The 56,031-nt window shown below is 70.9% G+C and carries 49 protein-coding genes (2 of these 49 running past the window's edge); 28 read left to right on the top strand and 21 right to left on the bottom strand.

Annotation, left to right across the window (positions count from 1 at the left end; translation table 11 throughout):
- The 3 genes from EHF44_RS20665 to EHF44_RS20655 all read left to right on the top strand — a co-directional run.
- On the top strand, positions 1-1,094 hold the 3' portion of the coding sequence (locus EHF44_RS20665) for a cytochrome P450 (protein ID WP_124685587.1). It extends 55 nt beyond the left edge of the window; 1,094 of the gene's 1,149 nt are visible here — the last part of the coding sequence; its start codon lies off the left edge, out of view; its stop codon occupies positions 1,092-1,094.
- Positions 1,095-1,107: 13 nt separating this feature from the next.
- Positions 1,108-1,464 (top strand): antibiotic biosynthesis monooxygenase family protein, encoded by a 357-nt coding sequence (locus EHF44_RS20660; RefSeq protein WP_124685586.1) that lies wholly within the window; start codon positions 1,108-1,110, stop codon positions 1,462-1,464.
- Between the two features lie 118 nt (positions 1,465-1,582).
- On the top strand, positions 1,583-2,710 hold the full coding sequence (locus EHF44_RS20655; RefSeq protein ID WP_124685585.1) for an extracellular catalytic domain type 1 short-chain-length polyhydroxyalkanoate depolymerase: 1,128 nt from the start codon (positions 1,583-1,585) through the stop codon (positions 2,708-2,710).
- A 5-nt stretch (positions 2,711-2,715) separates the two neighbouring features.
- Here EHF44_RS20655 and EHF44_RS20650 read toward each other — a convergent pair whose 3' ends face one another.
- Positions 2,716-3,009, bottom strand: coding sequence for a 2Fe-2S iron-sulfur cluster-binding protein (locus EHF44_RS20650; protein ID WP_124685584.1), 294 nt, complete (start codon positions 3,007-3,009; stop codon positions 2,716-2,718).
- Positions 3,006-3,620 carry an IMPACT family protein gene (locus EHF44_RS20645; protein WP_124685583.1) on the bottom strand — a complete coding sequence of 205 codons (615 nt, stop codon included), beginning with the start codon at positions 3,618-3,620 and terminating at the stop codon, positions 3,006-3,008. The genes EHF44_RS20650 and EHF44_RS20645 overlap by 4 nt, the downstream gene beginning before the upstream one ends.
- 224 nt (positions 3,621-3,844) lie before the next feature.
- On the opposite strand from EHF44_RS20645, the gene EHF44_RS20640 reads away from it, so the two are divergent.
- Together EHF44_RS20640 and EHF44_RS20635 are read left to right on the top strand one after the other, a co-directional pair.
- Complete coding sequence (locus EHF44_RS20640; RefSeq protein ID WP_124685582.1) at positions 3,845-5,839, top strand: PhoX family protein; 1,995 nt, start codon at positions 3,845-3,847, stop codon at positions 5,837-5,839.
- A 102-nt stretch (positions 5,840-5,941) separates the two neighbouring features.
- On the top strand, positions 5,942-6,565 hold the full coding sequence (locus tag EHF44_RS20635) for a DUF938 domain-containing protein (RefSeq protein ID WP_124685581.1): 624 nt from the start codon (positions 5,942-5,944) through the stop codon (positions 6,563-6,565).
- Between the two features lie 17 nt (positions 6,566-6,582).
- Here EHF44_RS20635 and EHF44_RS20630 read toward each other — a convergent pair whose 3' ends face one another.
- The 3 genes from EHF44_RS20630 to EHF44_RS20620 form a co-directional block, all read right to left on the bottom strand.
- Positions 6,583-7,347 carry a sulfite exporter TauE/SafE family protein gene (locus EHF44_RS20630; protein WP_124685580.1) on the bottom strand — a complete coding sequence of 255 codons (765 nt, stop codon included), beginning with the start codon at positions 7,345-7,347 and terminating at the stop codon, positions 6,583-6,585.
- A gap of 139 nt (positions 7,348-7,486) precedes the next feature.
- Positions 7,487-8,455, bottom strand: a complete 969-nt coding sequence (locus tag EHF44_RS20625) for a Bug family tripartite tricarboxylate transporter substrate binding protein (protein ID WP_124685579.1) — start codon at positions 8,453-8,455, stop codon at positions 7,487-7,489.
- Positions 8,456-8,713: 258 nt separating this feature from the next.
- On the bottom strand, positions 8,714-9,643 hold the full coding sequence (locus EHF44_RS20620; RefSeq protein WP_124685578.1) for a LysR substrate-binding domain-containing protein: 930 nt from the start codon (positions 9,641-9,643) through the stop codon (positions 8,714-8,716).
- 155 nt (positions 9,644-9,798) lie between these two features.
- On the opposite strand from EHF44_RS20620, the gene EHF44_RS20615 reads away from it, so the two are divergent.
- The 5 genes from EHF44_RS20615 (at position 9,799) to EHF44_RS20595 (ending at position 17,780) form a co-directional block, all read left to right on the top strand.
- Entirely contained in the window at positions 9,799-10,971 is a 1,173-nt protein-coding gene (locus tag EHF44_RS20615; protein WP_124685577.1) for a CaiB/BaiF CoA transferase family protein, read from the top strand.
- Positions 10,972-10,981: 10 nt separating this feature from the next.
- Positions 10,982-11,818 (top strand): HpcH/HpaI aldolase/citrate lyase family protein, encoded by an 837-nt coding sequence (locus EHF44_RS20610; protein ID WP_124685576.1) that lies wholly within the window; start codon positions 10,982-10,984, stop codon positions 11,816-11,818.
- A gap of 254 nt (positions 11,819-12,072) precedes the next feature.
- On the top strand, positions 12,073-13,437 hold the full coding sequence (locus EHF44_RS20605) for a TolC family protein (RefSeq protein WP_437340347.1): 1,365 nt from the start codon (positions 12,073-12,075) through the stop codon (positions 13,435-13,437).
- Positions 13,421-14,644 carry an efflux RND transporter periplasmic adaptor subunit gene (locus tag EHF44_RS20600; protein ID WP_124685575.1) on the top strand — a complete coding sequence of 408 codons (1,224 nt, stop codon included), beginning with the start codon at positions 13,421-13,423 and terminating at the stop codon, positions 14,642-14,644. The genes EHF44_RS20605 and EHF44_RS20600 overlap by 17 nt, the downstream gene beginning before the upstream one ends.
- Positions 14,645-14,657: 13 nt before the next feature.
- Positions 14,658-17,780 carry an efflux RND transporter permease subunit gene (locus tag EHF44_RS20595; RefSeq protein WP_124685574.1) on the top strand — a complete coding sequence of 1,041 codons (3,123 nt, stop codon included), beginning with the start codon at positions 14,658-14,660 and terminating at the stop codon, positions 17,778-17,780.
- Positions 17,781-17,873: 93 nt separating this feature from the next.
- Here the strand turns inward: EHF44_RS20595 and EHF44_RS20590 are convergent, their stop codons facing one another.
- On the bottom strand, positions 17,874-19,145 hold the full coding sequence (locus EHF44_RS20590; protein ID WP_124685573.1) for an MFS transporter: 1,272 nt from the start codon (positions 19,143-19,145) through the stop codon (positions 17,874-17,876).
- Positions 19,146-19,247: 102 nt separating this feature from the next.
- Here EHF44_RS20590 and EHF44_RS20585 point away from each other — a divergent pair, with 102 nt between their 5' ends.
- Positions 19,248-20,189, top strand: coding sequence for a LysR substrate-binding domain-containing protein (locus EHF44_RS20585; protein WP_124685572.1), 942 nt, complete (start codon positions 19,248-19,250; stop codon positions 20,187-20,189).
- A gap of 49 nt (positions 20,190-20,238) precedes the next feature.
- On the opposite strand, the gene EHF44_RS28430 is transcribed toward EHF44_RS20585, so the two are convergent.
- Positions 20,239-20,595 carry a DUF883 family protein gene (locus tag EHF44_RS28430; RefSeq protein WP_172966145.1) on the bottom strand — a complete coding sequence of 119 codons (357 nt, stop codon included), beginning with the start codon at positions 20,593-20,595 and terminating at the stop codon, positions 20,239-20,241.
- A gap of 292 nt (positions 20,596-20,887) precedes the next feature.
- Between EHF44_RS28430 and EHF44_RS20575 the strand changes: the two genes are divergently transcribed.
- On the top strand, positions 20,888-22,417 hold the full coding sequence (locus tag EHF44_RS20575; RefSeq protein WP_124685570.1) for a M20/M25/M40 family metallo-hydrolase: 1,530 nt from the start codon (positions 20,888-20,890) through the stop codon (positions 22,415-22,417).
- Positions 22,418-22,427: 10 nt separating this feature from the next.
- On the opposite strand, the gene EHF44_RS20570 is transcribed toward EHF44_RS20575, so the two are convergent.
- From EHF44_RS20570 to EHF44_RS20560, 3 genes are all read right to left on the bottom strand, one after another.
- The gene (locus tag EHF44_RS20570; RefSeq protein WP_124685569.1) at positions 22,428-22,949 is read right to left on the bottom strand and encodes a MarR family winged helix-turn-helix transcriptional regulator; all 522 of its coding nucleotides are present in this window, start codon (positions 22,947-22,949) and stop codon (positions 22,428-22,430) included.
- Positions 22,950-23,201: 252 nt separating this feature from the next.
- Positions 23,202-25,301, bottom strand: a complete 2,100-nt coding sequence (locus EHF44_RS20565; RefSeq protein WP_124685568.1) for a TonB-dependent siderophore receptor — start codon at positions 25,299-25,301, stop codon at positions 23,202-23,204.
- A gap of 188 nt (positions 25,302-25,489) precedes the next feature.
- Positions 25,490-26,233 carry an SDR family oxidoreductase gene (locus tag EHF44_RS20560; protein ID WP_124685567.1) on the bottom strand — a complete coding sequence of 248 codons (744 nt, stop codon included), beginning with the start codon at positions 26,231-26,233 and terminating at the stop codon, positions 25,490-25,492.
- 114 nt (positions 26,234-26,347) lie between these two features.
- On the opposite strand from EHF44_RS20560, the gene EHF44_RS20555 reads away from it, so the two are divergent.
- The 3 genes from EHF44_RS20555 (at position 26,348) to EHF44_RS20545 (ending at position 31,532) form a co-directional block, all read left to right on the top strand.
- Entirely contained in the window at positions 26,348-27,271 is a 924-nt protein-coding gene (locus tag EHF44_RS20555; RefSeq protein ID WP_124685566.1) for a LysR family transcriptional regulator, read from the top strand.
- 62 nt (positions 27,272-27,333) lie between these two features.
- Positions 27,334-30,240, top strand: coding sequence for an HD domain-containing phosphohydrolase (locus EHF44_RS20550; protein ID WP_253700287.1), 2,907 nt, complete (start codon positions 27,334-27,336; stop codon positions 30,238-30,240).
- 74 nt (positions 30,241-30,314) lie between these two features.
- Positions 30,315-31,532 carry a bifunctional alpha/beta hydrolase/OsmC family protein gene (locus tag EHF44_RS20545; RefSeq protein WP_124685564.1) on the top strand — a complete coding sequence of 406 codons (1,218 nt, stop codon included), beginning with the start codon at positions 30,315-30,317 and terminating at the stop codon, positions 31,530-31,532.
- Between the two features lies 1 nt (position 31,533).
- On the opposite strand, the gene EHF44_RS20540 is transcribed toward EHF44_RS20545, so the two are convergent.
- Entirely contained in the window at positions 31,534-32,484 is a 951-nt protein-coding gene (locus EHF44_RS20540) for a LysR substrate-binding domain-containing protein (protein ID WP_124685563.1), read from the bottom strand.
- Positions 32,485-32,577: 93 nt separating this feature from the next.
- On the opposite strand from EHF44_RS20540, the gene EHF44_RS20535 reads away from it, so the two are divergent.
- From EHF44_RS20535 to EHF44_RS20500, 8 genes are all read left to right on the top strand, one after another.
- A complete protein-coding gene (locus EHF44_RS20535; RefSeq protein ID WP_124685562.1) occupies positions 32,578-33,930 on the top strand; it encodes a D-serine ammonia-lyase in 1,353 nt (450 codons plus the stop codon).
- Positions 33,931-33,967: 37 nt separating this feature from the next.
- Positions 33,968-34,948 carry a Bug family tripartite tricarboxylate transporter substrate binding protein gene (locus EHF44_RS20530; RefSeq protein ID WP_124685561.1) on the top strand — a complete coding sequence of 327 codons (981 nt, stop codon included), beginning with the start codon at positions 33,968-33,970 and terminating at the stop codon, positions 34,946-34,948.
- Positions 34,949-35,027: 79 nt separating this feature from the next.
- A complete protein-coding gene (locus EHF44_RS20525) occupies positions 35,028-36,503 on the top strand; it encodes an amidase (protein WP_124686702.1) in 1,476 nt (491 codons plus the stop codon).
- 334 nt (positions 36,504-36,837) lie between these two features.
- Positions 36,838-37,827, top strand: a complete 990-nt coding sequence (locus EHF44_RS20520; RefSeq protein ID WP_437340346.1) for a tripartite tricarboxylate transporter substrate binding protein — start codon at positions 36,838-36,840, stop codon at positions 37,825-37,827.
- A 48-nt stretch (positions 37,828-37,875) separates the two neighbouring features.
- Entirely contained in the window at positions 37,876-38,673 is a 798-nt protein-coding gene (locus EHF44_RS20515; protein WP_124685560.1) for an enoyl-CoA hydratase/isomerase family protein, read from the top strand.
- A gap of 2 nt (positions 38,674-38,675) precedes the next feature.
- On the top strand, positions 38,676-40,787 hold the full coding sequence (locus tag EHF44_RS20510; RefSeq protein WP_253700285.1) for an acetate--CoA ligase family protein: 2,112 nt from the start codon (positions 38,676-38,678) through the stop codon (positions 40,785-40,787).
- Between the two features lie 25 nt (positions 40,788-40,812).
- On the top strand, positions 40,813-41,706 hold the full coding sequence (locus EHF44_RS20505; protein WP_253700283.1) for an alpha/beta fold hydrolase: 894 nt from the start codon (positions 40,813-40,815) through the stop codon (positions 41,704-41,706).
- A complete protein-coding gene (locus EHF44_RS20500; protein ID WP_124686698.1) occupies positions 41,693-42,499 on the top strand; it encodes an IclR family transcriptional regulator in 807 nt (268 codons plus the stop codon). The genes EHF44_RS20505 and EHF44_RS20500 overlap by 14 nt, the downstream gene beginning before the upstream one ends.
- A gap of 24 nt (positions 42,500-42,523) precedes the next feature.
- On the opposite strand, the gene EHF44_RS20495 is transcribed toward EHF44_RS20500, so the two are convergent.
- Entirely contained in the window at positions 42,524-43,480 is a 957-nt protein-coding gene (locus EHF44_RS20495; protein WP_124685559.1) for a tripartite tricarboxylate transporter substrate binding protein, read from the bottom strand.
- 94 nt (positions 43,481-43,574) lie between these two features.
- Positions 43,575-44,699 carry a TauD/TfdA family dioxygenase gene (locus EHF44_RS20490; protein WP_124685558.1) on the bottom strand — a complete coding sequence of 375 codons (1,125 nt, stop codon included), beginning with the start codon at positions 44,697-44,699 and terminating at the stop codon, positions 43,575-43,577.
- A 129-nt stretch (positions 44,700-44,828) separates the two neighbouring features.
- On the opposite strand from EHF44_RS20490, the gene EHF44_RS20485 reads away from it, so the two are divergent.
- Complete coding sequence (locus EHF44_RS20485; RefSeq protein WP_124685557.1) at positions 44,829-45,701, top strand: LysR family transcriptional regulator; 873 nt, start codon at positions 44,829-44,831, stop codon at positions 45,699-45,701.
- 446 nt (positions 45,702-46,147) lie between these two features.
- On the opposite strand, the gene mdcH is transcribed toward EHF44_RS20485, so the two are convergent.
- The 8 genes from mdcH to EHF44_RS20445 form a co-directional block, all read right to left on the bottom strand.
- Positions 46,148-47,068, bottom strand: coding sequence for a malonate decarboxylase subunit epsilon (mdcH, locus tag EHF44_RS20480; RefSeq protein ID WP_124685556.1), 921 nt, complete (start codon positions 47,066-47,068; stop codon positions 46,148-46,150).
- The gene (locus tag EHF44_RS20475; protein WP_124685555.1) at positions 47,053-47,691 is read right to left on the bottom strand and encodes a malonate decarboxylase holo-ACP synthase; all 639 of its coding nucleotides are present in this window, start codon (positions 47,689-47,691) and stop codon (positions 47,053-47,055) included. The genes mdcH and EHF44_RS20475 overlap by 16 nt, the downstream gene beginning before the upstream one ends.
- 1 nt (position 47,692) lies before the next feature.
- Positions 47,693-48,511: a biotin-independent malonate decarboxylase subunit gamma gene (gene mdcE, locus EHF44_RS20470; RefSeq protein WP_124685554.1), complete on the bottom strand. Its 819-nt coding sequence runs from the start codon at positions 48,509-48,511 to the stop codon at positions 47,693-47,695.
- Positions 48,508-49,362 carry a biotin-independent malonate decarboxylase subunit beta gene (locus tag EHF44_RS20465; protein WP_124685553.1) on the bottom strand — a complete coding sequence of 285 codons (855 nt, stop codon included), beginning with the start codon at positions 49,360-49,362 and terminating at the stop codon, positions 48,508-48,510. Before EHF44_RS20465 ends, mdcE begins: the two co-directional genes overlap by 4 nt.
- A complete protein-coding gene (locus EHF44_RS20460; RefSeq protein ID WP_124685552.1) occupies positions 49,359-49,667 on the bottom strand; it encodes a malonate decarboxylase subunit delta in 309 nt (102 codons plus the stop codon). The genes EHF44_RS20465 and EHF44_RS20460 overlap by 4 nt, the downstream gene beginning before the upstream one ends.
- Positions 49,667-50,551 (bottom strand): triphosphoribosyl-dephospho-CoA synthase, encoded by an 885-nt coding sequence (locus EHF44_RS20455; RefSeq protein ID WP_437340353.1) that lies wholly within the window; start codon positions 50,549-50,551, stop codon positions 49,667-49,669. The genes EHF44_RS20460 and EHF44_RS20455 overlap by 1 nt, the downstream gene beginning before the upstream one ends.
- Positions 50,552-50,553: 2 nt before the next feature.
- A complete protein-coding gene (gene mdcA / locus EHF44_RS20450; RefSeq protein WP_124685550.1) occupies positions 50,554-52,212 on the bottom strand; it encodes a malonate decarboxylase subunit alpha in 1,659 nt (552 codons plus the stop codon).
- Positions 52,213-52,342: 130 nt separating this feature from the next.
- Positions 52,343-53,263, bottom strand: a complete 921-nt coding sequence (locus EHF44_RS20445; protein ID WP_124685549.1) for a LysR family transcriptional regulator — start codon at positions 53,261-53,263, stop codon at positions 52,343-52,345.
- A gap of 222 nt (positions 53,264-53,485) precedes the next feature.
- On the opposite strand from EHF44_RS20445, the gene EHF44_RS20440 reads away from it, so the two are divergent.
- The 4 genes from EHF44_RS20440 to EHF44_RS20425 all read left to right on the top strand — a co-directional run.
- The gene (locus EHF44_RS20440; protein WP_124685548.1) at positions 53,486-53,779 is read left to right on the top strand and encodes an EF-hand domain-containing protein; all 294 of its coding nucleotides are present in this window, start codon (positions 53,486-53,488) and stop codon (positions 53,777-53,779) included.
- Between the two features lie 36 nt (positions 53,780-53,815).
- A complete protein-coding gene (locus EHF44_RS20435; RefSeq protein ID WP_124685547.1) occupies positions 53,816-54,529 on the top strand; it encodes a response regulator in 714 nt (237 codons plus the stop codon).
- Complete coding sequence (locus EHF44_RS20430; RefSeq protein ID WP_124685546.1) at positions 54,529-55,836, top strand: ATP-binding protein; 1,308 nt, start codon at positions 54,529-54,531, stop codon at positions 55,834-55,836. Before EHF44_RS20435 ends, EHF44_RS20430 begins: the two co-directional genes overlap by 1 nt.
- 116 nt (positions 55,837-55,952) lie before the next feature.
- Positions 55,953-56,031 carry the 5' portion of a DUF4410 domain-containing protein gene (locus tag EHF44_RS20425; RefSeq protein WP_124685545.1) on the top strand. It continues 689 nt past the right edge of the window, so only the first 79 of its 768 coding nucleotides appear in the window; its start codon is at positions 55,953-55,955; the stop codon falls past the right edge of the window.

The raw sequence follows: 56,031 nt of genomic DNA, 5'->3' as shown, positions 1-56,031 counted from the left end.
ACCGCGCGCTGGCCCGCACGCGGCCGTTCCACTTCGACCAGGGCCTGAAGCTCTGGGTGGCCGCTGGCGCCGAGGCCGTGGCTGCCGTGCTGGCGCACCCCGATGCCCGCGTGCGGCCGCCCGGCCAGCCCGTGCCGCCGGCGCTGGCTGGCGGGCCGGCGGGCGACCTGTTCGGCCGGCTGGTGCGGATGAACGACGGGCCGGCGCACGCGGCGCTGAAGCCGGCCATCCTGCGCGGGCTGGCCGGGCTGGACCTCGGGCTGGTGCGCGTGCGCGCGCATGCGCTGGCCGCCGCGCTGCCACGGCTGGGCACCGACGACGCCCACGAGGCCATGCAGTGGATGTTCACGCTGCCGGTGCTGACCGTGGCCGACCTGCTGGGCCTGCCGCTGGCGCGCGACGCCGATGGCCATGTCCTGACGCGGATCGCCGGCTTTGTCACGACGTTCGCCGCCGCCATGTCGCCGCTGGCATCGCCTGCCGATGTGGCCGCCGGCGCCGCCGCCGCGCAATGGCTGACCCGCTGTGTGGCGGACCAAGCCGACCATGCCGACCCCGCGCCGCCCGACGGCCTGCTGCCGACGCTGTGGCGCGATGCCGCGCACGTCGAGCCGGCGGCGCGCGTGGCCAACGCCGTCGGCCTGATGATCCAGGCCTGCGAGGCAACGGCCGGGCTGATCGGCAATACGCTGGTCCACCTGGGCCGCGACGCGGCCGGGCGCCCGGTGGAGGACTTCGACGCCATCGACGCGACCGTGGGGCGCGTGGCCGACCTCGACCCGCCGGTGCAGAACACGCGGCGCTTTCTGGCCGCCGATGCCGTCGTCTGCGGCCAGCCGCTGCGGGCCGGCGACGCGGTGCTGGTGCTGCTGGCCGCCGCCGCGCACGATCCGTCGGCGCCGTCGGGCGGCCGGCCGTGGACCTTCGGCGCCGGCCGCCACGGCTGCCCCGGCGACGCACTGGCGCGGGTGCTGGCCGCCTGCACGGTCCAGGCGCTGCTGGCGCGCGGCGTGCAGCCCGCGCGGCTGGCCGCTGGCGTACGCTATCGGCCATCGGTCAACGCGCGCATTCCGCAGTTCACATCCCAACCCTGACACAGGAGCCCCCATGATCGCCGTGATCTTCGAAGTCGAGCCCGCGCCGGGCCGCCAGGACACCTATCTGGACATCGCCGCCCACCTGAAGCCGACGCTGGAAGGCATCGACGGCTTCATCTCGGTGGAGCGCTTCCAGAGCCTGACCACGCCGGGCAAGCTGCTGTCGCTGTCGTTCTTCCGCGACGAGGCGGCGGTGCTGGCGTGGCGCAATACGCTCGATCACCGCCGCGCGCAGGCGGCCGGGCGCGGCGGCGTGTTTGCCAACTACCGGCTGCGCGTGGCCCAGGTGCTGCGCGACTACGGCCTGCACGAGCGCGACGAGGCGCCCGCCGACAGCCGCGCCGCGCACGACGCCGCCACCCGGTAGCGCACGGCGGGCCGGGCGCCGACCCCGGCCTTCCTGACAAGCTGACATATTCGGCCGTTACACTCGTGCATCATCGGGGGTCTACCACGCGGCACCGGGACACGAGGGGCGAGGCGGCATGAGACGGCGCACGGGCGGCACGAAGCTGTGGACAACGTTGAGCAAGCAGGCGGCGCGCAGCGCACGCCAGTTCAGCCGCACGGTCACCCAGACCGTGACCGATCCGATGATGCGCGCGGCCCGCAAGCAGAGCCACGCCGTCAGCAAGGCCGTGGGCGAGGCCGTCGGCAAGGTCACGCGCCAGGCCATGACCGGCGTGGTCACGCCGGCGCGCGCCCCGGTCAGCCGCAGCGGCGGCACGTGGGAAGAGGGCCTGTGGGGTTTCAGCGTCGGCCTGGGCCGCATCGGCCCGCGCAAGTACCGCGTGTTCGTGCCGCCCGGCGTGAGCGCGGCGCGGCCGGCCCCGCTGCTGGTGCTGCTGCATGGCTGCGGGCAGGATTCGGCCAGCTTTGCCGCCTGCGCCCGCGTGGCCACCGTGGCGCGCGACGCGCGCTGGGTGGTGCTGATGCCCGAGCAGTCGGTGCAGGCCAACGCCCAGCGCTGCTGGAACTGGTTCCGGCCCGCCGCGCGCGGCGCATCGGAAAGCGCGCTGCTGATGTCCCTGATCGACCATGTCTGCCAGCGCTACGCCATCGTGGCGCATCGCGTCTGCGCGTTCGGCCTGTCGGCCGGCGGGGCCATGGCGATGATGCTGGGCCTGCGCTACCCCGACCGCTTTGCCGCCATCGGCTCGCACTCGGGCGCGGCCCCGTTCAGCGCCATCAACGCCACCCAGGCCCACAAGGCCATGCGCGGCGAGCGCGGCCCGGACGCCGTGGCCGCCCGGCTGGCGCTGGCGGGCCGCCGCGCGCCGCCGTTGCTGCTGCTGCACGGCGACGAGGACGGCGTGGTGTCCTATGACAACGCCACGTCCACGGCGGCGATGTGGCTCGAACTGCTGCCGCCGGGATCGCCACCGCCCACGGCGCTGCCGGCGCGCCGCGTGCGCCGGGGCACGCGCCGGGCTGTCGACGTATTCGACTGGCAGGCCGGCCCCCGGCCGTACCTGCGCGTGGTGAAGGTGGAAGGGCTGCGCCACGCGTGGAGCGGCGGCGCACCGGGGCAGGCGTTCTCCGACCCGGGCGGACCCGACGCGCTCAAGATCGCGCTGCGGTTTTTCTCGGTGAACGGGCGGCTGCCCGCGTGACCCGCTCAGCCCGCGCCGACCGGTTCGAACACGACGTCGCTGGTCGGGCAGGCCACGCAGGGCAGGATGAAGCCGTCTTCCTTCTCGTCCAGGCTCAGGCCGGGCCAGTCGATCCGGTAGCGCACGCTGCCGGCGTGCAGCCGGCTCATGCACGCGCGGCACGCGCCGTTGCGGCACGAACTCGGCAGCGGCAGGCCCTCCAGCAGCGCGGCCTCCAGCAGGCTCAGCGACGCCGGCGCGGCAAAGCCGGCCCCGCCCGGCAGCACGCGGGCCGTGAAGGTGCGATCGTCGTCGGTCATGGCGCGTCGTCCTGCTGGGCCGGATACGCGGCGCGGCCGTGCGTGGCGTCGCGCAGCGCGGCCTCGGCCGTATCCCGCATCGCGGCGGGCAGGCGGATCACCAGCGTCGCCAGCGCGCCGTACGCGGTATCGGCCAGCGTGCAGCCGGCATCGGCCATCTGCTCGATCCAGCGCCGCACGCGCGGCTCGTCGGCGTAGTCGACCTGCACCGTCAGCGTGGCATAGGCGATGCGCTCGATCCGCGCCGCGTCCTTGAGCGCCCCGGCGATGGCGTCGGTGTAGGCCCGTACCAGCCCGCCGGCGCCCAGCTTGACCCCGCCGTAGTAGCGCACCACGGCCGCCAGCACGCCGTCGAGGTCGTGGTGGCGCAGCACTTCCAGGATCGGCCGGCCCGCCGTGCCGGACGGCTCGCCGTCGTCGGACATGCCCGACTGCCCGCCGGCCAGCAGCGCCCAGCAGACGTGCGTGGCCGCCGGATGCTCCGCGCGCAGGCCGGCAATGACGGCCATGGCCGCGTCGCGGTCGGGCACGGGCACCGCCAGCGCGATAAAGCGGCTCTTGCGTATCTCGATGTCGGCGTGGACGGGGTGGGCAAGCGTGAAGGTGGGCAAGACGGGGTCGGAGCGGCAAGTCGGGACGGGATGCAGGAGGCGAGTGTAGCGCAGCGCGCGCCGGGGCCATTTGTGTGACAGCTTGCTGACGGTCAAATGGCGGTCACGAAAACGCCTTACCATCCGGACGGGCCCGCATCCGTCCGATCCCGGTGCAGCGCGCCCGCCTTCTTCCCCGATTCCCCCTTGCCGCCACCGAGCGCCACCGAGCGCCACTGACCGCCATGACCGACCAGACCGTTACCACCCGTCGCCGTGCCCTGAAGATCCTGGGCGGCGCCCCGATGCTGCCGCTCGGCGCCGCCGCCGCGACCCTGGCGGGCGGCATGACGGCGATGGAGGCCGCGCTGGCCGCCCCGGCGCGCCGCAAGCCGGCCGCGTTCGCATCGGCCACGTTCACGGGCATGGCGGCGCCGTCGCTGGACAATCCGGCGGCCATGGCGACCACCACGGTGGGGTCGTCGCTGACCGTGTCGTACCGCGACGGCACCTCGCAGTCGTACACGCTGGCCTACCAGCCGTTCTTCGTCACCGGCGACATGGTGCCCGACGGCCGCGGCGGCAAGGTGCTGGCGGGCGGCTACTACGACATCCAGAACCGGCCGATCGTCGACGATTCGGTGCCCGGCAAGTCGCGCCAGTTCTATTCCGATGCGCCCGACGGCAGTTCGCTGCTGACGCTGCGCAACGCCCGCGTGCCCGGCGTGCGCGGCAACGCGGTCTTTGCGGTGGTGCAGTTCGAGTACACGTCGCGCAACCAGGCCAACGCCGAGATGCACGGCATGCTGCCGTCGCCGATTGCCGTGCTGACGCTGGACCAGGACCCCCGGACCGGCAGCCTGCGCCTGGTGCGCTATCACAACGTCGATACGTCGGGCGTCAACGGGCTGTGGATCACCTGCGGCGCCAGCCTGTCGCCGTGGAACACCCACCTGTCTAGCGAGGAATACGAGCCCGACGCGGCCAGGGCCGCCACCGACAAGAAGCTGCGCGGCTTCAGCCAGCACCTGTACGGCGATCCGGCGCGCGCCAATCCGTACCACTACGGCCACCTGCCCGAGGTGACGGTCCACCCGGACGGCACCGGGTCCATCCGCAAGCATTACTGCCTGGGCCGCATCTCGCACGAACTGGTGCAGGTGATGCCCGACGAGCGCACCGTACTCATGGGCGACGACGCCACCAACGGCGGCCTGTTCCTGTTCATCGCCGACCGTCCGCGCGACCTGTCGGCCGGCCGGCTCTACGTGGCCAAGTGGCACCAGACGTCGGGCACCGGCCCGGGCGCGGCCACGCTGACGTGGATCCCGCTGGGCAGCGCCAGCAGCGACGAGATCCGCCGGCTTGTCGATGGCGGCATCCGCATCGCCGACATCATGGACGTGCAGTTCAAGGACCCCGAGGACGCCGGCTATACCCGCATCATGTTCGACGGCAAGCCGAACTGGGTGAAGGTCAAGCCTGGCCAGGAAAAGGCCGCGGCCTTCCTGGAAACGCACCGCTACGCGGCGCTGGCCGGCGGCAGCCTGGGCTTTACCAAGATGGAAGGCACGACGGTCAACATCGCCGACCGCAAGGCGTACTCGGCCATCTCGCGCATCGAGACGAGCATGCTGGCCGGCCACGCCGCCAATGCCGGCGACATCCGCGTGGAAGGGCCGTATTCGGGCGCCGTGTACGAGCTGAACCTGCGCGGCGGGCAGTCGGACCAGGCCGGCAACCGCATCGACAGCGAATGGGTGCCCGTGGACATGGCGCCGGTGCCGGCGCTGGTGTCCGAGGACCTGGGCGGCGGGCCGAAGAAGGCGCAGGACGCGCTCGGCAACTATGCCAACCCGGACAAGGTGGCCACGCCGGACAACCTGAAGTTCTCGGAATCGCTGCGCACGCTGTTCATCGGCGAAGACAGCAACACGCACGTGAACAACTACCTGTGGGCCTACAACGTCGACACGAAGCAGCTATCGCGCCTGATGTCGTGCCCGGCCGGCGCCGAATCCACGGGGCTGCACGCGGTGGACGAGATCCACGGCTGGACCTACATCATGAGCAACTTCCAGCACGCCGGCGACTGGGAAAAGGGCCTGCACGACAAGGTCAAGGCCCGGCTGGAGCCGCTGGTGCAGGCCAACTACCACGGCGGCTTCGGGGCGGCCGTGGGCTACCTGACCGCCACGCCGGCCGCGATCCGGCTGAACCGGCTGAACCGGCGCGGCTGACCGGTTTGTCCTCCGCGCGGTTTCTGACCGCGCGGGCGTGGCGGGTTTGCTACCCTGTGCGTTCGGCGCCGGCGTCCGCCCGGCGCACCCACTGGAGACCCCATGACCCAGCCCGCCGCAGACCCCACCGCGCGCCGCATGGCGCCGGCCACCGAGCGCAATCGAGAACCGATCCTGGCCGTGCTGCGCGACGTGCTGCCGCCGCGCGGCACGGTGCTGGAGATTGCCAGCGGCACGGGCCAGCACGCGGTGCACTTTGCCACCGCGTTGCCGGGCCTGACCTGGCAGCCCAGCGATCCCGATGCCACCCACCGCGAGTCGATTGCCGCCTGGACGGCCCACGCGCAGGCTGCCAACGTGCTGCCGCCGCTGGCGCTGGACGTGCGGCAGGAGCCGTGGGGCATCGACCGCGTGGACGCCATCGTCTGCATCAACATGATCCATATCGCCCCGTGGGCCGCCGCCGAGGCGCTGTTCGCGGGCGCCGGCATGCGGCTGGGCGCGGGCGGCATTCTCTACCTGTACGGGCCCTACCGGCGCGATGGCGCGCACACGGCGCCCAGCAACGAGGCATTCGACCGGCAGCTCAGGGCGGCCGATGCCGCCTGGGGCGTGCGCGACATGGCGGACGTGATGGCGCTGGGCGCGGCCCAGGGGCTGGTGTGTGATGCGCCGTTGCCGATGCCGGCCAACAACTTCAGCCTGGTGTTCCGCAAGGCGGGATAAGCAGGGATAAGCCCGCCTCAGCCCTTGATAAGCATCACCAGCGCGGTGGCGATCAGGCACACGGCAAACGCGGCGCGCAGCCGCCGCTCGGGCATGCGGTGCGCCAGCGCCACGCCCCACGAGATCGTCAGCATGCCGCCGAGCGACAGCGGAATGCCGCTGTACCAGTCGACATGGCCGGCATGCGCATAGGTGGCCAGCGCGACCACGGCGCCAGGCGTGACCAGCGCCAGCGCCAGCCCCTGCGCCGCGGCCTGGCGCATGCCGAACAGGCCGACCAGTGCCGGGGCGGCCACCACGCCGCCGCCCACGCTGAAGAATCCGGAGAATGCGCCGCCGACCACGCCGACGGCCGGTATCCATGACGACGACACGCGCGCCTGCTGCTGGGGCGCGGCGCGGCCGGGCATCAGGCGCCAGAGGAAGTAGACGGCCAGCCCGATCATGAAGAGCGCGAAGATGCGCCGCAGCAGCGCGGCGTCGATCGACGTGGCCAGCCGGGCGGACGCCCACGTGGCCAGCACGGCCGACAGGCCCAGCACGATGGCCGTGCGCAGGTCGATGTCGGCGCGCTTGCGGTACTGCCAGAAGCCGATCACCACGTTCGGCGCGATCATGACCAGCGAGGTGCCCTGCGCGAGCTGCTGGTCCATGCCGTAGAGCAGGCCCAGCGCCGGGATGGCGATCAGGCCGCCGCCGATGCCGAATAACCCGCCCACGCCGCCGAGCAGCCCTCCAAGTCCGAAAATCAGCAGGGCGGACAGCAGCGAATGGTCAGGCATGGCGATCGAAGGGGGCGTTCGGTTCAGGCGAGCGGCAGATGATACGCGGACATGGCGCAGACATGGCGCGAAATGCCGGACCGACAGTCGGTCGTCCGGCGACCGGATCGGCGGCCCGGGTCGAGGGGCCGTGCAGCGCTCAGTCCACCTGCGCGCCCGACTGCCTGACGATCTTCGCCCACTTGTCCATGTCGGCGCGCAGCAGCGTGGCCAGTTGCTGCGGCGTGCCGGGCAGCACCTCGGCGCCCTGCGCGGCCAGCTTGTCGCGCAGCGGCTTGTCGGCCAGCGCGGCCTGCAGCGTGGTGGACAGCTTCTGCGTGACGTCCCTGGGCGTGCCGCGCACCGCGAACAGCGCCACCCACAGGTCGCCGCTGTAGCCGGGCACCGTCTCGCCGATGGCCGGGATGTCCGGCGCGAACGGCGACCGCTTGGCCGAACTGACCCCCAGCGCGCGAACCTTGCCGGCCTTGATGTGCGACAGCACCGACGGCAGGCTGGCAAATGCCATCGGCACCTGGTTGCCGAGCACGTCGTTCAGCGCGGGCGCCACGCCCTTGTAGGGCACGTGTTCGAGCTTGATGCCGGCCGTGGTGTTCAGCATCTCGCCGAGCAGGTGGTTCAGCGTGCCGTTGCCGGCCGATGCGTAGCGATAGAAATCGGGCTTGGCCTTGGCCAGCGCGATCAGCTCCGCCATCGTCCGGGCCGGAAACGCCGGGTTGACGACCAGCACGTTGGGCACGGTGGCCACGGTGGCAATCGGCTCGAAATCTTTGACCGGGTCGAACGGCACGCTGCGGTAGAGCGACGGGTTGATGGCCTGCGTGCTGCTGATGGTCATCAGCAGCGTGTAGCCGTCAGGCGTGGCGCGGGCCGCGGCCTGGGTGCCGATGTTGCCGCCGGCGCCGGGGCGGTTTTCCACCACCACCTGCTGGCCCAGCCGCTGCGAGAGGTCCGCGGCCACGAGCCGCGCCACGATGTCGTTGGTGCCGCCCGGGGCCTGCGGCACGATCATCTGGATCGGCTTCGACGGGTACGTGTCGGCGTGGGCGTGGCCGATGGCGGTGGCCGCCAGCGCCAGGCAGGCCACGGCGCGAAGGGTGCGGATCATGCTGTCTCCTGTTATGTGCCGCCCACTCTAGCCGAGCGCCCGCCGCAGGAGAAATTCAATCGGCGACTGGCGCCATAAGGTTTTCTTATCGGGCGGTCTCCACGGCGGGGCGCTGCGTTGGATATCACATGCCGATTGATTGCTCCCCTCTCCCGCCCGCGGGAGAGGGGCCGGGGGTGAGGGCCAGCGGTGGCGGCCAGACAGGTCGGCGCATGCACCGCCAGCCCCCACCCCCAACCCCCCATAGGCAGAGGGGAGTCACGTAGAGCGGGAGACCGCCGCCAGCGACCCGCCCGAGGCAATTTTCTCCGCCACGATCTCGCGCAGGATGTCGGCCACGGCTTCGGCGGCGTGGGACCGGGGCAGCGCGCGGGGCCAGCACAGCGACAGCGTGCGGCGCAGTTCGGGCGTGATGCGGCGGCGCGGCATGGCGGCGTCGGATTCGTCCAGCGACGACGCGGGCAGCACCGTGCAGGCCAGCCCCTCGCGCGCTGCGGCCAGCAGGATCGGCAGCGAATCCAGGTCCGCCACCACGTTCAGCGCGATGCCGGCCTTGGCAAAGCTGCGCTCCACCACCTCGCGCAGGCCCTGCGATCCGCTGGGCAGTACCAGCGGCAGGCCGTCCAGCGCCTTGAGCGGCACCGTGTCGCCCCGGCCGCGCGGCGCGGGGCCGGGTGGCGTGCCGATCAGGTAAAGCGGTTCGGTGGCCAGCGGCTCGGGCTCCACGGCGCGCGACGGCGTGTCGCGGAACAGGATGGCAAAGTCCAGCCGGTTCTGGTTCAGCAGTTCGGAGATATAGCCGCTCATGCTCTCGAAGAGCTGCAGCCGCACCTGCGGGTAGCGCTGGCGCACCGTGCGCACCAGCGCCATGCCGAAGGCCGCCGCCGCCGTGGTGGGCAGGCCCACCGCCACGGTGCCGGACACCTCGCTGCCGGCCACGCGCACGTCGGCGCCGGCAATCTCGATCTGGCGCAGGATGTTGCGCACATGGCGGTAGAGCGTGCGCCCGGCCTCGGTGGGCCGCACGCCCTTGGCGCCCCGGTGCACCAGTGGCACGCCGAATTCGTCCTCCAGCGCGGCAAGCTGCTGGGACAGCGCCGGCTGTGCCACGCAGACCACCTCGGCGGCGCGGGTCAGGCTGCCGTGGTCGACGATGGCCACGAAATAGCGCATGGCGCGGATGTCCATCCCGGTTCTCCCCTTGGTCGATCTATCAGATTGCAAAACGCCAGGGTATTGATTCTACTTATGGTGCCTTCCGCAATTGCTATTTCACAGCGGCGGCGCGGGCGGGTAGATTGGGCGCCATCGTGCCATGCGCACCATCCGCCCCAGACACTGCCATGTCCAGACCGCTTGAAGGCATCACCGTCCTCTCCCTCGAACAGGCCATTGCCGCGCCGTTCTGCACGCGCCAGCTTGCAGACCTGGGCGCGCGCGTGATCAAGATCGAACGGCCGGGCCCGGGCGATTTCGCACGCGCGTATGACAGCCGGGTGCGCGGGCTGTCGTCGCACTTCGTCTGGACCAACCGCTCGAAGGAAAGCCTGACGCTGGACGTCAAGGCGCCCGGCGCGGCCCCGGTGCTGGCGGCGCTGCTGGAGAAGACCGACGTGCTGGTGCAGAACCTGGCGCCGGGCGCGTCGGCGCGGCTGGGGCTGGACTACGACACGCTTTCGGCCCGCTATCCGCGCCTGATCGTCTGCGATATCTCGGGCTACGGCGGCGACGGCCCCTACCGGGACAAGAAGGCGTACGACCTGCTGGTGCAGAGCGAATCGGGCTTTGTGTCGGTGACCGGCACGCCGGACGAAGGCGTCAAGGCGGGGGCGTCGGTGGCCGACATCGCCGCCGGGATGTACGCCTACAGCAACGTGCTGGCCGCGCTGATCGAGCGGGGCCAGACCGGGCGCGGCAAGCGCATCGACGTGTCGATGCTGGAATCGATGGTCGAGTGGATGAGTTTCCCGATGTACTACGCGTTCGAAGGCGCCGAACCGCCGCCGCGCGCCGGTGCCGCCCACGCCACGATCTACCCGTACGGGCCATTCCCCACCGGTGACGGCAAGACCGTGATGCTGGGCCTGCAGAACGAGCGCGAGTGGGCCGTGTTCTGCAAGGTGGTGCTGCAGGAGCCGGAACTGGCCACGCAGGCGGCGTTTGCCACCAACAGCCTGCGCAGCGCCAACCGCGCCCAGTTGCGCGCGCGGATCGTCGAGACCTTCGCGCGCCTGACCGCCGCCGAGGTGGTGGCGCGGCTGGAAGCGGCCAATATCGCCAACGCCAACGTCAATACCATGGCCGACGTCTGGCACCACCCGCAACTGGCCGCGCGCCAGCGCTGGCGCCAGGTGGATACCGCCGCCGGCCCGGTGCCGGCGCTGCTGCCGCCGGGCATGACCGATGCGCGGATGGACCCCGTGCCGGCCGTGGGCCAGCACACCGACGCCATTCTGGCCGAGGCCGGCTGCACGCCCGCGCAGATCGCCAGCCTGCATGCCGATGGCGTGGTCTGAGGGAGCCGGCATGACCACATCCACCGCCCGCCTGCCGCGCAGCTACCTGTTCGTGCCGGGGTCGCGCCCGGAGCGCATCGGCAAGGCCATCGCGGCCGGCGCCGATGCCGTGATCGTCGACCTCGAAGACGCCGTCGCGCCCGACGCCAAGCAGGCGGCGCGGGACGGCCTGCGCGACCCATGGCGCATGCTGCAGGACCAGGCCGACGCGGCCGGCGTGGCGCTGCTGCTGCGCGTGAATGGCGCCGATACCGTCTACTTTGCCGACGATCTGGCGTTTTGCCGCGCGCAGTCGGTGCGCGAGATCGTGCTGCCCAAGGCCGACCCCGGCGCGCTGACGGCCTTGCGGGCCGGGCTGCCCGACACGCCGTGCCATGCGCTGCTGGAGACCGCCGCCGGGTTTGCCAGCCTGCGCGACGTGGCGCAGGCACCGGGCGTCACGCGGCTGCTGTTCGGCAGCATCGACCTGATGTTCGACCTCGACGTGGCCGACGACGACCTGCCGCTGCATGCATTCCGCAGCCAGATCGTGCTCCATTCGCGCGCGGCCGGGCTGCCCGCGCCGGTGGACGGCGTCTGCACCGCCATCGGCGACGCCGACGCACTGGCCGCCGACACGCAGCGCGGCCGGCGCTTCGGCTTTGGCGCCAAGCTGCTGATTCATCCCAACCAGGTGGAAGGCGTGCATCGCGCGCTGGCGCCGACCGGGCAGGAGGCGGCATGGGCGCGCCGGGTGGTGGAGCAGGCCGCCGCGGCGCAGGGCGCGGCCATCGCCGTGGACGGCAAGATGGTGGACCGCCCGGTGCTGGAACGGGCGCAGCGCATTGTCGCGGCGTTGGGGCGATAGCGGCCCTGCGGCGCCAATCGGTGTTTTCCCTGACCGGCGGGTTCGCGGCAAATGTCGAACAAACGCAGCAGGATGAAAGCCGTTTGTAATCAGCTTGCGTTCCAATGCGCGTGGAGTCGTGCCACGCCCATTGCATCGCGGCAACGGAAGCCGCCCGGGAAATGAAACAACCATAAAAGTCGCTTACCCGGTGCACCAATCCGCTGGCACGGTCGTTTACTGCAGACCGCAAGTCGAATCGAGCCAGACTGATCGTGCATTTTCCCGTACCCCGCGTGGCCGTGGCAGCATTGCTTGCCCTGGCCGCCAGCGTTGGCCGCGCGGCCAGCGCGCCCATGCCGCCCGACGGCCCCTGCGTGGCGCCGCCGGCCCGGGCGGCCCTGACCTTGGCGCAGGCCCGGCTCGACGCGCTGCGCTGCAACCGCGACATCATCGCGGCGCGCCGCAGCGAGGAAGCCAGCCAGGCCGATATCCAGATTGCCTCCCAGCGGCCCAACCCGGTGCTGAGCCTGGGCGTGGCCAACATCAACCCGCACCTGGGCGTGGGCACCGGCAACCTGCGCAGCAAGACCGTGGATTCGACGGTCCGCGTGGACCAGGTCATCGAGACCGCCAACAAGGGCAACCTGCGCACCGAGGCCGCCCGCAAGGCCAGCGCCGCGGCCGGCGAGCAGACGCAGGCCGTGGTGGCCCAGCAGCTTGGCGCGGTGGATCAGGCGTGGTACGAGGCCGTGGTCAGCCAGACCCGCGTGGAAGTGCTCACCGAGATGGTGGGCCTGTACGGCCGTACGCAGCAGGCCAATGAGGTGCGGCTCAAGGCGGGCGACGTGTCGCGCGCCGATGTGACCAAGCTCCAGCTGGAAACCCTGCGCGCCCAGAGCGACCTGCGCAACGCAATTGCCGACCACACCAGCGACAAGGCCGCACTGGCCGCCGCCATGGGCGTGCCGAGCACGCTGGCCGACAACCGGCTGGTGGCCGACTGGCCGGCGCCCGACGCCCCCGTACCGGCCTTCGACCCCGACGTGCTGCAGCGCCGGCCCGACGTGACCGCGGCCGAGGCCCGGCTGGCGGCGGCGGCGTCGCAGCGCGACCTGGCCCGCGCCGGCCGCGTGCCCGATGTGACCGTCGGCGTGCAGTACGAGCACTACCCGATCTCCGAGACCAACACCACCGGCAGCGGCAACAGCTACGGCGCGTTCGTGTCGATCCCGCTGTTTGTGCGCCACAGCTACGGCGGCGAGGCGCGCCGCGCCGAGGTGGACTACTACGCCGCGCTGGACGACCGCAACCGCATCCTGCTCGAAGCCCAGAACGACATCGGCCGGCTGCGCGCGCAACTGGATGCCGCGCGGGCCAGCCTGCAGCAGATGCGGGAATCGGTGCTGCCGGCTGCCGAGAGCGTGGCCAACAGCGCCGAGTTCGCCTATTCGAAGGGCGCCAGCGGCGTGCTGGACCTGCTGGACGCGCGCCGCGCGCTGCGCCAGACGCGGGTGGAGGCCGTGGAGGCGCAGGGCAACTATGCCAAGGCGCTGTCGGCCTACCTGACCGCGCTGCAGACCACCCAATCCGATATCAACAAGCTTCCCCAGGTTCGTACCGATGCGTCGCGTCCTTGATTTCCCGTTTTTCTCCCGTGGCGCCCGCTCGGGCCGTCCCGGTGCCGTGCGGATGGCCGCCGTCCTGTCGCTGTGCGCGCTGGTGCTGGCCGGCTGCGGCAAGAAGGAAGTGCCGGACAACGACGACGATCCGAAGATCACCGGGCAGACCATCGCCTACCCGGCCAGCGTCAAGGCGCTGCCGGGCGTGGTGGGCCAGCCCGTGCAGAGCGGCGGCGACCGCATGCTGAGCATGCCGGGCCGGCTGGTCTGGAACGAGGACCGCACCGTGCGCGTGGCCACGCCGTTCGCCGGGCGCGTGATGGAGATCCTGGTGCAGCCCGGCGCCACCGTGAAGGCCGGGCAGCCGCTGGCCATGCTGACGTCGCCGGACTTTGGCGTGGCGCAGGCCGACGCGCGCAAGTCTGCCGCCGACAGCGCCGTGGCGGCCAAGTCGCTGGCGCGCCAGCGCGAGCTGTACCAGGCCGGCGTGATCGCGCAGAAGGACTTCGAGCAAGCCCAGGCCGACAACGCCCGTGCCGCGGCCGACCTGGCCCGCACGCAGGCCGCGCTGCGCATGTACGGCGCGGGCGGCGGCGACGCGGTGAACCAGCGCTTCGCGCTGCGCAGCCCCATCGACGGCGTGGTGGTCGAGCGCAATATCAATACCGGCATGGAGCTCCGGCCCGACCAGCAGCCCAACGCGCCGCTGTTCCTGATTACCGATCCGTCCACGCTCTGGGCCCAGCTTGACGCGGCCGAGGCGGACCTGGGCCTGTTCAAGGCCGGCGTGTCCGTGCAGCTCACCAGCGCGGCCTATCCGGGCGAGACGTTCCTGGGCACCGTGGTCAAGATCGCGGACTATGTCGACCCCACGTCGCGCAGCGTCAAGGTGCGGCTGGCGGTGCCCAACGCCGACCGCCGCCTGAAGGCCGAGATGTACGTGACCGCGAAGCTGCAGGCGGCGTCGTTCCAGGGTATCTCGGTGCCGTCCAAGGCCGTGTTCCTGGCCGACAACAGGAACTACGTGTTCGTGCGCACGTCGGCCACGCCGTTCGTGTTCGAGCGCCGCGAGGTGAAGCTCGGCGTGACGCTGCCCGGCACGACCGAGGTGGTCCAGGGCCTCAAGGCCGGCGACGTGGTCATCACGGACGGCAACCTCTACCTGCAGGACATCCTGCGCGATGCCACCGCGGTGAACGCCGCGCGGGCGTCCGCCAAGCAATGAGGACGGCGGACCGATGATTTCGCGCATTGTTCATTTCGCGCTGCACCAGAAGCTGTTTGTCTGGCTCGGCCTGATCATCTTCATCGCGGGCGGCCTGGCCGCGTTCAAGAACCTGCCGATCGAGGCCTTTCCGGACGTGTCGGACATCCAGGTCAACGTCATCACGTTGTACCCGGGCCGCGCCGCCGAGGAGGTGGAGCGCCAGGTGACGATCCCGATCGAGACCGCGCTGGCCGGCACGCCGAATTCCGTGCGGGTGTTCTCGCACACCCAGTTCGGCCTGTCGTTCATGATGGTGACCTTCAACGACAAGGCCACCGACGTGACCGCGCGCCAGCAGATCATCGAGCGCCTGCGCAGCGTGGACCTGCCCGACGGCGTGCAGCCCGAGCTGGCGCCGCTGTCGACGGCCATCGGCGAGATCTTCCGCTTCCGGCTGACCGGCAAGGGCTACACGCCCCAGCAGTTGCGCACGCTGCAGGACTGGGTGGTGGAAAAGAACCTGCGCCAGGTGCCGGGCGTGGCCGACCTGGTGACGATCGGCGGGTCGATCAAGCAGTACGAAGTGAACCCGAACCTGGGCCGCATGCGCGACGCCCGCATCTCGCTGTCGCAACTGTTCACGGCGCTGCAGCGCGGCAATTCCAACGCCGGCGGCGGCGCGGTGGCGCACGGGCGGCAGCAGTACCTGCTGCGCTCGCTGGGCAGCTTCCGCTCGTCGGCCGACATCGCCAACGTGGTGGTGGCCGAGAACAACGGCACGCCAATCCTGGTGAAGGACATTGCCGAGGTGAAGGTGGGCTCGGCACCGCCGCAGGGGCTGATGGGGCAGGACGACGAGGACGACATCGTGTCGGGCATCGTGGTCATGCGCAAGGGCGAGAACCCGTCGGTGGTGCTGGAGGCGCTGAAGCAGAAGATCGATCTGCTGGACACGCAGATCCTGCCCAAGGGCGTGAAGATCGTGCCGTACTACGACCGCTCGACGCTGATCGACAAGACGCTGCACACGGTGTTCGGCAACCTGGTGGAAGGCGCGCTGCTGGTGCTGGCCGTGCTGTACCTGTTCCTGGCGAACGTGCGCGCGGCGGCCATCGTGGCGCTGGTGATCCCGCTGTCGCTGCTGTCCACGTTCATCGGGCTGACCTGGGTGGGCATCCCGGCCAACCTGCTGTCGCTGGGCGCGATGGACTTCGGGATCATCGTCGACGGCGCGGTGATCGTCGTCGAGAACATCTTCAAGCGGCTGGGCGAGCTCAAGGAGCAGCAGATCCAGGACAGCAAGGCGCGGCTGTACGCGATCCTGCAGGCCACCACCGAGGTGGGCCGGCCCACCGTGTTCTCGATGGTCATCATCATCGCCGCGCACATCCCGATCTTCACGCTGCAGCGCCACGAGGGCAAGATCTTCGCGCCGATGGCGTACACGGTGACCGGCGCGCTGATCGGATCGCTGATCCTGTCGCTGACCGTGGTGCCGCTGCTGTGCCACCTGCTGCTCACGAAGAACATCGCCCACGACGACAACTTCGTCGTCCGCTTCTGCAAGCGGCTCTACGAGCCGATGCTGGCCTGGGCCCTGGACAACAAGAAGACGGTGGTGGGCGTGGCGCTGGGGCTGCTGGTGGTGACGTTCGGCGTGGGCAAGTTCCTGGGCAGCGAATTCCTGCCCGAGCTGGACGAGGGCTCGATGTGGGTCAGCTTCGATCTGCCGGCGTCGGTGTCGCTGGACGAGGCGCGCGACCAGGCCCGCATGCTGCGCGGCGTGATCCGCAAGACGCCGGAGGTCAACACGACGATCTCGAAGGTGGGTCGCCCCGACGACGGCACCGACCCGAAGCTCATCAACACCGTGGAAATCCTGGTGGACCTGAAGGGCGACCAAAAGTGGCGCGCCGGCTACGACAAGCGCCGGATCATCGAGGAGATCAACCACAACCTGCGCCAGTTGCCGGGCATCGAGCCGAACTTCTCGCAGCCGGTGCGCGACAACATCCTGGAAAGCATCTCGCAGATCAAGGGCCAGATCGTGATCAAGGTGCAGAGCGACAGCCTGGAGCACAACAAGCACGTGGCCGACCAGATCCTGGCCAACGTGCAGTCGGTCAAGGGCGTGATGCGCGCGTTCATCGACCGCGACGGCGAACTGCCGCAGTACGTGCTGGAATTCGACCGCGCCCAGGCGGCCCGCTACGGGATCAACGTGGCCGACGTGCAGGACCTGATGGAAAGCGCGCTGGCCGGCAAGGCGGCCACCGAGCTGTGGGAAGGCGAGCGCCACTTCAGCGTGGTGGTGCGGCTGCGGCCCGGCGAGCGCGAGCTGCCGAATCTGCCGAACATCTTCATGCAGACCGCCGACGGCGCGCAGGTGCCGCTGTCGCAGCTCGTGACGTTCCGCGCGGCGTCCGGGGCGATGAACATCAGCCGCGAGAACGGCCAGCGCACCACGTCGATCGGCATCTTCATCCACGACCGCGACATGGGCAGCGTGGTGAAGGACATGCAGGCGCTGGTCAAGAAGAACGTCAATGCCGAAGACGTCAAGATCAGCTGGTCTGGCGAATTCGAGAACCAGGAGCGCGCCATGGCACGGCTGTCGATCGTGGTGCCGCTGTCGGTGCTGCTGATCTTCCTGCTGCTGTTCAATGCGTTCCAGTCGTTCAAGAGCGCGGCGCTGATCATCTCCAACATCCCGTTCGCGCTGATCGGCGGCGTGTTCGCGCTGTTCCTGACGGGTATCCCGCTGTCGGTGTCGGCCGCCATCGGCTTCATCGCGCTGTTCGGGCAGGCCGTGCTGAACGGCGTGGTGATGGTGACGTACTTCAACCAGCTGCGGCAGGAAGGCATGTCGGTGCGCCAGGCCGTGCTGACCGGATCGATGGACCGCCTGCGCACGGTGCTGATGACCGCCATGCTGGCCATGCTGGGCCTGTTCCCGATGGCCATCTCGCGCGCCATCGGCTCGGAAACCCAGCGCCCGCTGGCCATCGTCATCATCGGCGGCCTGATCACGGCCACGCTGCTGACGCTGATCGTGCTGCCGACGCTCTACGAGTGGATGGTTGGCCGAAGCTGGCCCGACGAGGAAGGCGAGCCGGACAACGACAACCGCCTGACCGACTCGCTGGCGCATTGAGCCGGGGTGGGATGGAAAAAGCCGGGGCGGGTGCTCCGGCTTTTTTTGTTGGCTGGCGCGAGGGGGAGTACGCCGCCGGCGCCAGGCCGGCGGTCAGGCCATCACCCGTAGCAAATCCTCACCGACCCCACCCGCCCGAAACAACGGCCAGACCAGCAGCGCCAGTCCGCCCGTGGTGGCCCATACCACCGGCCATGACGTCAGCGCCAGCCAATGCGGCAGCGCGAGCGGAGTCAGGAAGAAGCCGAGGAAGACTGCGGTGTTGGCCATGCCGAGCGCGGTGCCGGCGCGGTCGGGACCGGCCATGGCGGCCAGTTCGGTGTAGCCCACGCCGTGCCAGGCCGAGACGGCGATGCCGGCCAGTGCCAGCAGCACGGGCAGCGCGGCCATCAGCGCGGGACTGGCTGCGCTGGCGTACACGCCGGCGGCCAGCAGCAGGAAGGCCGCGGCCGATAGCAGCGTGCAGCCGCGCAGGTAGGCGCGGCGGTTGCCGTGGCGGTCGGTCCAGCGGCCGCTCCAGATGCGGGCGGCCATCGCGCCGGCCTGGATCGCGACCAGCGTGGCGGTGATGGTGCCGAGCCCGGCGTGGGCGTAGTCGTGCAGGAAGATCGACGCGAACGTCAGCACCGCGAACTGCGGCACGCAGAGCAGGCCGATGCCGAGCACGAGACGCCAGACCGCGGCGCGCCGTAGCGGATTCTCGTGCGTGGGTGGGGCGGCGGCGCCGGCGTGGCTGTCCGGCGGTTCGTGCAGCCAGTGCCATGTCAGCCCGGCCGCGATGCCGCACAGCAATGCCACCCAGCCATAGGCCCAGGCAAAGCCGTAGGTCGATGCCAGCCACGGCAACGTCAGCGCCCCGATGCCGCCGCCGAGCGGCACGGCTGTCTGGCGGATGCTCATCGCCAGGCCGCGCTCACCCTCGCGGAACCAGCGCATCACGGCGCGGCCGCTGGCGCCATTGACGCTACCGCCGACCAGCCCGACCACCGTCATGGCGACGACCAGCCACGCCAGTGGCGGAAGATGTCCGGCGGCCGGCGCCAGCCACAGCGCCATGCCCAGCAACGCCGCGCAGGTGGCCGTCAGGCCGGCCAGCAGCACGGGGCGGTCGCCCCAGCGGTCGGCGGCAAGGCCCCACGGCAGTTCGGACAGGGCGGTGCCGAGCCCGATGGCGCCCACGGCCAGGCCGACTTCGGCGGTGTCGAGCTGGTAGCCGCTGCGCATCCAGACGGCCGTGGTGGGCAGGCCGCTGACGGCGGCCAGCACGCTGGCGTTGGCCGCCACGCCGACGCCCAGGACCTTCCAGCGATGGGATGGCGCCAGCGATCGGCCGCCATCGGACAGACACAAGGTGTGCGGGGACATGGGTGACACGTGATCCGGAAGTGGTTTGACGCGGTCCAGTCTGTCACCGAGAATCCATCCTGAAAATCGGAAAATATTCCGCTAATCGTTCGACAAAACAGGATGGTTGCCGTGTCCCGTACCAATCTCGATGTGGCCGCGCTGCGCAGTCTGCTGGCCGGCATGGAACTGGGCAGTTTTGCCCGCGCGGCGGATCGCGTGGGCCGCTCCACCTCCGCCATCAGCGCCCAGATCCGCAAGCTCGAAGAGCAGGCCGGCACGCCGCTGTTCCGCAAGTCTGGCCGGGGCCTGGCGCTGACGGCGGCCGGCGAGGCGATGCTCGGCTACGCGCGCCGGCTGGTCGACCTGAACGACGAAGCCGTGACGGCCGTGCGGGGCGTGGACCTGTCGGGCGGCATCCGGCTCGGCCTGCAGGAGGAATTTGGCGAGGGGCTGCTGCCCGAGGTGCTGGGCCGGTTCGCGCGGGCGCATCCCAAGATACGCATCGAGGCGGTGGTGTCGCGCAATGCCGACCTGCTGGCGCGGATCGATGCCGGCCGCTGCGACCTGGCGCTGGTGTGGGCCGACATGCAGCCGGCCATGGCGGCGGAGATCGACGGCTATGTGCTGGGCCCGCGGCACGTGGAGCGGCTGGACGCCGTGCCGATGTGCTGGGTCGGTTCCGCGACGGAGCGCTGGGAGCCGGCCGATGGCGATCCGCTGCCGCTGGTGGCCTTCGACCGGCCATGCCAGTTCCACGCGGCGGCCACCGCGGCGCTGGACCGTGCGGGTCGGCCCTGGCGGGTCACGTTTTCGAGTCCGAACCTGGGTGGATTGTGGGCCGCGGCCGCCGCCGGGCTGGGGCTGACCGTGCGCTCGCGCTACGGGCTGCCGGCCGGGGTGCGCGCGTTGTCGCCCGAGGCGTCGGACCTGCCGGCGCTGCCCTCGATGTCGCTGGCGATGGTGCGCGCCGCCGCGACGATGCCGCCGGAGGTGGAACGGCTGGCCGATATCCTCCGCACGGCACTTGGCGATCTGACGCGCCGCGACGGCCCGCCTGCCTGACCCTTCACGCGATGCGCGGCGTCAGGCGGGCGGGTGGGCGGGGAGACGTTCAGTCGTCGTAGCGGCTGGAACGATGGGTCGGCCGGCAGAGCAGCGCGCCCAGCAACACGCCGACGCCCAGCGCCATGCCCAGCGCCTTCATCGGCTCCTTGTGCGTGTAATCGGTCACGCATTCCTGGCCGCGCGACATGCTGTCGGTGACCGACGCCTTGATCGACGCGAGCTTGTCAGAGCCTTGCGCGGCCTTGGACAGGAATTTCTCCTTGGCCGCCTGGATGGCTTCGCCGGTCAGGTTGGGCAGCTGGGCCAGCAGGTCGTCCAGGTCCTGCGCCAGTTGCCGGGTATCGGATTGCAGCTTCTGCTGGGAAGTCGGCGGATTGATGTTGTTCGGATCGTTCGGGTCCATGGGCGTCTCCAGGAAGGATGCGGGTGGATTCGTGCCAGCGCATGTTTCGTACCAGCGCGCGGCGCCAGCGCTGGCGCGGGCTGCAGGCCGCGGCGCGCGCATTCCGGGTCGCCAAGTTGCGCACCGTTGTAAATTTCGCCGCGCCAGGGCCCATGGCGGCCGCCACCTGGGCATCGGGCGGGGCTTCTTGCATGCTGCGGATGCGGCGCATAATGCGCGTTGCCCTACCACGACAGAAGAGGAAGACATGCACGCCCCATCGGCTCCCCACGCCCGTATTCGTCGGTTGACCATGGCCGCCTTCGTGCTGGCCACGCTCGGCACGGCGCAGGCCGCCACGCTGGATCGCGGCCAGCTGGAACAGTCGGCCGACCGCGCTGCGGCGGCCAGCTACAAGGAGTGGGTGGAACTGCTCGCCATTCCCAACGACGCTACCGTGCCGGCCGACATCCAGAAGAACGTGGACTGGCTGGTCAAGGCGTTCGCGCGGCGCGGCTTCCAGGCCCGCGCGCTGCCCAATGGCGACAAGCCGATGGTCTATGCCGAGTACGCGGCGCCGGGCGCCCCGGCTGCCGGCCGCAAGACCGTGCTGTTCTACATGCACCTGGACGGCCAGTCGGTCACGCCGTCGCAGTGGGCGCAGAAGAGCCCGTGGGACGCCACGCTGAAGGCCCGCACGGCCGACGGCAAGTGGGAGGCGCTGCCGCTGGACAAGCTCTACGCGGGCCCGGTGGACCCGGAATGGCGGCTGTTTGCGCGGTCATCGTCGGACGACAAGGGTCCCATCGTGATGTTCCTGGCCGCGATGGACGCGCTGAAGGCCGCCGGCGTGGAGCCCGGCGTCGACATCAAGGTGCTGCTCGATTCGGAGGAGGAAAAGGGCTCGCCGTCGCTGGGGCAGGTCATCGGCCAGAACCTCGCGCTGCTGCGCAACGACGGCATGGTGATCCTGGACGGCCCGATGCACCAGAGCAACCAGCCCACACTGGTGTTCGGCAATCGCGGCATCCAGCTCGTGCAGCTCAAGGTGTTCGGCGCGTCGCAGGGGCTGCACAGCGGCCACTACGGCAACTATTCGGCCAACCCGGTGCAGCGCATGGCGAGCCTGCTGGCGTCGATGAAGGACGACAACGGCCGCGTGACCATTCCCGGCTACTACACGCCGGTGAAGATCGACGCGCGCGCCCGGCAGATCATGGCCGCCGTGCCAGACGACGAGGCCGCGCTGAAGCGCCGGCTGGGCATTGCCAGCCCCGAGAAGGTGGGCGCCAATTACCAGGAAGCCATGCAGTACCCGAGCCTGAACGTGCGCGGCATTGCGGCCGGCGACGTCGGCCCGAAGGCGCGCACGATCATCCCGGAAGTGGCAGTGGCCGATATCGACCTGCGCACGGTGCCCGAGACGCCGCCCGAGACGCTGGTGGCGCTGCTGCGCAAGCACATCGAGAAGCAGGGCTACCACCTGGTGAACGGCGAGCCCACGGCCGAGGAACGGGCGCGCTATCCGAAGCTGGCGTCGCTGACGGCCGGCGAGGTATCGGCGTCCAGCTCCGCCGCGCGGACCGACCTGGACGCGCCGGTCAGCAAGTGGCTGCAGGGCGTGATGCAGGACACGTACGGCCGCGCGCCGGTGCAGATCCGCATGATGGGTGGCACGGTGCCCACGGGCGCCGCCGTGCAGGCGCTGAAGTCGCCGTTCGTGATCGTGCCGCTGGTCAACGCGGACAACAACCAGCACAGCTTTGACGAGAACATGCGGCTGGGCAACTACCGCGACGGCATCCGCACGCTGATGGGCATCCTGCAGACGCCGTTCCGCTAGGCGTGCAAGCTCAGGGCTTGCCAGCGCCGGTGCAGATGCCGTGCAGCTTGCGCAGGCCCGTGTATAGCCCGTGCCGTTCCTCGGGCGTCAGCAGGCGGATCACCGACGCCTGGCCGCGCCGCGCGAGCGGGATGACCTGCGCGTGCAGCGCGGCGCCCGTTTCGCTGATCTTGCAGGCCAGGCGCTTGCGCGGCGTGGCGCCTTCCGATTCCAGGGTGACCAGTCCCCGGTCTTCCAGCAGCCGCAGCGTGCGGCTGACCAGCGCCTTGTCCGACGTGGACTGCCGCACCAGCTCGGCAAACGACATCGGCTCGCCATGGGCCAGCAGCGCCAGGATGCGCCATTCCGGCACGGTCAGGTCGAACTGCGACGCATAGGGCTCGGTCACGCTGTTGCGCAGCGCCGTGACAAGCTGGCTCAGCATCGTGGTGAGGAAATCGTTGACGGTCAGGCCGGTGCCGGCTTCGTCGAGGTCCGACCAGGGGTCGCGCATGTCGGACGTGGCCGGGGACTGCTGGGTGGTGCTGGACATGAAGGGGGCGCCAAAAAGGAATGCCGGCAATCCGGCTGGAAACCGGCTGCGATTGTCTCACACCGCCTGTTGTTCGCAACTTTGTGCCGGCCCGCGCCTTGGATCGGCCAATCGGCCGATGTCAATCCACGCCCTGTTCAGGTTGAGTCGTCAACAGCGGCCCTTAATTGGCAGGAAGCAGGAAGAGAGCCTGGCGACGAATTTGCGCCGCCGCGCGAAGCCGATGAAGCTGGCGGCGCAGGCCCCCGCCGATCAGTAGTTGACCACGACGTTCAGCATCGCCACGCGCGGGTTGCCCACCGGCAGCACGTTGTTGTTGAGGCCGCCCGCGTAGTACGCCTTGTCGAACACGTTCTTGATGTTGAGCGCGGCGCGCCAGTGGTTGGCCGTGTAGCCCACGCCCAGGTCCGCCACCGCGTAGCCCGGCACGGTGTAGCTGAAGCTGTAGCCGCGCTTGGCGCTTTCGCCGCGCGCGCCCACGCCGGCCCACCAGCCGGCCAGCGCGCCGCGGAAGCGGTACTGCGTCCACAGTGAGAAGCTGTGCCGCGGCACCGCGTTGAGCGGCTTGCCCACGTTGGCCGCCACCGTGTCCTCGGTCACCTCGCTGTCGATGTAGGCGTAGGCGCCGGTCACGCTCAGGCTGTTGCCCAGGTCCTGCGTCAGCTCGGCCTCGAAACCGCGCGAGCGCTGCTCGCCCACGGCCACGCTGAAGCCGGTGTTGATCGGGTCCGACGCCAGCACGTTCTTGCGGGTCAGGTCGAACGCCGCCAGCGTCAGCAGGCCGGTCTTGCCCGGCATGTCGAACTTCACGCCCACTTCCACCTGGCGGCCCTTCTCGGGCTTGAACGTGCTGTTGTTCACGTCGGTACCGATGTTCGGCAGGAACGACGTGGCGTAGCTGACGTACGGGCGGGCCCAGTGCGTCAGGTCGTACATCACGGCGGCGCTGCCGGTGACGGCGTGGTCGTCGTTGTCGGTGCGCGTGCCGGCCAGCCGGTTGGTGCTGGCCGAGCGCGCGGTTTCGTGGCGCACGCCGGCCGTGACCGTCCAGCGGTCGGCAATGCGGATCTGGTCGCGGAAGTACAGGCCCAGCGCGTTGAGCGTGTCGGTGCTGTCGGTGCTGAAGCTGGCCGGGCAGTTGATGGCGGCGCCGTACACGGGCCGGTAGACGTTCAGCGCGGCCACGCGACAGGTCTTCTGCAGCCGGTCTTCCTTCGTGTGCCGGTAGTCGACGCCGAAGGTCAGGCTGTGCTGGTGGCCGGTGAACGCGAACGTCTTCTGCACGTTGGTGTCCACGCCGAACGAATCGCCCGAGAAGTCCTGCTGCGTGGCGCTGCGGTTCAGCGTCTGGCTGTTCACGGCCATCGTGCCGGCCGTGACGAACGTGCCCGTCAGCGACGACGTCTGGTAGCGCAGGTTCTGGTTGACCGTCCAGCCCGAATCAAAGCGGTGGGTCAGCGCGTAGCCCACGCGGTTCTGCTCGCCATCGTAGGGCTGGGCGCCGGGCTCGCCGATGAAGCGCGAACTGGGCACCACGCCGTTGACGTTGGGCGTCAGCGTGCCGTTGACCGGCAGGCCCTGCTGGCGCACGTAGTGGCGCTCGTTGTGGCTGACCAGCAGCGTGAAATCGGTGCGCTCGCCAAAATCGAGCGTCAGCGACGGCGCGACGTAGCGGTTGCGGTACCAGACGTGGTCGGTGGGATCGTCGCTGTCCATCGCCAGTGCCGTCAGCCGGAACGCGGCCTTGCTGCCGGGCTTGAGCGGCGTGCCGACGTCGGCGGTCACCTGCCGCAGGCCGTAGTTGCCGACGGTCAGGCCCAGTTCGCCGAACAGTTCGGGCCGGGGCCGCTTGGTGACGATGTTGACCAGCCCGCCCGGCTGCACCTGGCCGAACAGGACCGACGCCGGCCCCTTGAGCACTTCCACGCGCTCGGCGCCAAACACTTCCTGCGCCACGCGGTTGTTGCTGTCCACCAGCAGCCCGTCGGCAAAGACCGATTCGGACGCGCGCTGGCCGCGGATGATGAAGTCGTCCCAGCCGCGCCGGCCGTAGGTGTTGGCCGAGACGCCGGCGGCGTTCCAGAGCACGTCGCTCAGCGTTTGCGACTGCTGGCTGTCCATCAGGTCGCGCGTGATGACGGTGATGGACTGCGCGCTGTCCGCCGCCGATTCGTTCGATTTCGTCACGCCGGCCGCCCGGCGCGTGGCAAAGCCGACGTCGGCGCCGGTACTGGCCCCGGCGCTGACCGTGACGGTGGGCAGCACGCTGCCGTCGTCATCGGCATGGGCGGCAAGGGCAAACAGGGACAGGCAGGCGAGGGCGGTGGGCGTGAGCAGACAGCGAAGCGACATCGGGGATTTCCGGCGGGGCCGCAAGATGCGGCGAAAAAGGCGTCACCGAGGTGACGAAAGCGCCGAATTATAAATAGGAATTGTTCGCATTTGCGCCTTGCTTGCGATCTTTGTCTCCAAATAGATACAAGAATGACAACGGGCGGACCATCGTCCGCCCGTCGCGCGTCGTGGAGGCCAGGCAGCCGTTACGCCGCGAAGCCCCCGTCCACATTGAGGCTGGCGCCGGTGACGAAGCTCGATTCCGGCCCGGCCAGGTAGCCGACCATGCTGGCGATCTCGTCCGGATGGGCGTGGCGCGGCAGCGCCATCAGCCCGTGCAGCGACGTGGCGAAATCGGAGTTTTCCGGGTTCATGTCGGTGTTCACCGGCCCCGGCTGCACGTTGTTGACCGTGATGCCGCGCGGGCCCAGGTCGCGCGCCATGCCCTGCACCAGCCCCTTCAACGCGGACTTGCTCATCGCGTACGCCGCGCCCCCGGCGAACGGCATGCGGTCCGCATTGGTGCTGCCGACGTTGATGATCCGGCCGCCTTCGCCCATGTGGGACAGCGCGGCCTTGCTGGCCACGAACACGGCGCGCACGTTGACGGCCACGGTCTTGTCGAAGTCTTCCAGCGCGAAGGTGTCCACCGGGCCCAGGTACAGCACGCCGGCGTTGTTGACGAGGATGTCGATGCGGCCGAAGTCGATCGCGGCGTCGTTGACGGCGCGGGTCAGCGCGGCGGCGTCGGCCGCGTCGGCGGCATAGGCCCGGGCCCGGCCGCCGGCGGCCTCGATGGCGGCCACCAGTTCCTGCGCGGCGGCGCCCGAGCTCTGGTACGTGAAGGCCACGGCGGCGCCGTCGCGGGCCAGCCGGCGGACGATGGCCGCGCCAATGCCGCGTGCGCCGCCGGTGACGAAAGCTACCTTGTTGGTGAGAGGGGTGGTCATGATCGGCTCCTTGGGGTGTCAGTGAAGGTGAACCGAGTATGGGCGGCGCACTCCGTTGCCGGTAGGCGGAAATCCGGATCAACTTCTTCAACCATTGGTATAAGATGCGGCGCCATGGAAGCCCTGAACCTGCTTGAATCGTTTGTCCAGAGCGCCGAGACAGGCAGCTTTTCGGCCGCCGCCCGGCGCCTGGGCCTGACCCCGGCCGCCGTCAGCAAGAACGTGGCCCGGCTGGAGCAGCACCTGGGGCTGCGCCTGTTCCAGCGCAGCACGCGCAAGCTCACGCTGACGCTGGGCGGCGAGCAGTTCCTGCGGCAGGTGGCCGACCCGTATTCGACACTGCGCGACGCGTTTGCCAGCGCCGCGCAGGACGACGGCAAGCCGGCCGGCGTGCTGCGGGTGAGCATGGGCGTGGCGTTCGGCCGCGAATACCTGGTGCCGCTGCTGGGCGACTTCCTGGCGCGCTACCCGGCCATCGTCCCGGACTGGCACTTCGACAACCGCACGGTCGACCTGATCGCCGGCGGCTTCGATGCCGCCATCGGTGGCGGCATCGAACTGACCGAGGGCGTGGTGGCGCGCCAGTTGGCACGCACTCACATCGTCGCCACGGCCGCGCCGTCGTACCTGCGCGGCCGGCCGCTGCCGCGCCACCCGTCCGACCTGGCCGCGTTCGACGGCATCGCCCGCCGGTCCGCGTCCACCGGCCGCCTGCGGGCCTACAGCCTGCGCAACCAGGTGGGCGAGGACGCGCTGGCCGAACCGCGCACGCGGCTGATCTTCGACGACCCCGAGGCCATGGCCCACGCCGCCATGCAGGGGCTGGGCGTGGCGCTGCTGCCGATGCCCCACGCGGCGCCGTGGCTGGAAACCGGGGCGCTGGTGCGGCTGCTGCCGGGCTGGTGTGCAGACAACGGCCCGCTCACGCTCTACTATCCCAACCGCAAGCTCCTGCCGCCCAAGACGCGCGTGTTCATCGACTTCGTCGTCGACGCTTTTGAGAATCGGGGCCTTGCGCGCAGGTTCGATGGACGCTGAACTGTCGTTTCATGAAGCACCCCGACCGGGAGGGCTGTATGGCAACCGCAGTGCGCAGGAGCATGCCGCTCCATCTCCATGTCTGGCTATGGTTCGCCTCGCTGGTGCTGCTGCTGGGCGCGCTGATCTCCGGCATCCAGTACACGATGACCAAGGCGACGCTGGAACGCTCGGTGGCCGACACCACGCAGCGGATCAGCCGCGAGACGCTGGAGGAAGTGGACAACCTGATGCGGCCGGCCCAGATGGCCGTCAAGCTGGTCAGCCACAGCGCGCTGGCCGATGCGCCCACCGTCGCGCAGCGCATGGCGCGCGTGGCGCTGGTGCGCGACGCGCTGGAGACGTCGCCGGTGCTGCAGTCGCTGTACATCGGCTACGAGGATGGCAGCTTCTTCTTCGTGCGGCCGGTCCGTGACGACCGCGAGCGGGCCACCTACGGCGCCCCGGGCCATACCGCCTTCCTGATCCAGAGCGTGGACCGCGAGGCCGGCGCGCCGCGCGGCCGCTACTTCTACCTCGACGCCGACCTGCGCGTGACCGGCGAGGCGCCGGCGCCGGACCTGGCCACGCGCTTCGACCCGCGCCAGCGCCCGTGGTACCGGCAGGCGATGGCGTCTGGCGCGCTCGTGCGCACGGACCCCTACCTGTTCTATTCGGACCGCGAGTCCGGCGCCACGCTGGCCCTGCCCACCGGATCGCGCCGGGCCGTGGTGGGCGGCGATTTCCGGCTCGATGCGCTGGGCCAGTTGCTGAACCACGAGACCGTGACGCCGCGCGCGGTGCTGGCGTTGCTGGACCCGCAGGGCCGGCTCGTGGCGATCAATCGCCGCCCGCCCGATTCCGCCTCGGCGCCCGACACCATGGAGGCCCATCCGCTCGGCAATCCGCAGGACTACGGGCTGGCGGTGCTGACGCGGCTGGCGGCGAGCACGGTGTCGCGGCCGCCGGCCGCCGGGCCATCCGCTGGCCCGTCCGGCGGCCCCGAAAGCATCGGGCTGGAGCATGCCGATGACGAGGACTGGTACACGTCGATCGACCGGCTGAACCCGGGCGCCAGCGACTCGCTGGTGCTGGTGTCGGCCATCCCGCAGTCGGAACTGCTGCACGAGCCCCGGCGGCAGGCGGCACTCGGCATGGCCGTGACGGGGCTGGTGCTGTTGCTGGCGCTGCCGCTGGTCTGGCTGGTGGCGCGCAGCGTCTCGCGGCCGCTGGCGTCGCTGGCCACCGAGGCCGACGCGGTGCGCCGCTTCGATTTCGTCCGCCCGGTTTCGGTCCGCTCGCGCATTACCGAGGTCAACGCGCTGGCCGGCACGATGGACGAGATGCGGGCCACGATCCAGCGCATGCTCCATGTCACGCAGGCGGTTTCGGCCGAGCATCGGCTGGAGACGCTGCTGCCGCTGCTGCTGCGCGAGACACTGCGCGCCGCCGGCGGCCAGGCCGGCGCGCTGTACCTGGCGGAGCCGGGGGACGGCCTGCGGCCCGTGGTCGGCTTTGACCGGCAGGGCCAGGACGTGACCGCGCAGATGGGCGAGCCGCTGCCCCGCGATGCGCTGCCGCTGGCACGCTCGGCCGTGCGCGAGGGCCGGGCGCTGGCCGGCCATCTGGGCAGCCAGGACGTGCGCGGCGCCCGGCTGGACGTGCTGGGCGAGCCGGTGCCGATGCACGGCGCCGTGATCCCGCTGATCAACCGCCAGCAGGCGCTGCTGGGCGTGGTGCTGGTGCTGCGCGACACGCCGATGGAGGCGGCCCAGCTGGCGTTTGTCAGCACGATGGCGAGCCTGTCGGCCGGCGCGATCGAGGTCGGCGAGCTGACCACGGCCCAGCGCGACCTGTTCGACGCGTTCATCCGCCTGCTGGCCGGCGCCATCGACGCCCGCAGCCCGCACACGGGCAGCCACTGCGCGCGCGTGCCCGAGCTGACCAAGATGCTGGCCCGGGCCGCCTGCGACGCGACGGACGGCCCGTACCGGTCGTTCCAGCTAACCGAGGCGCAGTGGGAGGCGCTGCATGTGGCGGCGTGGCTGCACGACTGCGGCAAGGTCACCACGCCCGACGACGTCATCGACAAGGCCACCAAGCTTGAGGCCCGCTACGACCGCATCCACGAGGTGCGCATGCGCTTCGAGGTGCTGAAGCGCGACGCGGAGATTGCCTGCCTGGAGGCCGTGGCCAATGGCGAGGACCCGGCGCAGGCCCGGACGCGCCGTGACGCGGCGCTGCGCGGGCTGGACGACGACTTTGCGTTCGTGGCGGCCTGCAACATTGGCGGCGAGCAGATGGACGCGGCGGACCAGGCGCGCCTGCGCGAGATTGGCGCGCGCACCTGGCGGCGCACGCTGGACGACCGGCTCGGCATATCGCAGGAGGAACTGGCGCGCCGGCGCGACCGGCCCGCCGCGCCACTGCCGGCGGACGAGCCGCTGCTGGCGGACCGGCCCGAGCACATCATTGAGCGCGGGCCGCGCGACCGCATCGCCGCGGACAACCCGTGGGGCTTCCGGCTGACCATGCCGCCGCACCTGTACGACCGCGGCGAGCTGCACAACCTGACGGTGGCGCGCGGCACGCTGACGCCGGAGGAACGGTTCAAGATCGAGGACCACATCGTGCAGACGCAGATCATGCTGTCGAAGCTGCCGTTTCCCAAGCACCTGCGCGAGGTGCCGGAGATTGCGGGCGGGCACCACGAGCGCATGGACGGCACCGGCTACCCGCGCGGGCTGACGCGCGACCAGATGAGCCCGCTGGCACGGATGATGGGCATCGCCGACATCTTCGAGGCGCTGACGGCGGCCGACCGGCCGTACAAGAAGGCCAAGACGCTGTCGGAGGCCATCGCCATCATGACGCGGCTGCGCGACCAGCAGCATATCGACGCCGAACTGTTCGACCTGTTCCTGGGCGCGGGCATCCACCGGACCTATGCCGCGCGCTACATGGACCCGGCGCTGATCGACGACGCCTGATCGACGCCGCCTGACGCGCGGGGCCGCGTGGACTATGCTGGGGAGGTTCGAGACGCGGCATCACAGGGGCGACCATGAGCGTGGAAAAGATCGAAATTCCCGGCAGCCAGGGCGGCACGCTGGCCGGGCGGATGGAATGGCCGGACGGCCCCGTGCGCGCGCACGCGCTGTTCGCGCACTGCTTCACCTGCGGCAAGGACAGCCTGGCCGCGTCGCGCATCGCGCGGGCGCTGACCGCGCAGGGCATTGCCGTGCTGCGTTTCGACTTCACCGGCATCGGCGCCAGCGAGGGCGATTTCGCCAGCACCAACTTCTCGTCGAACCTGGCCGACCTGGAGGCCGTGGCGCAGTTCATGCGCGCGCGCGGGCAGGCCCCGGCGCTGCTGGTCGGCCATAGCCTGGGCGGCGCCGCCGTGCTGGGCGTGGCGCGGCGGCTGCCCGAGGTGCGGGCGGTGGCCACGATTGCGGCGCCCGGCGAGCCGTCCCATGTGCTCGGGCTGCTTGGCGACAACGTCGCGCGCATCCGCGAAGCCGGCGAGCTGGAGGTGACGCTGGCGGGCCGGCCGTTCCGCATCGCGCGGCAGTTCCTCGACGACCTGTCGGGCCACGCGCTGCTGGACGAGGTGGCCCGGCTTGGCAAGCCGCTGCTGGTGCTGCAATCGCCCATCGACGATACGGTGGAGCCCGAGAACGGCAGCGCGATCTTTGCGGCCGCCGCGCAGCCCAAGAGCTTCGTGTCGCTGGACGGGGCCGACCACCTGCTGCAGAACCGCGCGGCCGCCGCCTATGCCGCGAGCATGATTGCCGCGTGGTCGCAGCACTACCTGCCGACGCTGGCCGAGGACGTGCAGGCCGAGATTCCGGAGCCGGGCGTGGTCGTGGTGGCCGAGCGCCACCGGGGCCGCTACCAGCAGACCGTGCGCGTGGGGCGCCACGAACTCGTGGCCGACGAGCCCGCGACGCTCGGCGGCGACGATGCCGGGCCGAATCCGTACGAATGGCTGCTGGCGGCGCTGGGCGCGTGTACGTCGATGACGCTGCGGATGTACGCGGAACGCAAGGCGCTGCCGCTGGAGCACGTGGCCGTGCAGTTGCGCCACGAGAAGGTCCACGCCGAGGATTGCGCCACTTGCGAGACCAAGGTCGGCAAAGTCGACCGGATCGAGCGGCGCATTGCGATCCGGGGCGAGCTGACCGCCGAGCAGCGGGCGTCGCTGATGGCCATCGCCGACAAATGCCCGGTCCATCGCACGCTGGAATCGGAAATCATCATCGACACACAGCCGGGCTAGGCTAGCCGGTCTGCAGCACGCGCCGGCGGGCGGCGTCGAAGGCCGCGCCCTCGGCCACGAGCCATGCTTCCACCTCGGCCACCTGCGCGGTCTGCCCGTGCGCGCAGACAAAGTGGTAGGCGGCCACGCTCGGCGCGTGGATGCCCCACAGGTCCACCAGCCGGCCCGATTCCAGGTCTTCCAGGATCAGCGCGGAGCGGCCCATCGCCACGCCCTGGCCGGCCAGGGCGGCATTGATGGCCAGTTGCGACAGGTTGAAGCGCTGTCCCTCGGCCGCGTCGGGCAGGTCCACGCCCGCATGGCGCAGCCAGCCCTGCCATTCCTCGAACTCGCCGGCGCCGTCCCATGGCGTCACGTCATGCAGCAGCATGGCGCCGCGCAGGCCGTCCGGCGTGCGCAGTTCGGGGTGCGCGGCCAGATAGGCCGGGCTGGCGACCGGGATCAGCCATTCGTCGAGAAAGCGGTGCGCCTTCAGGTCGGGATAGCCGCCGGGGTCGAAACGCACGGCCGCCTCGGTGCCGTCGCGCATCATCCGCGAGCGGTCCAGCGCGTGGAATTCGCCATAGACGCGCAGCCCGATGTCGGGATGCTGCCGGAAGAAGCCGCCCAGCCGTGGCGTAAGCCAGACCATGGCGAACGACGGCGAGCACGACAGTGCGATGGGCTGCTTCTCGCGCGGCCGGCGCAGTTGCGTGAGCGTGCCTTCGATGGCCTGGAACGACTCGCGCAGCACAAAGCGCAGCCGCTCGCCCTCGGGCGTCAGCACCAGCGCGCGGGGCGTGCGCAGGAACAGCGGCCGGTCCAGCCATTGTTCCAGCTGCTTGACCTGCTGGCTGACCGCGCCCTGGGTCACGCAAAGCTCGGCGGCGGCCTGGGTGAAGTTGCAATGCCGCGCCGCCGCCTCAAAACAGCGCAGCCATCCCAATAATGATGCAGAAAGCGTGTTGGCCATTAGTCAGACTAATGCTTGGATCAGTACAAATGGTTTGTCACACCCGCGTAATGGGACAAGAATGGGATCACCCCTTCCGAAGACAGAGTTGCCATGTCAAGCGATGTAACCGCCGACGTATCGGCATTTACCCCTAGTCTGCTCGCCGACCTGCAGGCTGGCCGGCCCGTGTTCTGGGCCAATCCGGCGCGCAGTGCGGCGCCCGAGATACAGACGTCGGTGGACGGGCGTGCCATTAGTCTAGCTGATGTACGCGCCGCCCAGGCCCGCTTCGTACGGTTTGCGCCGCTGCTGGCGCGGCTGTTCCCCGAACTGCAGGACAGCGCGGGGCGCATCGAGTCGCCGCTGCTGCCTGCCCCGGCGATGCAGCAGGCGCTGGGCCTGCCGGCGTCGGCCGGCGCGCTGTGGATCAAGGCCGACCACAGCCTGCCCGTGGCCGGGTCGATCAAGGCACGTGGCGGCATCCACGAGGTACTGGAATTTGCCGAGTCGCTGGCGCTGGAACACGGGCTGGTCACGCTCGACGCCGACTACGCCGTCCTGGCCGATGCCCCGGCGCGCGCGCTGTTCGGCCGCTACCAGGTGGCCGTGGGCTCCACGGGCAACCTGGGCCTGAGCATCGGCGTGATGGCATCGGCGCTGGGCTTCCGCGCGGCGGTCCACATGTCGTCCGATGCCAAGGCGTGGAAGAAGGACCGCCTGCGCAAGCGCGGCGTGCAGGTGGTGGAGCACACGGGCGATTACGCCGCCGCCGTGGCCGCCGGCCGGCGCGAGGCCGATGCCGATCCGTACGCCTACTTTGTCGACGACGAGCGCTCGCTGTCGCTGATGCTCGGCTACAGCGCCGCGGCGCTGCATCTGGCCGACCAGTTGGCCGCCGCCGGCGTGCAGGTCGACGCCGCCCACCCGCTGTGCGTCTACCTGCCATGTGGCGTGGGCGGCGCGCCGGCCGGCATCGCGTTCGGCCTGCGCCAGCTTTACGGGCCGCACGTCCACGCGTTCTTCGCGGAGCCCACCCAGTCGCCGTGCTTCCTCGTCGAAATGGTGGCACCCGGCGCGTCGGTCTATGACATCGGCCTGACCAACCGCACCGAGGCCGATGGCCTGGCCGTGCCGCAGGCATCGGAGCTGGCGGCCCAGGCCATGCGCCCGATGCTGGGCGGCGTCTACACGGTGGCCGACGACACGCTGTTTGCAGACCTGCACCGCGTGCGCGAGACCCAGGACCTGCGCATCGAACCGTCTGCGGCGGCCGGTTTCAGCGGCCCGCACATGCTGACCGGCACAGACGCCGGCCGCGCCTACCTGCGGCAGCACCACCTGGACAGCGCAATGCCCGGCGCCACGCACCTCGTGTGGACCACCGGCGGCCTGTTCGTTCCTCCCGAGGAATACGCGCGCTTTGCCGAACGCGGCGCGGCGCTGGCGGCCACCCAGCCGGCCTGACCTCTTCCTTTCGATTGCATCGTTGCGGAGCTTCACCATGAACCGATCGTCCCTCCCCATCGCCCACGCCGTCGTTGCCGGCGTCCTGGCTGCCGGCGCCTCGCTGGCGTGCGCGCAAGGTTTTCCGACCAAGCCGATCCAGCTTGTCATCCCGTTCCCGCCCGGCGGTGCCACCGACGTCATCGGGCGCCTGGTGGGCAAGAAGCTTGGCGACAAGCTGGGCCAGCCGGTCGTGATCGACAACCGGCCCGGCGCCGGCACCATCGTCGGGGCCAGCTTCGTGGCCAAGGCCGCGCCGGACGGCTACACGCTGCTGGCCAGCTCGGGCACCACGTTCACGGTCAACCCGGCCATCCACGCCAAGCTGCCGTACGACCCGGTCAAGAGCTTCGAGCCGATCGGGTTTGCCGGCCGCACGGGCCTGATCCTGCTGGCCAACAAGGACCAGCCGGTCAGCAACCTCAAGCAGCTCGTGGCCGCCGCCAAGGCGCAGCCGGGCAAGTATTCATACGGGTCGTTCGGCACCGGCACCACGGCCCAGTTCGCGGGCGAGATGCTGTTCAACCTGGCCGGCGTGAAACTGCTGCACGTGCCGTACAAGGGCAGCGCCCCGGCCATGACCGACCTGATCGGCGGCCAGATCCCGTTCTCGGTGGACACCGTGGCCGCCGCCATTCCGCAGGTGAAGTCGGGCAAGGTCAAGGCCATCGCGGTGACCACCGCCAAGCGGTCCACGCTGCTGCCCGACGTGCCGACCGCGGCCGAGGCCGGCTACCCGGGCATCGACGCCGACACGTGGCTGGCGCTGGTGGCGCCGCGCGGCCTGCCCGCCGACGTGAAGCAGAAGCTGGAAAAGGCGCTGGCCGAGGTCATGGCCGATCCCGACACGCGCAAGCAGCTCACGCAGGCCGGCTTCGAACCGGTGGAAGGCAACGGCGCGGCCGTGTCGGCGCTGATCAACAAGGAACTGCCGCTGATGCGCGCCACCGCGCAGCGCGCCAGCATTACTGCAGAATGATGGCCCAGCCATACCGGAGACAGTCGTGAACGACGCCCAGAAGACGCTGGTGGCGCGCCCCGCCACCGAATTGCGCCGCATGATCGGCAGCAAGGAAATCTCGCCGGTCGAGCTGCTCGACGCGTGCATCGCCCAGATCGAGCGGGTCAACCCGTTCCTGAACGCGGTGACGGCCACCTGCTTCGACCGGGCCCGCGACGAAGCCCGCGCCGCCGAGCGCGCCGTGCTGGACGGCCAGCCGCTGGGGCTGCTGCACGGGCTGCCGCTCGGCGTGAAGGACCTGGAGGCCACGGCCGGCCTGCTGACCACCTACGGGTCGCCGCTGTACCGCGACAACGTCCCCGCCGAGGACAACGTGCTGGTGGCGCGCCTGCGCGCGGCCGGCGCCATCGTGGCCGGCAAGACCAACATCCCGGAGATGGGCGCCGGCGCCAACTCGCGCAACGACGTCTGGGGCGCCACGGGCAACCCGTTCAACCCGAACCTCAACGCGGGCGGGTCGTCGGGCGGCTCGGCCGCGGCGCTGGCGGCCGACCTGCTGCCCGTGTGCACGGGGTCCGATACCGGCGGCTCGCTGCGCATCCCGGCCGCCAAGTGCGGCGTGGTGGGCTTCCGGCCGTCGCCGGGCGTGGTGCCCAGTTCGCGCAAGCTGCTGGGCTGGACGCCGATCTCGGTGGTCGGGCCGATGGGCCGCACCGTGGCCGACGCCTGCCTGCAGCTTGCCGCGTCGGCCGGCGTGTCGGCCGGCGATCCGCTGACCTACCCGCTGGACCCGCTGTCGTTCCTGACCCCGGCGGCGGTGGACCTGGGCAGCCTGCGCGTGGCCTACACCGAGGACTTTGGCTGCTGCGACGTGGACGACGGCATCCGCCGCACGTTCCGCGAGAAGATCGACGCCATGCGGCACCTGTTCCGCACCTGCGACGCCATCGACGTGGACCTGGGCGAGGCGCACCGCTGCTTCGACGTGCTGCGCGCGGAAAGCTTCGTGGCCGGCATGCGCGACGCCTACGAGCGCGATCCGTCGCAACTGGGCCCGAACACGCGCGCCAACTTCGAGATGGGCGCGCGGATGTCGCTGCTGGACAGCGCCTGGGCGCAGGCCGAGCAGACGCGCATCCTGCAGCGGTTCCAGCAGCTGTACCGCGACTACGACGTGATCCTGTCGCCGACCACGCCGGTGTCGCCGTTCCCGTGGACGTCGCTGTACGCGGAATCGATCAACGGCGTGCGGCAGGAGAACTACTACCGCTGGCTGTCGCTGACGTACGTGGTCACGCTGGCCACGCACCCGGCACTGTCCCTGCCATGCGGCCGCGACCACCAGGGCATGCCGTTCGGTCTGCAGGTCGTGGGCGGCTTCCGCAAGGACCACGAGACGCTGGGCATCTCCCACGCGATGGAACAGGCCTTCGCGGCCATCCCGTCCCTGCGCCGCCCGCTGCCCGACCTCGACGCGCTGAAACCGGCCGAACCGGCGCTGACGTCGATCGTCACCGCCCCGCCGGTGCTGGACGCCAAAGTGAAGCAGGGCAGGGAGGCGTCGGCGGTGTAAAGCCGGCGCGCGTCCATCCCGCTTGGTTTAGCTCCCCTCTCCCGCCTGCGGGAGAGGGGCTGGGGGAGAGGGCCAGCGGTGCAAGACGCGACGGTGGCAGCCTGAGCCGCCTGCCCTCACCCCCGACCCCTCTCCCGCGCGCGGGAGAGGGGAGCAAACCACCGCCACACCTCCCTCCGCCTGCCCACCTCCCCACTCACCACTCACCACCCACCACCCGCCACCCGCCTGCCCACCCACCACCCCCAATTCCATCCCACGGAATTACCCCGCTGCATTCCGCGTCCGCCCGGCCTAACCTCCTGTCATACCAGAACAGAGACAGGAGACCCCCTTGGCAACCTTTGCACTGCGCGCCGCGCGCCAACTGCTGGCGCTGGCGCTTCCGCTGGCCGTGATGGCCGGCGCCCCGGCCCACGCCGCCTTCCCCGACAAGCCGATCCGCATCGTCGTGCCGTTCTCGCCCGGTGGCGGCACGGACCTGATTGCCCGTGCGATGGGCGTGGCGATGGCGCAGGACCTGGGCCAGCCCGTGGTGGTCGACAACAAGCCCGGCGGCGGCACGATCATCGGCACCGACAACGTCGCCAAGAGCGCGCCGGACGGCTACACGCTCGTGATGGCCACGTTCGCGCATGCGGTCAATCCGAGCCTGCAGCCGAAGCTGCCCTACGACACCGACAAGGCGTTCACGCCGGTGATGCTGGTGGGCCGCTCGCCCAACGTGCTCGTGGTGCGCGCCGACAGCCCGTACAAGACCGTGCGCGACGTGATCGCGGCGGCCAAGGGCAAGCCCGGTGGCCTGTCGTTCGCGTCGCAGGGGCCGGGCACGTCGGCGCACCTGGCGGGCGAGCTGTTCAAGCGGCTGGCCAGCGTGGACCTGAACCACATCCCGTACAAGGGTGCCGGCCCGGCCATCACCGACCTGCTGGGCGGCCAGGTGGACCTGATGTTCGCCACGGCGTCGGCCGTCGCCAACCTGCTGGAAACCGGCAAGCTGCGCGCGCTGGGCGTGACCACGGCGCAGCGGTCGCCCAGCCCCGACCTGTCCAAGGTGCCGACCATCGCCGAAAGCGGCGTACCCGGCTACGTGGCCGAAAGCTGGTACGGCCTGTTCGCGCCGGCCGGCACCCCGGCGCCCGTGGTGGCGCGCCTGAACGCCGCCGCGCGCAAGGCCGTCACGGCCGACGCATTCCGCAAGCGGGCCGAAGCCGAAGGGCTGATCGTCACCCCCGGCACGCCTGACGAACTGGGCCGCTACGTCCGTGCCGAAGAGGCGCGCTGGGGCAAGGTCGTCAAGGACGCCCGCATCGGCGTCAACTGACCGCGCGCCGCACCCCCCCGAATCCATCCGCAATGCATTGACCCGATCATGACCGCATACACCCTGATCCAGCTCGACCAGCGCGACGGCATCGCCGTGCTGACCCTGAACCGACCCGACAAGCGCAACGCCATCAGCGACGACATGCGCACCGAACTGATCGATGCGCTGGAGCGCGTGACGGCCGACCGTGCCGTGCGCGCGCTGGTGCTGACCGGCAGCGGCAAGGGCTTCTGCGCCGGTGGCGACGTGGCCGGCATGCAGCGCCGCATGGACGCGCCGCCGGGCGAAGTGGGTTTCAACGGCTGGTCGCGCCAGCAGCGCGTGCATCACTCCGTGGCGCTGCTGCATGACATGCCCAAGCCCGTCATTGCCGCCGTCAATGGCGGGGCCAACGGCCTGGGCGCCGACCTGGCGATGGCCTGCGATCTCGTGATCGCCGCGCCGGCGGCCAGCTTCACGTGGTCGTATATCCATCGCGGCCTGATCCCGGACGGCGGCGGCATGTACTTCCTGCCGCGCCGCGTCGGGCTGGCGCAGGCCAAGCAGTTGATCTTCGGCGGCCGCAAGGTGGAAGCGGCCGAGGCGCTGCAACTGGGCATCGCCGACCGGCTCAGCGCGTCGGGCGATTCGCTCGTCGACGAGGCCGTGGCCTGGGCGGCCGAGATGTCGCAGGGCTCGGCCACGGCGCTGGCGCTGGGCAAGTCGATCCTGAACCAGACCTTCGAGCTGACGGCCGACCAGGTTTTTGCGCAGGGCAGCCAGGCGCAGGGCATCTGCTACACCAGCAGCGCGCATCGCGAATCGGTGCTGGCGTTCCTGGCCAAGACCGCCAGCAAGGGTTGAACATGATGGCCGCACAGTCTTCCGCCGGCGCCATCGCCCGGCTCGTCAAACCGCGCAGCGTGGCCGTGATCGGCGCGTCGGCGGACCCCGCCAAGACCGCCGGACGCCCGGTGTCGTACCTGACGCGCCACGGCTTTGCCGGCGCGATCTACCCGGTCAATCCGAAGGTCGACACGATCGACGGCATCCGCTGCTATCCGGATATCGGCTCGCTGCCCGAGGTGCCCGACGTGGGCATCGTGCTGCTGGGCGCCGAGCGCGCGCACCAGGCCGTGCGCGAACTGGCCGCGCGCGGCACCGGCGCCGCCATCGTGCTGGCCAGCGGCTACACGGAGACCGGCGACGCCGGCGCGCGGCGCCAGGCCGAGCTGATCGAGGCCGCCGGCAGCATGCGCCTGCTGGGGCCGAACACGATCGGGCTGGTCAACCTGACCGACAACATCCCGCTGTCGGCCAGCGGCGCGCTGGCGATGGACCACTTTCCGGCCGGCAGCATCGGCGTGGTGTCGCAGAGCGGCGGCATCCTGGGCGCGCTGCTGTCGCGCGCGGCGGCGCGCGGCATCGGGCTGTCCAAGCTGGTGTCCACCAGCAACGAGGCCGACCTGGAACTGGCCGACTTCATCGACTACCTGGCTGACGACCCGGCCACGCGCGTGATTGCGCTCTACGTGGAAAGCGTGCGCAACGTCGAGCGCTTTCGCGCGGCGGCGCTGAAGGCGGCGGCGGCCGGCAAGCCCGTGGTGGCGTTCAAGATCGGCCGCTCCGAGGCCGGCGCGCGCGCGGCGGTGTCGCACACGGGCGCCATGGCCGGCGCTGACCGCATGTACGACGCGCTGTTCCGGCAGGTCGGCGTGATCCGCGCGCAGACGTTCTCGGACCTGATCGACATCCCGGCCGCGCTGGCCACGGGCCGCGTGCTGCACGGCAACCGCATCGCGGTGCTGACGTCCACCGGCGGCGCCGGGACGCTGGTGTCCGACAGTCTGGGCGTGTCGGGCTTCGAGACCCCCGCGCCCGACACGCAGACCGCCGCCCGCCTGCGCGCGCTGCAAACGGGCGACCACGCGGCGCTGGACCGCAATCCGATCGACGTGACGCTGGCCGGCCTGCAGCCCGACCTGCTGCGCGGCGCCATCCGCGCGCTGCTGGCCAGCCCCAGCTACGACGCGGTGACGATCATCGTCGGCTCGTCCGGGCTGGCCATGCCGGACCTGATGGCCGACGCGATCAACGATTGCCTGCCCGAGAGCGACAAGCCGGTACTGGCCTACGTCAGCCCGCACGCGCCGCAGGTGGCGGCCGTGCTGAACCAGCGCGGCGTGCCGGCCTTCAGCGCGCCCGAAAGCTGCGCCGTGGCGTTTGCTGCGATGCTGGCGGCGGGCCAGCCGCCCCAAGCCGCCGCCGATGCCGAACCGGTGCCCGCCGCCGCCACGCCCGGCAACCTGCCGCAAGGCCCGCTCGACGAGCACGCCGCCAAGCAACTGTTCGCACGGTTCGGCGTGCCGGTCGTGCGCGAGACCGTGGTGGCGGACGAGGCCGGCGCAGAGGCCGCCGCGCGCACGCTGGGCGAGCGCGTGGTGCTGAAGATCCTGTCCGCGTCGATCACGCACAAGAGCGACGTCGGCGGCGTGGCGGTGAACGTGGCGCCGGACGCCATCGGCACGCGGCTGGCCGCCATGCGTGACGCCGTGCGGCAGCACACGGGCCAGGCGCCCACGCGCTTCCTGGTGCAGGAAATGGTCGGCGGCGGCGTGGAGCTGATTTTGGGCACGCACCGCGATGCGCTCGGCACGGCCATCCTGCTGGGCATGGGCGGCGTGACGGCCGAACTGTTCCAGGACACCACGCTGCGGCTGCTGCCCGCGTCGGGCGCGCTGTCGCGGGCCGAGGCGCTGTCGATGGTGCGCGCGCTGAAGACGTGGCCGCTGCTTGACGGTTATCGCGGCCGCCCGAAGGCCGACGTGGACGCGCTGGTCGATGCTATCGTGGCGTTTTCGCGGATGGCGGCCGCATTGGGGCCGCGTCTGGTGGAGGCCGAGATCAACCCGATCTTCGTGCTGCCGGCGGGCCAGGGGGTGCGCGCGGCGGACGGCGTGGCGGTGATCGGCCCATGACAGCAAGCACAGGGGAGTGCCCACGATGACCGAACCCGCCGCCGCCACAGCGGTACCGATCGACACCGACGCCAGCCGCCATGCCGCGGCGTTCGTCGACCAACTGGCGCGGCAGGCGGACGTCCTTGTGACCGACGCGCTGGGCTGCCGCATGGTCTGGCGCCGCTTTGGCGCCGGGCCGCACCTGCTGCTGGTGCACGGCGGCCACGGTAGCTGGCTGCACTGGGCGCACAACATCGCGGCGCTGGCGCGGCGGCATACGGTCTGGGTGCCGGACCTGCCCGGCTACGGCGCGTCCGGCGATCCCGCCGACGGCACGCTGCGCACGCTGGTGGACACCGTGGCGGCCGGCTTTGCGCAACTGCCCGTGGACGGACCGGTCGACATCGCCGGGTTCTCGTTCGGCGGCCTGACCGCCGCGAATCTGGCCAGCGTGCTGCCGGCGGTGCGCCGTCTGGCGCTGCTGGGGCCGGGCGGGCACGGCGGCGTGCGCCGGCAGGCCATCGACTTGGTCGACTGGCGCCGCGCGCCGGACGCGGCGGCGCTGGCCGACGCGATGCGCCACAACATCGCCGCGTTCATGATTGCCGACGCGCGCCGCATCGACGCGCTGGCCGTGCTGGCCTACACCGAGTCCTGCCGCCACGCGCGCTTTCGCAGCAAGCAGATTTCCCGCGCGGGCGGGCTGGCCGAGGCGCTGGACCGTTTCGGCGGCCCGGTGCTGGTGATCTACGGCGAGCACGATGTCACGGCCGATCCGCCGGCCGTGCTGGCCGCGCTGGTCGACGGCCGTGCGGATCGGCAGGGCGCGATTGTCGCGGGCGCGGGCCACTGGGTCCAGTACGAGGCGCCCGATGCCGTGCACGCGCGGCTGGACGACTGGCTGGCGGGCGGCGGCATCGACCGTGGACGCCGGTGACGCCCGGCGCCGGGCGCGCGGCCGCCCGGCCAATGCGCAGTCCAGCCGATCGCTGGAGCGCGGCATCGAGATCCTGCGCGCGTTCCGGCCGGGGTCGGAGGTGCTGGGCAACGGCGAACTGGCTGAGCGCACCGGGCTGGCGCGCTCGACGGTCAGCCGCCTGACGCAGAGCCTGGTCGACATGGGATTCCTGCAGTACGACGCGGCGCTGCGCGCCTACCGGCTGGGCGTGCCCGTGCTGAGCCTGGCGCATGCGATGCGCAGCGGGTCGACGGTGCTGCAACTGGCGGCGCCGCGCATGCGCGACCTGGCGCAGGCGGCTTCGCTGAACGTGGGGCTGGCCATGGCCGACCGCGACGAGATGGTGTACCTGGAATCGATCCGGCATGGCCGCAAGGCCTCGCTGCGCAGTGTGGTGGCGGGGCAGCGGGTGCCGATGGCGCTCACGTCGCTGGGACGCGCGTGGCTGGCGGTGGCGCCCGAGGCCGACTACGCGGCCCGCATGGCCGATTTCGCGGCGCGCTCGGCGCACTGGCCGGCGCTGCGGCGCGAGATCGAGACGGCCGTGGCGCACGTGCGCCGCCACGGCTGGTGCGCGGCAAGCTGGCAGCCCGAGGTGGTGGCCATCGCCACGCCGCTGGCGCTGGAACACTATCCGGTGCATGTGCTGAACGTGAGCGTGTCCACGCGCGCGCCCATTGGCGATGTCACGCGCGAGCTGGCGCCCCGGCTGATGCGGCTGGCCGCCGAGATCGGCGACGCGGTGCAGGCGGCGCAGGCCGGGCCACCGTAATCGCCACTGCGGCCGGCGCCGGCGTCAGGTGATGCGCGTCTGCGTGACCGATACCACCTTGGCCCAGCGCGCAATCTCGCCCTGCAGGAACTGCGTGAACTGGGCCGCGTTGTTGCCAACCGGCTCCAGCCCTTCGCCAGTCAGCCGTTTGCGCGTGGCGGGCGACGCCACGGCCGCTGCGGCGGCGGCTTCCAGCTCCCTGACCGTCTCCGGCGCCATGCCGGCGGGCCCGAGCAGCCCGTACCAGGATCGATAGTCGAAATTCGGGATGGTCTCGGCAATTGGCGCCAGCTTCGGAAAGGCGGGCAGCCGGTTCGGGCTGCTGACGCCAAGCCCCTTGATCTTGCCGGCCTGCAGCAGCGGCTGCACCGTGGCGACGTTGCCCAGCAGCAGGTCGGCCTGGCTGCCGACCACGTCGGCCACGGCCGGGCCGGCACCCTTGTACGGCACGCTGACGATGTCGACGCCGGCCTCGTGCTTGAGCATCTCGCCGGCCAGGTGGTTGGCGCTGCCCACGCCCGCCACGGCCAGGCTGATCTTGCCGGGCTTGGCCTTGGCCAGCGCAATCAGCTCGCGCAGGTTGTTCGCTTCCAGCCCGGGCCGCGCCACCAGGATCAGCGGCGAGCTGGCGATCAGCGAGATCGGCGTGAAGTCCTTGATCGGGTCGAACGGCTTCTTGTCGAACAGCGCCGGGTTGATCGCGTGGCTGGTGTAGCTGAGCAGCAGCGTGCCGCCGTCGGGCTCGGCCTTGGACACGGCCACCGCCGCGATGTTGCCGGCCGCACCGCCGCGGTTCTCGACGATGAACGGATGCTTGAGCCGCTGCTCCAGATCGGCCGCCAGCGCGCGGGCGACGATGTCGGTGCCGCCGCCGGGCGTGGCACCCACCAGCAGCTTGGTCACCGAGGGCGCGGCGTGTACCAGTTCGGGGGGCAACACCAGCGCTGCCGAAAGCAGCCCCAGGAAGTCGCGTCGTTGCATGGGTTGTCTCCGTTTCTCTTTCGAATCCGGCGCCTCGTCTGGCGGGCGCCGTGCGGGGATGCGGCCGGGGGGGCGCCGGCCGCAAGGCTTGGGGTCAGGCCGTGGCGGGCTCCGCCGGGTGCGTTGCCGCGGTGCCCGGCCAGGGCATCAGCGGCATGCCCATCGCCTGCGCCTGGCGCTGCTCGAAGGCGTCGAACGCGGCACTCCGCGCGCTGCCGCGCAGCCCGCCGCGCACGGCGCCGGCGCGGACATCGGTGAAATAGACCGCCCAGTCGTCGGGCAGCGGCTGCGACCCCGGCACCGCCAGCCACAGGCGCAGCAGGTGGCGCTTGCGGTCGAATGCCTCGTAGTCCTCGAAGTTGGTGCGCGAGTGGACGGTCACATAGTTGTTCAGCAACTGCATGTCGCCCTGCTCCAGCTGCATCGAGAAGCACAGCGCGGGGTCCGCCAGCAGCGTGTCGAGCAGGTCCAGCGCCTCGGTCTGGGCGGGCGTCAGGCGCGGCACTTCGGGAAAGTCGCGCTGGGCAGCCACCACGTTCTTGCGGTTGATCCGGAACGCGAACGCCGTGGGGTGGCTGCCCAGGATCGGCAGCGGGTAGTACGGCGGCTGCGACGGGTCCTGCGCGCCCTGGTAGCTGTAGTAGAACGGCTGCTGCAGCACCGGGATCAGGTCCGGGCGGCGCTGGGCCACGGCATCGCGCAGCGCGATGGAACTGACCACCTTGCTCTCGCCACCGGAGCGGGCCGCGCGGCGGCAGATCAGGCCGACGATGTCGCCCGAATCGGTATGGAAATCGAGCCCGGCGTTGGTGTTGTAGCCACGGCCGTTGGTGGTCTTGTAGGCGGCGCCCACGTCGCGCACGTCGTTCATGAAGTCGCTGGTGCGGTTCTGGGTGCGGGCCACGCCCATGTGCAGCCCCATGCCCCAGTAGGCCAGGCGGGTGTCGTCCTCGGTCCAGCGGTCCACCGGAAAGCCCTTGACCAGGCACATGCCCCAGCGGCCCTGCGTCATCGCCACGGCCCGGTCCAGCGCCTGGCGCGCGCCGGCATCGAGCGGAAAGTCGTCGCGGGTCATCTCCAGCAGCGGCTTGCCCAGGGCGCGGGCGTGCGCCAGGGCGTGGTCGAAGCTGGCCACCTCGGAATCGGTCAGGCGCAGGATCCAGGAAGTGTCGCGCTGGGCATCGGCGGCGAGCCAGGCTTGGGGGCGTTGTGCGGGCATGGGAATCGTTGTCTCTGTCAGGTTGTGGGCGGGGGCTGTGCAGCCTTGCGCGACGTCGTGAAGCCAGTCTATGCTTGCCCGGCAACAAGAAAAAGTGACGTTGTTTGACGTCCTTCATAAGGATTGCTGATGAAGCTGGAGACCTTCGCCACGCTGGCGGCCGTGATCGAGGAAGGCTCGTTCGCGGCAGCGGCCGCGACGATGCACCTGACGCCAAGCGCGGTCAGCATGCAGATGAAGCAGCTGGAACAGTACCTGGGCCAGCCGCTGTTCGACCGCTCGGGGCTGCAGGTGCGGCCCAACGCGCTGGCCCGCGAGGTAGCCGCCGCGATGGAAGGCGGCCTGCGGCACCTGAACGCGCTGCGCCGCCGGGCCAGCGTGGCCGTGGAGGGCACGGTGCGGCTGGGGGTCATCGAGTCCATGCAGCCGGTGCTGCTGCCCGGCACGCTACGCTACCTGCGCGAGCGCTACCCGCGCCTGACCGTCAAGCCCGTGCGCGGGCGCAGCGCGGGGCTCATCGAAATGGTCAAGGCCGCCCAGCTGGACGCCGCCGTGGTGGCCCGCCCCGAATCGGGCCGGCTTGCGAGCCTGCGCTGGTATCCGGTGGCCACGCGCGAACTGCAACTGATCGCCCCACCCGGCAGCCGTGGCGAATCGGCCGCCGACCTGCTGGCCCGCTACGACTGGATCCGCTACGACAAGGCCACCGTCACCGGCGCCATGGCCGCCCGCCACGTGCACGGCCTGCTGCCCGACAAGCGCAGCGCGATGGAATTCGACAGCGTTACCGCCATCGTCGCGATGGTCAGCGCCGGGCTGGGGGTGTCGGTGGTGCAGTTGATGGACCCGACGGTGATCGACCGCTATCCGGTCCGCCGCATCCGCCTGGGCCCGGACGCGCCCGTGCTGCTGATGTCGCTGGTGCTGCGCAAGGCCGACGAAGACAACCGCCTGCTGCAGGCGCTGCGCGAAGCGGTGACGGCGACGTTGGGGGTGGGGTAGGCGTTGGGGAATCATGGTTTGCTCCCGTGTCCGGGGTCGGGGAGAGGGCAGGCAGTGCAAGACGCGATGGTCGCCATTTAAACGGCTGGCCCTCACCCCCAGCCCCTCTCCCGCGACGCGGGAGAGGGGAGCAGGTCATGGTGTGCGGCAAGCTACCGGCCCATCAATAGCTACTGGTTTACTCCCCTCTCCCGCCTGCGGGAGAGGGGTCGGGGGTGAGGGCAGGCAATGCAAGACGCGATGGTCGCCATTTGAACCGCTGGCCCTCTCCCCCAGCCCCTCTCCCGCGACGCGGGAGAGGGGAGCAGGTCATGGTGTGCGGCAGGCTACCGGCCCATCAATCGCAGCCGGTTTGCTCCCCTCTCCCGCCTGCGGGAGAGGGGTCGGGGGAGAGGGCAGGCAGTGCAAGACGCGATGGTCGCCATTTGAACCGCTGGCACCCACCCTCAGTCGTCCTCCCGCCCCATCAGCACCCGCACGCTATCGGCACGTATTTCCGCCAGCGCCACCGCCTGGGGAAACGTTGGCTGGCACAGACGGGTCAGCACGTTGCCTGGGGGCATTTCCACGGCCAGGCGCATGTCGCAGGCGCGGGCCAGGAGCATGGTTTCGTGCCAGCGGACGGGCAGCGCCATGTTGCGGGCCAGGTCTTCGGCGATGCGGGACGGGTCGCGCAGTTCGCGGGCGGCGCTGGCGCTGAAGTAGCGTAGCGACGGGCGTGCCAGCGTGATGCCGTCAAAGGCCCGGCGCAAGGCCTGGGCCGGTTCGTCGAGCAGGGGGCAGTGCGACGGTACGGCAATCGCCACGCGTTGCGCGGTGCGGGCGCCGGCGTTCAGGGCCAGCGTGGCGACGCGGTCCATGGCGGCGTCCGATCCGGCGATGACGAGTTGACCTTCGGCGTTGTAGTTGGCGATATAGACCGGCATGTCGGGCGCGTGGACTTGCGCGACGCTGGCGGCCAGCGCGCGCTCGTCGAGCCCCAGGATCGCCGTCATGCCGTAGCCGCCGGGATAGGCGGCTTCCATCAGCCGGCCGCGCAGCGCCACGAGCCGTACGGCATCGGCGAACGGCAGCACGCCGGCCGTGACCGCCGCCGCGTAGGCGCCGATCGACAGCCCGGCCACGGCGTGCGCGGGCGGGCCGTCTGCCAGCAGCGCCCGGGCGCTCGCCACGCCCGCGACGAGCAGGCATAGCTGCACCGATACCGTCGAGGCCAGGTGCGCGGCGTCGTCGTGGGCCAGGATGTCGGCGTCCAGCGCGTCGCTGGCTTCGGCCAGCGTGCGGGCTACCGCCGGCGCGTCCGGCAGCGCGTGCAGCATGCCGGGACGCTGCGCGCCCTGGCCCGGAAACGTCAGCAGGGTTGGCATGGCGGCTGCCACGGGTCGTCGCAGAGCACCGGGCCGGTGTCGGTCTTCAGCAGCACGCGGCCCTGCGTGCGCAGCCGCTCGCGCAGCGCGAACGCGCCGTGTGGCGTGGCGATCTGGATATCGAGCCGCACGTCATCCCGCTCGACCAGCGCCTGCAGCGCGGCCAGCACGTCGGGCGCCGGCGGTTGCGGGCAATGGATCAGCAGGTCGATGTCGCTGCCGGCGTGCAGCACGTCGATGCCGGACGCCAGCGTGAAGCCGACCGCCCCGGTCACGCCCCAGCGGTGGGGCAGCGCGGCGAGCCGGCTGGCGATGGGGTCCAGCGCGTGCAGCGCGGGGATGTCGTCGCGGCGCGGATGCAGGCGCCAGAAGCCTTCGCGTGCGATGTCGAACGGCGACACCACGGTGGCGCACTGGGCGGCATCGATCCACGTGGCATGGCGCTGCGCGCGCACGCGGCCGCGGATGCCCACCGGGATGCGGCCCGTGCCGTCGCGGTCGCGCCGCACCACGAGCGGGGCCTGCGCCAGCCAGTCCGCATCGGCCCAGTCCGGCACGTCCCCGGCCGCGATGAACGCGGCGGGGTCGCGCAGCCAGACCAGGTCGTGCGGCTGCGGGCGCATGTCAGCCGTGCCACTGGCTGGCAAGGGCCTCCCGCGCGCGGCGCGTGGCGCCACGGTTCTCGCCATGCAGGCGGCTGCGCAGGTCACGGTGCGGATCGGCATCGATATCGTCCAGGGCTTCCTGCAGATGGCGGCGGACCGTGGCCAGGTCGCCGGCCGATGGCGTGGCGGCCGGCTGCACGGGAATCGTGCGCCAGAGCAGCCCCAGCGTGGCGTAGTTGTCGAGGTCATAGGCCATCGGCGGCACGGTGGCCGCGAATGCTTCCAGATCCTCCACGCTGCGCAGCGTGATGCGCGCGGCGGCTTCCTTGCCCATCGCGTGCACCTGCACGGCGGGGTCGTGCAGCGCGAGGATGCGGTTGGCCTGGTAGCCGTGCGCCAGGAACGCGCCCGACATGGCCTTGCCGACCAGCAGCGCGATCACCGGATGCCCCTGCAGCCGGGCCGTCGCGTAGGCCGCGGCGGCGCTGGCCAGCGCCTGGTGGATGCCGAACGCTTCTTCGCGCCGGCCGTAGGCCTGGCTGGGCGTGTCGACCACGGCGACGATGGCGCGCTTGACCGGCCGGTCGCGGTCCGCGTCCACCACGTCATGCACGGCGCGCGCCAGCGACCAGCCTTCCAGCAGCCCCACCTCGCCCTGGCGGGCGCGCGGGAACGGGCTGGCGGCGTCTGGCACCACGGCGATCAGGCGCGCGGCGCGGCCGGCGATCTCGGTATCGGCCACCTGCACCGACGGCGGATAGCCGGGCAGCCGGGGGGCGGCGCCGGCCAGCGCGGCCAGCCACGCCGCGCCACGGCTGGGCAGATGCGGTTCGCTCATTGTCGTTCTCCATAGAGCCGGCGCACGGTGGCCGGATCGGGCTGATGCACGGCGTCGGCCGCGGCGTAGGCGGCCATCCGTTGCAGGTAGCGGTCGTAGTCGTCGCTGCGCGCGGCCGGCGTGGCCGGGGCCGCAACCAGTTCGGCCACGGTGTCGCGGATGACGGCCGCGTCGTCGTCGACGTAGCGGTCGGCCAGCCCCGTGGCAAAGCGCTGCTCGCCGCCGGTCAGGCCCCAGATGAAGGGGCGGTCGCGCGAATCGTATTCGCCGATGCCGGCTTCCTGCTCGATCACGGCCGGGCCGTTCAGGCCCAGGCGCGCCTCGCGCGTCACCACCAGCGCGCCGCACAGGCCGGCCGCGATCGACATGCCGCCAAAGCAGCCCACCTGTCCGGCAATCACGCCGATCACGGGCTGGTAGCGGCGCAGGTCGACAATGCCGGCGTGGATCTCGGCAATCGCGGCCAGGCCCAGGTTGGCCTCCTGCAGCCGCACGCCGCCGGTCTCGAACAGGATGACCGCGCGCATCGGCACGCCGCGCCGGTTGTCCTCGGCGGCCAGCTCCAGCGCGCCGGCAATCTTGGCGCCGCCCACTTCGCCCAGGCTGCCGCCCTGGAACGCGCCCTCGATGGCCATGACCACCGTGGGCAGTCCGTCGACCGTGCCCTTGGCCACGATCACGCCATCGTCGCCCTGCGGCACCACGCCCTGGCGTTCCAGCCACGGCGAGGTCAGGCCGTCGAACGGGCCGGCCAGTTCGCGGAAGCTGCCGGGGTCCAGCAGCGCGCGGGCGCGCTCGCGGGCGCCCATCTCGACAAAGCTCTCGCGGGAAAGCAGCGTGGCGCGGGTCATGTCGGCTCCTTGCTGTCCAGGGCCTCGAACGCCTCGGCCAGCCGCATGCCCACCACGCCCGGCGTGGCGCCGAAGTCGTGGATGCGGATCTTCATCGCCGCGCGCGGCTCGGCGCTGAAGACGCGGGTGAGCTGGGCGTCCCAGACGCGCGCGTAGCCGTTGACCGACGTGGTGACGTCGATCAGCGTCTTGCCCGCGTCGCCGGGCTCGATGATGACCTCCAGGTCGCCGGACCCCACCACGCCCACCAGCACGCGGCGTGATGCCGGGTTGCCGGCGGCGTATTCGAAACGGAGCTGTTCCATCAGATGTCTCCAGATTGCACGGCTGGAAGCCGGTCAAGGAATAGGGTGGCGGCCAGCAGGTCGGCCGCACCGCCGGGCGATGCCTGCCGCGCCTGCATCGTGGCTTCCAGGTCGTGCAGCCGGCGCCGGCCCGCCAGCGTGCCGATGCCGCCGACTTCCAGCACCGCCTCGGCACCGGCCTGCACGTCGTCCAGCCCGGCCCGGCCCGCGCGGGCCAGCACGCAGGTGTCGTCGAGCCGCGCCATGATGGCCAGCAGCGCGTTGACCTGCGCCGTGGGCTCGGCGTCGCCGCGCGCGCGGGCATCGCGCAGCGCCGGCAGGCCGATGCCCGTCACGTGCGGAAAGCCGGCCTCGGCCTGCTCGCGCGCGCCGCCCACGCCGTACGCCGCGCAGGCCAACTCGCCCTTGTTGCCGGTCTGGGCGGGGCGATGCCGGTCAGGCAGCCGCGCGATCACGGCGGCCATCTGCACCACGGCCTTGGCGTGCAGCCGCGCGCCATCGGTCTTGCCCAGCCAGCCGGCCGCGCCGGCCAGCAGGCCCAGCGCCCAGATGGCGCCGCGATGGGTGTTGACGCCGCCCGTGGCGCGCAGCATCGCCGCCTCGGCGTCGCGGCCCAGCGCGCCCAGCCGTTCGCGCAGCGTCACGTCGATACGGGGCGCCTGCCGGCCTGCGCGCGCCATCGCGGCAAAGCCGTCGCGCAGGCTGCGCGCGGAGGCCAGCATCAGCGGCAGCGTCATGTCGGCGTGGGCGCCGTTGCCGCGCGCATCCACCAGCCCCGGCTTGGGCGCCAGCGTGGCTTCGTCGACGAGTACCGCCACGGCAAGGTCGCCCAGCGCCTCGGCCATGCCGTGCGCCACGGGCGGGCGCGCTGCCAGGGTCGCCATCATCACCAGCTCCTGAAGCGTGCGGGCGGGTTGTAGAGGCCGCCCGACCATTCGACCAGGTCCGCCATGCTGCGCGCGGCCAGCAATGACCGCGTGGCCTGGGCGCGATGCACGCCAAGGTCCTCGGGCAGGGCAATCAGCCCGTCGCTGCGCATCTGGCGCGTGGTGGCCGGGTCGTGCTTCATGCCGATCGGCGTCACGCCGGCCACGGCGGCAATCATGCGGCGGCGCTCTTCCAGCGAGCGCGCCTTGTACAGGTAGGCGATGCCTTCCTCGGTCAGCACGTGGGTGACGTCGTCGCCGTAGATCATGACCGGTGCCAGCGGCATGCCGCTGTCGCGCGCCACCTGCACGGCGTCCATCGATTCGACGAAGGTCGGCTTGCCGCCGGCCTGGAACGTTTCCACCATCTGCACCACGAGCTTGCGGCCGCGGGCCAGCGGGTCGTCGGTCTCGATCAGGTCCAGCCAGGCCGGCGTGGCATGGCGGCGGCCGCCGGGGTTGTGGCCCATGTTCGGCGCGCCGCCAAAGCCGGACAGGCGCCCGCGCGTGACCGTCGACGAATGGCCGTCGCCGTCGATCTGCAGCGTGGAGCCGATGAACAGGTCCACCGCGTACTGGCCGGCCAACTGGCAGAACGCGCGGTTGGAGCGCATGCTGCCGTCGGCGCCGGTGAAGAACACGTCGGGCCGCGCCGCCACGTAGTCTTCCATGCCCAGTTCGCTGCCAAAGCTGTGCACGCTTTCCACCCAGCCGGACTCGATGGCCGGGATCAGCGTGGGGTGCGGGTTCAGCGTCCAGTACTTGCAGATCTTGCCCTTCAGGCCAAGCTGCTCGCCGTAGGTGGGCAGGATCAGCTCGATGGCCGCCGTGTTGAAGCCGATGCCGTGGTTCAGCGACTGCACGTTGTGGCGCTCGTAGATGCCGCGGATCGCCATCATCGCCATCAGGATGTGCACGGGCTTGATGAGCCGGGGGTCGCGCGTGAACAGCGGCTCGCAGAAGAACGGCTTGTCGGACTGCACGACGTAGTCGATCCAGGACCCCGGAATGTCCACGCGCGGCAGGTCGGCCGGGTCGTCGACGATCTCGTTGACCTGCGCGATCACGATGCCGTCGCGGAACGCCGCGGCCTCCACCAGCGCCGGGGAATCCTCGGTGCTGGGGCCGGTGTACAGGTTGCCGTGGCGGTCGGCCTTGTAGCCGGCCGTCAGCACGATGTGCGGCGTCAGGTCCACGTACAGCCGCGAGTACAGCTCGATGTAGGTGTGGATGGCGCCCACTTCCAGCAGGCCGTCTTCCAGGAACTGCGAGATCCGCACGCTCTGGGCGCCGGCGTACGCGAAGTCGAGCTTGCGGGCGATGCCGCGCTCGAACAGGTCCAGGTGTTCCACCCGGCTCACGCTCGGGATGATCATGTGCAGGTCGTGCACGCGCGCCGGGTCGGTCTCGGCCAGCGCGCGGGACAGGAAGTCGGCCTGCTTCTGGTTGTTGCCCTCCAGCACCACGCGGTCGCCCGGGGCGGTGATCGTCTCCAGGAAGCGGACGATGTCTGCCGTGGGCACCACCTTGCCCGTGGCGATCTGTGCGCCCAGGGCCTGGCGGCGCAGCTTCTCGGTGCGGCGCGTGTCCCATTGTCGTTCCGGTATCGGGTTCAGCATGACATCTCCGGTGTGCTGCGGTCGTTACCGGAAAGATAGGCCAGGCCGGCCGGGCGGAACAATCAACGTCGGCGACGGATCGTTACGGCCGGCGTAAATGTGATGGCGGCGGCGCTGGGCGCGGCGCTCGTCAGGCGGGCTTGCCGGCCGGCGTCAGCATGCGGCAGACGGCCGCCAGCGCCAGCAGGTTCGGGTCGCGCTCGCGGCGGCGCAGAAACGACAGGCCGATGGTCTGCTTCATGCCGTAGTCGGCCGTCAGCGGCACGAACGCCACGTTGCGCGCGAATACGTCGCGCACCCGGCCCGGCAGCAGCGAGTAGCCGATGCCGCCGCCCACGAGGTTCATCAGCGAGAAGATGTCGCCCACCTTCATCACCACGTTGGGCGTGAAATCGGCAATGCGGAACGCCTCGGCAAAGCCGCTTGACGTCACGAAGCCGTCGCCCAGCGACACGAACGGCTCGTCGCGGCACTGGCGCAGGTCGATGGCGTCCAGCCGGGCGTACGGGGAATCGGCCGGGGTGGCAAAGAAGATGTCGTCCTCGAACATCGGAATGGACTCGATCTCGGCGCTGGGCTCGGGCATGCCCATCAGCGTGGCGTCGATGGTGCCCTGGCGCAGCTTGTCCAGCAGGTCGGCGTTGGAGCCCAGCACCAGCTCGGTCTGCAGCTCCGGGCGGCGCATCTTGATGCCGATCACCACCTGCGGCACGGTGCGGATGGTCAGCGAGTAGAGCGAGCCGATCTTGAGCTGGTCGGCCGAATAGCCGGCCGCCTCGCGCGTGACGCGCACGCCGTCGGCCATGGTCTTGAGTACGTCGCGCGCCACGTCGGCCAGCACGTGGGCGGCCTCGGTGGGCAGCAGGTTGCGGCCCTCGTGGCGGAACAGCGCGCAGCGCAGCCCCTCTTCCAGCGAATGCAGCGCCCGGTGCACGCTGACCGTGCTGATCTCCAGCGTCTCGGCGGCCTTGGCCAGGTTGCCGGTCTCCATGAAGGCGAGCAGCGCTTCGAGTTTGCGGAAGGTGATGTCTTCGCTGATGCGTTCGGGCATGGGGGCGGCGGCCGGAGGGTGCGGGACAGGCCACGATGATCGCACACCGGCGCCGCGCGTGGCGGCCATTTGTGTCGCCGCATGTCACCGGCCCGGCGTGACATGCCGTGACATGGTTTGCAGGGCGACAACGCGGGGCGGGCCGCCTAGAGTTCAGCCCGTCGATTCCCAACCCGCCGCCCAGGCATGGCGCCCGCGTCGGCAACCCAACGGAGTGTCACCATGAAGAAGATGATCGCAGTCATGATCTTGTGTATTGTTTCGGCAGGCGCCAGCGCGCAGGGCCTGATGGGCGGCGGCGACCGCATGGCGCGTACCGAGCAGGTGCTGTCGCAGTTGCAGGCGCGCTTTGCCAGTGCCAACGCCACGCACGACGGCCGGCTGACGCGGACGCAGGCCCAGGCCGGCATGCCGATGGTGGCGAAGCACTTCGACGAGATCGACACGCACCACGCCGGCTTTGTCACGCTGCCGCAGGTGGAGGCGTTCCTGGCGCAGCGCATGCGGCAGCGCTGAGGCCGCGCCGGCAAGAACAAGAACCGGAGACACGCCATGGAGCAGGGACACCGGATCATCGTGCTGGACGACGAGGCGGAGCTGCGCAACATGCTGCAGCGCTTTCTGACGGGCCACGGCTTTCAAGTGCGCGCCGTGGCCGACGGCAAGCAACTGAACCGCTACCTGCAGCGCGAGCCGTACGACCTGCTGGTGCTGGACCTGATGATGGAACCCGAGGACGGCCTGACGATCTGCCGCCGGCTGCGCGCCGAGGGCCAGACGCTGCCGATCCTGATGCTGACGGCCAAGGGCGAGCCGGCCGACCGCGTGGTCGGCCTGGACACCGGCGCCGACGACTACCTGGCCAAGCCGTTCCTGCCCGACGAACTGGTGGCGCGCATCCGCGCGCTGCTGCGGCGCCAGAAGATCGCGGCGGGCGATCCCACCGTCACCAGCCAGACGCTGAGCTTTGGCGAATTCCGCTTCGACGTGGGCAAGCAGACGCTCACGCGCGCCGGCGAGCCGGTGGCGGTGCATTCGGCCCAGATGCTGCTGCTGCACGCGCTGGGGTCGTCGCCCAACCGCGCGGTCAGCCGCGAGAACCTGCTGGCCCGCGCGCGCGGCCGCGACCACGACGCGCTGGACCGCAGCATCGACGTGCAGATCCTGCGGTTGCGCCAGATCGTGGAGGAAGACCCGTCCAGGCCGCGCTTCATCAAGACGGTCTGGGGCGTGGGCTACATGCTGGTGGCGGGCGTGGACGCGTGATGCGGCGCCTGCTGCCCCGCACGCTGCTGGCCCGCAGCATCGGGCTGCTGGTGATCCTGGTGGTCGTCACGCAGGCGTGTTCCCTGTTCGTGCTGCTGCATTACGTTCAGCGCCCGCGCGTGGAGCGCGCCGCCACGGTGTTCTCGCAGTACATCGCCATGATGGATCGGGCGCTGCACGACATGGCGCCCGCCGAGGGCCGCGCCGCGCTGGCCCGCATCGGCGGGCAGGCCGATCCGCCGCCCCACGACCCGCCCGGCGCCGACATGGCGCATCCGTTCCGTACCTGGCAGCGCGACGTCTTCATGCAGGCGCTGCGGCGGCACCTGGACCGCGATACCGACGTGCGCTGGCAGAGCGGCGGCGACGAGGAGAAGATCTGGATCCAGGTGCATGCTGCCGGCCATCCGGCCTGGATCGGCCTGCCGATGACGGCCGACGCGCAGGCCAGCGGCATCACGGCGGCCATTGCGCTGTCGGCGGCGCTGGCCACGCTGGCGGCGCTGACCGGCTACCTGCTGCAGCGCCACATCAACCGCCCGCTGCGCGATCTGGCGCAGGCGGCGCGCGAGATTCACGCTGGCGCGCTGCCCGCCCCGCTGCCCACCAGCGGGCCCACCGAGATTGCCGAGGTCAGCCGCGCCTTCAACGACATGACCGATGCGCTGCGCCAGGCCGAGACCACGCGCGCGCTGATGCTGGCGGGCGTCTCGCACGACATCCGCACGCCGCTCACCAAGCTGCGGCTGGCCATGGCGATGGCGCTGCCGCGCGGCACCGACGACGCTTTCGTGGGGTCCGTCGAGGGCTATCTCGATCACATCGACACGATCCTCCAGCAGTTCATGGACTACGCGGGCAGTGGCGAGAAAGAGGTGCCGCAGCCGGGCGACCTGAACGCGCTGGTCAGCCAGCTCGCGGCCGATTTCGCCGGGCTCGGCCATGAGTTCGCGCTGGAGCTGGGGCCGCTGCGGCCCGTGGCGTACCGCCCCACGAGCATGCTGCGGATGCTGATGAACCTGATGCAGAACGCGGTGAAGTACGGCAAGACCGGCCTGCTGGTGCGCACGTGGCAGGACGACGCCCGCGCCCATGTGGCGATCTGCGACCGTGGCACCGGCATCGGCGTGGCTGAGCTGGAGCGGCTGCGCGAGCCATTCAGCCGGGGCAGCAACACGCAGGGCGAAGGCGGCACCGGGCTTGGGCTGGCCATCGTCGACCGCATCGCGCGGCTGCACGGCGGCGCGCTGACGTTCCACGCGCGCGAGGGCGGCGGGCTGGCCGTGGTGGTGTCGCTGCCGGCGTGACATGGATTGACATAGTTCCTGGCTGGCTTGTGGCGCGGCTTCGTCCAATACTGGGTCTGCCCGGCACCGATGTCCGGTGCCACCCGAACCGGCAACTACCCAGCAAGGAATCCATCATGACCCACGTGCTCCACACCCTTTCCCGGCGCGCCAGCCACCTCGCCGTAGCCGCCGTGGCCGCCACCACGCTGCTGA

The sequence above is a fragment of the Cupriavidus pauculus genome, assembly GCF_003854935.1.
Classification (GTDB): Bacteria; Pseudomonadota; Gammaproteobacteria; order Burkholderiales; family Burkholderiaceae; genus Cupriavidus; species Cupriavidus pauculus_C.
This window is presented reverse-complemented; position numbering and strand designations above follow the sequence as displayed.

What these genes read in the sequence shown, in the direction of transcription:
- EHF44_RS20660 (WP_124685586.1), top strand. Translation starts at nt 1,108, where the DNA reads ATGATCGCCGTGATCTTCGAAGTCGAGCCCGCGCCGGGCCGCCAGGAC.
- EHF44_RS20655 (WP_124685585.1), top strand. Translation starts at nt 1,583, where the DNA reads ATGAGACGGCGCACGGGCGGCACGAAGCTGTGGACAACGTTGAGCAAG.
- EHF44_RS20650 (WP_124685584.1), bottom strand. Translation starts at nt 3,009, where the DNA reads ATGACCGACGACGATCGCACCTTCACGGCCCGCGTGCTGCCGGGCGGG.
- EHF44_RS20640 (WP_124685582.1), top strand. Translation starts at nt 3,845, where the DNA reads ATGACCGACCAGACCGTTACCACCCGTCGCCGTGCCCTGAAGATCCTG.
- EHF44_RS20635 (WP_124685581.1), top strand. Translation starts at nt 5,942, where the DNA reads ATGACCCAGCCCGCCGCAGACCCCACCGCGCGCCGCATGGCGCCGGCC.
- EHF44_RS20630 (WP_124685580.1), bottom strand. Translation starts at nt 7,347, where the DNA reads ATGCCTGACCATTCGCTGCTGTCCGCCCTGCTGATTTTCGGACTTGGA.
- EHF44_RS20625 (WP_124685579.1), bottom strand. Translation starts at nt 8,455, where the DNA reads ATGATCCGCACCCTTCGCGCCGTGGCCTGCCTGGCGCTGGCGGCCACC.
- EHF44_RS20620 (WP_124685578.1), bottom strand. Translation starts at nt 9,643, where the DNA reads ATGGACATCCGCGCCATGCGCTATTTCGTGGCCATCGTCGACCACGGC.
- EHF44_RS20615 (WP_124685577.1), top strand. Translation starts at nt 9,799, where the DNA reads ATGTCCAGACCGCTTGAAGGCATCACCGTCCTCTCCCTCGAACAGGCC.
- EHF44_RS20610 (WP_124685576.1), top strand. Translation starts at nt 10,982, where the DNA reads ATGACCACATCCACCGCCCGCCTGCCGCGCAGCTACCTGTTCGTGCCG.
- EHF44_RS20600 (WP_124685575.1), top strand. Translation starts at nt 13,421, where the DNA reads ATGCGTCGCGTCCTTGATTTCCCGTTTTTCTCCCGTGGCGCCCGCTCG.
- EHF44_RS20595 (WP_124685574.1), top strand. Translation starts at nt 14,658, where the DNA reads ATGATTTCGCGCATTGTTCATTTCGCGCTGCACCAGAAGCTGTTTGTC.
- EHF44_RS20590 (WP_124685573.1), bottom strand. Translation starts at nt 19,145, where the DNA reads ATGTCCCCGCACACCTTGTGTCTGTCCGATGGCGGCCGATCGCTGGCG.
- EHF44_RS20585 (WP_124685572.1), top strand. Translation starts at nt 19,248, where the DNA reads ATGGTTGCCGTGTCCCGTACCAATCTCGATGTGGCCGCGCTGCGCAGT.
- EHF44_RS28430 (WP_172966145.1), bottom strand. Translation starts at nt 20,595, where the DNA reads ATGGACCCGAACGATCCGAACAACATCAATCCGCCGACTTCCCAGCAG.
- EHF44_RS20575 (WP_124685570.1), top strand. Translation starts at nt 20,888, where the DNA reads ATGGCCGCCTTCGTGCTGGCCACGCTCGGCACGGCGCAGGCCGCCACG.
- EHF44_RS20570 (WP_124685569.1), bottom strand. Translation starts at nt 22,949, where the DNA reads ATGTCCAGCACCACCCAGCAGTCCCCGGCCACGTCCGACATGCGCGAC.
- EHF44_RS20565 (WP_124685568.1), bottom strand. Translation starts at nt 25,301, where the DNA reads ATGTCGCTTCGCTGTCTGCTCACGCCCACCGCCCTCGCCTGCCTGTCC.
- EHF44_RS20560 (WP_124685567.1), bottom strand. Translation starts at nt 26,233, where the DNA reads ATGACCACCCCTCTCACCAACAAGGTAGCTTTCGTCACCGGCGGCGCA.
- EHF44_RS20555 (WP_124685566.1), top strand. Translation starts at nt 26,348, where the DNA reads ATGGAAGCCCTGAACCTGCTTGAATCGTTTGTCCAGAGCGCCGAGACA.
- EHF44_RS20550 (WP_253700287.1), top strand. Translation starts at nt 27,334, where the DNA reads ATGCCGCTCCATCTCCATGTCTGGCTATGGTTCGCCTCGCTGGTGCTG.
- EHF44_RS20545 (WP_124685564.1), top strand. Translation starts at nt 30,315, where the DNA reads ATGAGCGTGGAAAAGATCGAAATTCCCGGCAGCCAGGGCGGCACGCTG.
- EHF44_RS20540 (WP_124685563.1), bottom strand. Translation starts at nt 32,484, where the DNA reads ATGGCCAACACGCTTTCTGCATCATTATTGGGATGGCTGCGCTGTTTT.
- EHF44_RS20535 (WP_124685562.1), top strand. Translation starts at nt 32,578, where the DNA reads ATGTCAAGCGATGTAACCGCCGACGTATCGGCATTTACCCCTAGTCTG.
- EHF44_RS20530 (WP_124685561.1), top strand. Translation starts at nt 33,968, where the DNA reads ATGAACCGATCGTCCCTCCCCATCGCCCACGCCGTCGTTGCCGGCGTC.
- EHF44_RS20525 (WP_124686702.1), top strand. Translation starts at nt 35,028, where the DNA reads ATGATCGGCAGCAAGGAAATCTCGCCGGTCGAGCTGCTCGACGCGTGC.
- EHF44_RS20515 (WP_124685560.1), top strand. Translation starts at nt 37,876, where the DNA reads ATGACCGCATACACCCTGATCCAGCTCGACCAGCGCGACGGCATCGCC.
- EHF44_RS20510 (WP_253700285.1), top strand. Translation starts at nt 38,676, where the DNA reads ATGATGGCCGCACAGTCTTCCGCCGGCGCCATCGCCCGGCTCGTCAAA.
- EHF44_RS20505 (WP_253700283.1), top strand. Translation starts at nt 40,813, where the DNA reads ATGACCGAACCCGCCGCCGCCACAGCGGTACCGATCGACACCGACGCC.
- EHF44_RS20495 (WP_124685559.1), bottom strand. Translation starts at nt 43,480, where the DNA reads ATGCAACGACGCGACTTCCTGGGGCTGCTTTCGGCAGCGCTGGTGTTG.
- EHF44_RS20490 (WP_124685558.1), bottom strand. Translation starts at nt 44,699, where the DNA reads ATGCCCGCACAACGCCCCCAAGCCTGGCTCGCCGCCGATGCCCAGCGC.
- EHF44_RS20485 (WP_124685557.1), top strand. Translation starts at nt 44,829, where the DNA reads ATGAAGCTGGAGACCTTCGCCACGCTGGCGGCCGTGATCGAGGAAGGC.
- mdcH (WP_124685556.1), bottom strand. Translation starts at nt 47,068, where the DNA reads ATGCCAACCCTGCTGACGTTTCCGGGCCAGGGCGCGCAGCGTCCCGGC.
- EHF44_RS20475 (WP_124685555.1), bottom strand. Translation starts at nt 47,691, where the DNA reads ATGCGCCCGCAGCCGCACGACCTGGTCTGGCTGCGCGACCCCGCCGCG.
- mdcE (WP_124685554.1), bottom strand. Translation starts at nt 48,511, where the DNA reads ATGAGCGAACCGCATCTGCCCAGCCGTGGCGCGGCGTGGCTGGCCGCG.
- EHF44_RS20465 (WP_124685553.1), bottom strand. Translation starts at nt 49,362, where the DNA reads ATGACCCGCGCCACGCTGCTTTCCCGCGAGAGCTTTGTCGAGATGGGC.
- EHF44_RS20460 (WP_124685552.1), bottom strand. Translation starts at nt 49,667, where the DNA reads ATGGAACAGCTCCGTTTCGAATACGCCGCCGGCAACCCGGCATCACGC.
- EHF44_RS20455 (WP_437340353.1), bottom strand. Translation starts at nt 50,551, where the DNA reads ATGGCGACCCTGGCAGCGCGCCCGCCCGTGGCGCACGGCATGGCCGAG.
- mdcA (WP_124685550.1), bottom strand. Translation starts at nt 52,212, where the DNA reads ATGCTGAACCCGATACCGGAACGACAATGGGACACGCGCCGCACCGAG.
- EHF44_RS20445 (WP_124685549.1), bottom strand. Translation starts at nt 53,263, where the DNA reads ATGCCCGAACGCATCAGCGAAGACATCACCTTCCGCAAACTCGAAGCG.
- EHF44_RS20440 (WP_124685548.1), top strand. Translation starts at nt 53,486, where the DNA reads ATGAAGAAGATGATCGCAGTCATGATCTTGTGTATTGTTTCGGCAGGC.
- EHF44_RS20435 (WP_124685547.1), top strand. Translation starts at nt 53,816, where the DNA reads ATGGAGCAGGGACACCGGATCATCGTGCTGGACGACGAGGCGGAGCTG.
- EHF44_RS20430 (WP_124685546.1), top strand. Translation starts at nt 54,529, where the DNA reads ATGCGGCGCCTGCTGCCCCGCACGCTGCTGGCCCGCAGCATCGGGCTG.